The following is a 55775-nucleotide window of genomic DNA, read 5'->3' as shown; positions in this document are numbered from 1 at the left end:
TCCCACGCGCCGACGGGTTTGCCATCAAGGATAGCGGGCCCAACCTTACGCGCATGTGCCATGAAGGTATCGAACAGCCATTTCTTTAACCGGCCCGCGTCCTCCATCCGGATCATGACGTTGGTCAACTGCGTCTCGAACACCCGCGGAGGCGCGAAGTAGTAAGTCGGCCCGATCTCGCGCAGGTCAATCATCATCGTGTCCGCGTTCTCGGGGCAGTTGACGCAGAATCCGCACCAATAGGACTGACCGATGGAAAAGATGAAATCGCCCACCCATGCCATCGGCAGATAGGCAAGCACCTCTTCATTGGGGCCAAGGTTATCGAAGGCGGCACTGTTCTTGGCGCTCTCGATGACGTTGCGGTTCGACAGGACAACGCCCTTTGGCTTGCCCGTCGTGCCCGAGGTGTAAAGCATCACGCAAACACTGGAGTAGTCCAGCTTGGCGCGGCGCTTTTCCAGCTCAGGCGTGAATTCGTCGCGTGCGGCGTGGCCTTGCTCTTGAATATGAGCGAACTCATGCAGGCGCGCATGATCGTATTTCCGCAGCCCCTTTGGATCGAGGTAGATCATATGCTCGAACTGGTGCAACTGGTCCTGCACCTCGATCACCTTGTCGACCTGCTCCTGGTCCTCGACGATGACAAAGCGCGCGCCGCAGTGATCAAGCACGTAAGCCATCTCTTCGGCCGCGGCATCCTGATAGAGCGGCACGGGGATCGCCCCGACCGACTGCGCGGCGACCATTGACCAATAGAGGTACGGCCGGTTGCGGCCGATGATCGCGACAAAGTCACCCTCTTCGACCCCGAGGTTGATCAGGCCAAGCGCCAGGTTGTCTATCTCTTCGGCGGCTTGCTTCCACGTCCAGCTTTGCCAGATGCCGAATTCTTTCTCCCGGTATGCAGCCTTGTGGCCGAATTCCGCAGCGTTACGCTTCAAAAGCGCCGGTATGGACGACAGCCCATCCGTCGCCTGTGACGACTGTGCCAAATCTGTTCCTCCCAAATGCCCGTTCTTTTCAGGCAGGTGCCCCCGGTTGACCGGCGATTCTTCCCCGATCAATGGGTGCAGGTCAGACCCTCTGCGTCAACTTTTTCCTGATCATTTCGCAATTCTTACAAATTGTAACAGGCGTGACAGGCCTATTTGCCTGTCTCGCGGAGAGTGATAGCCATGGCATGTTGCAAGAGGCATGCATGACACCACGGCGCACCGATACGGCCGCCATGACGATGGCGGGTTTGAACCTGATCCAACAGGCGCTGTCGATCTATGACAGTGACCTGCGGCTGGTGGTTTGCAACCGTCCCTTCCAGGAAATGTTCGACCTGCCGCAATCGCTTACCAAACCGGGGGCGGAATTCGGGGAGACGATCCGCTACCTGGTCACGCGCGGCGAATATGGCGACGTCGAAGACATCGACGCGGCGGTCAAATCGCGGGTCGAGCAGGCCCGCGCGTTTGAGCCGCACTACATGGAGCGAACACGCCCCGACGGCCGCACCATCAGCGTCGAGGGATCGCCACTGCCGCAAGGGGGCTGGGTCACCGTCTACACCGACATCACCCACACCAAGCAGCAGGAGGCATTGCTGCGCGCCCGCTCCGAGGAACTAAGCGATCGCGTCCTGTCCTATGCCGAGAAACTGGCCAGCACCAACCGCAAGCTGGAATCCACCATCACCGCACTGGAGGAGGCAAAGCGCCAAATCACCGAGACAGAGGCGCGCACGCGGCTGACCACGGAAATGATGCCGGCGCATATCGCGCACGTGGACCCCGAGCGCATCTATACCTTTTCCAACCGCCGCCTGAACACGGTAATGCCCGGCCGCCCCTCAAGTATCGTGGGCCGCCATATCGGCGAGGCACTTGGGCAATCGGCCTATGACGCGATCCGCCCGCACCTGGACGCGGCCTTTGGCGGTAGCCCCTCGGTATTCGAGTTCACCGACGAGGACAGCTCGCGCAGGATACGCGCGGCGTTCACCCCCGACCGCGACCCCGAGGACGGCGGCATTAACGGGGTCTACATACTGTCGATGGACGTGACCGAGGAAACGCAGGCACGCACCGCCCTGCAACAGACCCGCAGGCGCGAAATGGCCGCGCAACTGACCAGTGGCATGGCGCATGATTTCTCGAACCTTCTGACGATCATCCTGGGCAGCCAATCGCGACTGCAGCGCATGGAGCTGCCGCAACAGGCGCGTGACCTGATCGCCGCAACGCTGTCGGCGGCCAATCGCGGGGGCGGCTTGCTTAACCGGATTGCCGACATTACCGGCGCACGGGAATGGCACCCGGCGCCCACCGACCTGCCCGCGCTTCTGGCGGATCTGGAAACGCTGGCCGCACCGGCCCTGCCGCCCGGTATCTCGCTGAATATCTCCAACGAGATCGCCAACGAAGCTCTGCTTCTGGACAGTGGCATGCTGCAGGATTCGCTGCTGAACCTGATCCTGAACGCACGGGATGCCTGCGGCGACACCGGGACCATCACGCTTGACGTCCACCCGGTGCAGGACACCTGGGCCGAATTCTCCGTCACCGACAGCGGGCCCGGGTTCTCACCCGCCGCTCTGGACCATGCGCTTGAGCCGTTTTTCTCCACGAAGGGCGGGGAGGGTTCGGGGCTGGGCCTGGCGATGGTGTATGACATGACCAAGCTTGCCGGCGGCCATGTCCGGCTTGCCAATCCGCCCAAACAGGGCGGTCAGGTCACGATGCGATTGCCCCTGCGCCCCGCGCCGGCACCCGCGCATGCCGCGCCCGGGCTGGTTCTGTTGATCGAAGACAGCCCCGACCTGCGCGAGGGTGTGCGCGCCATGCTGACAGACGCCGGCAACGCCGTGATCGAAGCGGCCAGCGTGGACGAGGCGATGGTCCTGCTGAACGAGGTGCCGGGCATTTCTCTCGTGCTGTCAGACATCCACCTTGAAGGCGACGCGACCGGGCTGGACCTGCTGGACAGGCTGGCCGAAACCGATACACCGCCGCCTTGCCGGCTGATGACCTCCCTACCGCCGGATGATCCCATGCACCTTGCCGCAGCAGCCCGTGCGCCGGTGCTGCGCAAACCATTTTCCGCCGCGGCCCTGACAGATTTCCTGCAACCGAAGGATCATCATCCATGACAGCCCCGCTTGTGACGATCCTGGATGATGAACCGGCCATTCGGGCGATGCTATCCGATGCGCTGGAAGAGGCGGGGTTTCGCACCATGGGGTTTGCCCGCGCGACCGAGTTCGAGGCCGCCTTGCAAACTGCCACGCCCGACGTGTGCCTTGTCGATCTGTCACTGCCAGACCGCGACGGGCTGACGCTGGTGCACCGGCTGGCGCTTGAACAGGGGGCGACCGTGATCATCATCTCGGGGCGGGCGCAAGTGCAGGACCGGGTGACTGGTCTGGAACTGGGTGCGGACGACTACATCATCAAACCGTTCGACCCATCCGAAGTGGTGGCGCGCATCCGTGCCCGCCTGCGCCGCGGCCAGCCCGCCCAGCAATCAAGCGAAACCGCGCGATTTGCGGGCTGGACCGCGCATTTCGACAGGTACATCCTTGAGGACGACGCCGGGCAGGAAACGCCGTTTTCCCATGCAGAGGGCGAGGTGCTGCGGCTTTTCCTTGACCGGCCCAAGCGCCTGATCAGCCGCGCAGTGATGCAAGAAACCCTTGGCGGGGCCGCCGGCGAGAGCTTTGACCGCGCGATGGACGTGCGCATTTCGCGGCTGCGCACCAAGCTGCGCGAAGACCCCAAGAACCCCCGCCTGATCAAGACAATCTACGGCGCCGGCTACATTTTCCTGGGCGAGGTTCAGTGGAACTGAACCCTGCGTGCGGCAGGTTTGTCTTGCCCTTGTCACGGTTTAGCTGTCTTATCGCGCGAAAACACCGGGGCACGGAGCAGTCATGACAACGAAGCGCAAGCGCATTTGGGGATGGTTCTTTTTCGATTGGGCCAGCCAACCCTACAACACCCTTTTGCTGACCTTCATCTTCGCCCCCTACATCAAGGAACTGATGGCAGACGGCACCGCCGCGCAATCGGCGTGGGGCTTTGGCATCGGGGCCGCCGGCGTCATCATCGCGCTGTTGGCGCCCATACTGGGCGCGCTTGCGGATATTTCGGGCAACAGGCTGCGCTGGATCTGGCTGTTTTCCGGGGCGTATGTCGTTGGCTCATTCGCGCTGTGGTGGGCGGCGCCGGGGAATTTCAACCTTTACATAACGCTGGTGTTCTTCGCCATCGGCATGATCGGGATGGAGTTCGCAACGATCTTTACCAACTCCATGCTTCCCGATCTGGGCACGAAACAAGAGATCGGCCGCATCTCCGGCAATGGCTGGGCCTTTGGGTATCTTGGCGGGTTGGTGTCGCTGGTGATCATGCTGGTGTTCCTGGCCGAAAGCGCGGACACCGGCAAAACGCTTGTCGGGCTGGACCCGGCATTCGGGTTGGACCCGGAGGCGCGCGAAGGTACGCGCGCGGTGGGGCCGCTGACGGCGATCTGGTACGCGGCGTTCATGATCCCGTTCTTCCTGTGGGTGCGCGACCCGAAACCGACCAAAGCCCCCAAGGGTGCCGTCAAGAAGGCCCTGGGGGAGGTACTTGAGACGTTGCGCGCGCTGCCAAAGACACCGTCGCTGTTCGCCTACCTGGGCAGTTCGATGTTCTACCGCGATGCGCTCAACGGGATGTACGTGTTCGGCGGCATCTACGCCGCCGGGGTTCTGGACTGGACCGTTGTGGATACCGGCATTTTCGGCATCCTGGCCATCATATCCGGGGCACTCTTTGCCTGGGTCGGCGGGCATGCCGATGAACGGTTCGGCCCCAAGCCCGTGATTACATTCTGCATATTGGTGCTGACTTTCGTCGCCATTTCCATCGTGTTCGTATCGCGCGAGGGCGTCTATGGAATCCCTGTCGCGTCCAGCTCGATCGTGCCCGACGTGACCTTCTACCTGTTGGGGGCGACAATCGGCGCGGCCGGCGGCATCATTCAGGCCGCCAGCCGGTCCATGATGGTGCGCCAAGCCAACCCGGACCGCATGGCAGAGGCGTTTGGCCTCTATGCGCTTGCGGGAAAGGCAACCTCGTTCATCGCACCGCTGTCGATTGGCGTGATGACCAGTTGGACACAAAGCCAGCAATTGGGCGTCACACCGCTTGTCGTTCTTTTCCTTCTCGGGCTTTTCCTGCTATGGTGGGTCAAGGCTGATGGAGATGGTGTATCATGGCAAGGATCACCCGACTGATCGCTGCTGCCGCCATTCTGGCAGGGTGCGCGGCACCAAGCGTCTCGCGCGATGGCGCCCAGATATCGACTCGCCAGGAAATACCGCAACACATGCGCGGCGTTCCCGCGAAAAACCTGTTCGGCAAACACACCCAAGGATCCGAGCATAGCCCCGCTGCCTATGGCGGCTACGCCGGTGGATGCCTGGCCGGGGCCAGGCAGTTGCCCGAGACCGGCCCGACATGGCAGGCGATGCGCCTGTCGCGCAACCGCAATTGGGGCCACCCCGAAACGATCGACCTGATCCAGAAATTAAGTGCCAAGGCGGCGCAACAACCCGGGTGGTCGGGGCTTTATGTCGGCGACATCAGTCAGCCGCGCGGCGGGCCGATGCTATCGGGGCATCGCAGCCACCAGATCGGTCTGGACGCCGATATCTGGATGCGTCCGCCCAAATCCCTGACGCTATCGCGCAGCGAGCGTGAGAACATCTCGTCCATCTCGATGCGCCGGGCGCGCGGCGCTTATGTGAACGACAACTGGACCCGGGCGCATCACGAGGTGATCAAGGCCGCCGCACAAGACCCTCGCACCGCGCGGATCTTCGTGTTTCCCGGCGCCAAGGTGCGGATGTGCAAGGACGAGACAGGCGATCGCGCATGGCTGCGCAAGATCCGGCCGTGGTGGGGCCATCACTACCATTTCCACGTGCGCCTGAAATGCCCCGAGGGCGTGGAGGGATGCGTCAACCAAACACCACCGCCGCCGGGCGACGGCTGCGAAGGGGCGCAGGAATGGGTGAATAACATCCTTAACCCGCCGCCGCCCGACCCCGATGCCCCCAAACCCAAGCCGCGCAAGGAAAAAACCCTTGCCGACCTTCCCGGCCAATGCGTCGGCGTCGTGACCAAGCCCTGATAAGGCGGCAAGGCATGATACGCGGGCTTGCCAAGAAGCTCAGCCGGGCGTAAATGCCCCGCACCCGGCATGCGCCGGGGCCAAGTCGCCGCAACCTTGTCAAAACGGGCATCTAACATCATGCAAAGACATCATATTCCCGGCATTATTGCCATGGCCGCCATCGTCGTGGCCTCGAACATCCTCGTGCAGTTCCTGTTCGGCCAATGGCTGACATGGGGCGCGTTCACCTATCCGCTGGCGTTCCTGGTAACCGACGTGATGAACCGCGTCTACGGCGTGGCCGCCGCGCGGCGCGTGGTGGTGGCCGGGTTTATCACCGGGGTGATCTGCTCGGCTATCGGCACGCAGATCCAGGGCGAGTTCGGGCCGCTGGTCACCTGGCGCATCGCGGCGGGGTCTGGCCTTGCGTTCCTGACCGCGCAACTTGTTGATATCGTTATATTTGACCGCCTCCGCGATCAACGCTGGTGGCGCGCGCCGCTGGCCTCGACGCTGGTCGGCTCATCACTGGACACGGCGATCTTCTTCACTGTGGCCTTTTCGGCCAGCCTGACATTCATGGAGCCGGGCAACGACACCAGTTGGGCAGCCGAGGCATTGCCGCTTCTGGGAACGGGGCCGGTGGCGCCGCTGTGGGTCTCGCTGGCCGTCGCCGACTGGATGGTGAAACTGAGCCTTGCGCTGATCGCTCTTGTGCCATTCCGCATCATCGTGGGGGCAATGACTGCACGCACCACATGATTTTGTTTTGACATGTGCGAAATCTGTGGCAAGATTCGATCAGGTTCAACAACGAAAGGAGGTGGTCCAGTGTCTAAAGGGATATTGGAGAGAGGTGTCGGAACAGTTCGGGAGGTCGCCGTCTGAGGCAGCCCTTTGAGGGTGGCAATCCGAATTGGTGAGCGCCTAACCGGCCCCACCTCCGAATGATCTCATGAGGGCCGTCCGATTTCCGGGCGGCCCTTTTTGATTGGTGCGTGAACTGTACATTCTGTACGTTTCGTACGCCGTCCGCGTACATTCCACACCGAAGCAGCACGACAGAGGAACCATGCTCAGGATCACCGACGATATCGGCATCGAGGATTGGGAACTGACCGAGCAGTTCATTCGCGCGTCCGGGCCGGGTGGGCAGAATGTGAACAAGGTTGCCTCGGCTGTCGAACTGCGCTTCGAGGCGGAGCGCTCGCCCAACCTGCCCGGGCCGGTCAAGAACCGGCTGAAGCGGCTGGCCGGGCGGCGGTGGACCCGCGACGGCGCCGTGGTCATCCAGTGTGACGAGACCCGCAGCCAGGCGCGCAACCGCGACATCGCGCGCGATCGTCTGTCCGAGTTGATCCGCAAGGCGACAGAGCGCCCAAAACGGCGCATCCCCACCCGCCCGACACTGGGCGCCAAGAAACGCCGCCTGAAGGCCAAGAAAGAGCGCGGCGAGGTCAAGGCGCTACGCGGCAAGGTCGAGAAAGACGATTGACCTTGGCGGGTGCGGGGATCGCGGCAGGGCAATCCCCCAAAAGGCGGCCAAAAACCTTTCGCATTCTCCGCCCGTCTTCGGCCCTGTTTCGCGATATTTGCGCGGATTTTATTACAATTGGCACAAAATGGGAACATTAAGGGATTGTTATTGGCTTGGCGGCACTCTCGCCACAGGCCGGATCAGGAGGGCAGCATGGCGCACGGGCGCGAAGGGAATTGGGCGGACGTACCGCCCGGGCAGGATAGCCCGCTAAACCATGCGGTTACGGCCCAGGATCAGGCCACGATCGAAATGGTGGCAGAGGCGATTCGCCATCGCGAGGTGTTGCTGGCCTATCAGCCGGTGGTACAGGCGGACCGACCGAACGCGCCCGCCTTCTACGAGGCCCTGATCCGTATACTGGACGCCACAGGTCGCATCATCCCCGCGAAGGACTTCATCGGTGCGGTCGAGGCGACCGAGTTGGGCCGCGAGATCGATTGCCTAGCGCTGGAAATGGGCTTGCGGACGCTGTCGGATGAACCGGGGCTGCGCCTTTCGATCAACATGTCGGCCCGCTCCATCGGCTATCCACGCTGGATTCAATCGCTTGATCATGGGTTGCGGCGCGATCCGACAGTCGGCGAACGCTTGATCCTCGAAATCACCGAACGCTCGGCAATGCAGGTGCCGGAACTGGTGGTGCGCTTCATGTCGGACCTGCAAAGCCGGGGGATCACGTTTGCGCTCGATGATTTCGGCGCGGGCTACACCGCGTTCCGGTATCTGCGGGATTTTTATTTCGACATGATCAAGATCGACGGGCAGTTCATCCGCGGCGTGCACGACAACCCGGACAACCAGGTGCTGACGCGGGCACTGGTGGCGATCGCGCAGCAGTTCGACATGGTCACCGTGGCGGAGTTCGTCGAAAACGTGCAGGATGCCACATGGCTTGCGGAAAACGGGGTAGATCTTCTACAAGGTTACTTTTTCGCCGCCCCCACCACGCGCGCCCCGTGGCACGCGGATGCGCCGCGCCCGGCGGAACGGCGGCAGCGCACCGGGTGACATCAGCGCACAGTTGCCGCAATGCGGCATATCCAGTATGACTCGGGGCAATGCTCGGGGGCCATAGCCCTTGGACCAACCTGGTGGAGGAAAACCATGACCAATGTAGTTATCGCCTCGGCGGCGCGCACCGCTGTCGGCTCTTTCGGCGGGGCATTCGCCAACACGCCGGCCCATGATTTGGGCGCCGCCGTGCTTGAGGCCCTGGTGGCCCGCGCGGGGATCGAGAAATCCGACGTGTCGGAAACGATCCTGGGGCAGGTCCTGACCGCCGGCCAGGGCCAGAACCCGGCGCGCCAGGCGCATGTCAATGCCGGCCTGCCGATCGAATCGGCGGCGTGGGGCATCAACCAGGTCTGTGGCTCGGGCCTGCGGGCGGTGGCGCTGGCGGCGCAGCACATCCAGCTGGGCGATGCAGACATCGTCGCCGCGGGGGGCCAGGAAAACATGACGCTAAGCCCCCATGTCGCGCACCTGCGCGCGGGCGTGAAGATGGGCGATGTGAAATATATAGACTCGATGATCCGCGACGGTCTGTGGGATGCGTTCAACGGCTACCACATGGGCAACACCGCCGAAAACGTCGCGCAGAAGTGGCAGATCAACCGCGAGGCGCAGGACGAATTCGCCGTCGCCAGCCAGAACAAGGCAGAGGCCGCGCAGAAGGCAGGCAAGTTCGACGACGAGGTGATCCCCTTTACCATAAAGGGCCGCAAGGGCGACACGGTCGTGGACAAGGATGAGTACATCCGCCACGGCGCAACGATCGAGGGCATGCAAAAACTGCGCCCCGCCTTTGCCAAGGATGGCAGCGTCACCGCCGCCAACGCCAGCGGCATCAACGACGGTGCAGCCGGCGCCCTGCTGATGAGCACTGAGGAGGCCGAGCGCCGCGGGATCGAGCCGCTGGCGCGCATTGTCTCCTATGCAACGGCGGGCGTCGATCCGTCGATCATGGGCATCGGTCCGGTCAATGCCTCGCGCAAGGCCCTTGAAAAGGCCGGCTGGACACCGGCGGACCTTGACCTTGTGGAGGCGAACGAGGCCTTTGCCGCGCAGGCCTGCGCGGTGAACAAGGACATGGGTTGGGATCCGTCGATCGTCAACGTGAACGGCGGCGCCATTGCCATCGGACACCCCATCGGCGCCAGCGGCGCGCGCATCCTGAACACGCTGCTCTTCGAGATGAAGCGCCGCGATGCCAAGAAAGGCCTTGCAACGCTGTGTATTGGCGGCGGCATGGGCGTGGCGATGTGCATTGAGCGCCCCTGAACGACATGCAAACGACACAGAAATGGGGCATCCTGATGGGTGCCCTTTTTCATTGGAACGCGAGAATTCGCCGCATTGCGGAAATTTCTTTGAGTAACAATGTTGCGCATCTTACTTATTCAAAGTAACAGAGTTACCACAGCACGCGACCAGATTGGAGGATATCATGGCACGAACAGCACTCGTCACAGGTGGAACACGCGGGATCGGCGCAGCGATTTCCAAGGCCCTGCGCGACGCGGGGTATACCGTCGCCGCCACCTATGCCGGAAATGACGAGGCCGCCGCCAAGTTCACCGACGAAACCGGCATCAAGACCTACAAGTGGAACGTCGGCGACTACGACGAATCCAAGGCCGGAATCGGCGGCGTCGAATCCGAGCTGGGCCCCATCGACGTGGTCGTCGCCAATGCCGGCATCACCCGCGACGCGCCGTTCCACAAGATGACGCCCGAGCAGTGGCAACAGGTGATCGACACCAACCTGACCGGCGTATTCAACACGGTGCATCCGATCTGGCCCGGCATGCGCGAGCGCGGCTTTGGCCGGGTCATCGTGATCAGCTCGATCAACGGCCAAAAAGGGCAATTCGCGCAAGCAAACTATGCCGCCACCAAGGCCGGCGACCTGGGCATCGTGAAAAGCCTCGCGCAGGAAGGCGCGGCCAAGGGCATCACCGCCAACGCCATTTGCCCCGGCTATATCGCCACGGAAATGGTGATGGCGGTCCCCGAGAAGGTGCGCGACAGCATCGTCGCGCAGATCCCTACCGGGCGCTTGGGCGAGCCGGAGGAAATCGCGCGCTGCGTAACGTTCCTGGCCTCGGACGACGCCAGCTTTATCAACGGGTCGACCATTTCGGCCAATGGCGGGCAATTCTTCGTCTGACCGCTCGCTATACGGACCCGAGATCGGCCCCTGCCCCTTTTGGCGGGGGCTTTTCATGTGCGCGACTGCACAAATTGCGCGCCGTGGCGCGTGTTTATCAGGCACCCTGAATGTCCATATGATCAGGGCAAAGGAGACACGCCATGATCGAGCACATCAACGGACTGCACCATGTGACATCGCTGGCCAGCGATGCGCAGGAAAACAACGATTTCTTCACCAAGACGCTGGGCCTGCGGCGGATCAAGAAGACGGTAAACTTCGACGCGCCAGAGGTTTACCACCTGTATTACGGCGACGAGACGGGCACGCCCGGATCGGTCATGACCTATTTCCCCTTCCCCGGCGCACGCCGCGGACGCGCGGGCACGGGCGAGGTTGGCGAGACAGCTTTTGCCGTTCCGCGCGGCGCGCTGGAGTTCTGGCAACAGCGATTGTCGGACCTGGGTGTCGCGGGGCTGGGTCGCGAGAACCGGTTTGGCGAGCATCGCCTGACCCTCAAAGGGCCGGATGGCGAGGCATTCGCGCTTGTTGAAACTGACGATACGCGCGCGCCATGGCGCCACGGGGGCGTCCCCGAGGATCACGCGATCCGCGGCTTTCATTCGGTCAGCATGCGGTTGGCCGACAATGGCGCCAACGCCGAGTTGCTGCGCCTCATGGGCTACGAGGACGCCGGAAACGACGGGGCGATCCAACGCCTCACAATGCCGGGGGGCAACGGTGCCGATGTCATCGACATCGAAACGCCAAGCAACACACCCCAAGCCCACCAAGGCGCCGGATCGGTCCATCACATCGCGTTTTCCGTAGCGGATCGTGAAAAACAGGGCGAGGTGCGCCGCGCCCTTCTGGATACGGGGTACCAGGTAACGCCGGTGATAGACCGCGATTATTTCTGGGCGATCTACTTTCGCAGCCCCGGAGGGGTGCTATTCGAAGTGGCGACGAACGAGCCGGGGTTCGATCGCGACGAAGACATCGCGCATTTGGGCGAGTCCCTGAAGCTGCCCAAGCAGCACGCGCATCTGCGCGAGCGACTGGAGCAGGAGCATCTAAAGCCGATTCGCGATTAAAATGCCGGATTTTTTTCGCTGAGGGCACGCCTGCGGGCGTGCCCTGTTGACTGTGTCTGAGTTACTCGGCGTGGGCCGACAAGCGCTCGATTTCTTCCTTCAAGCGGAGCTTTTGTTTTTTGAGCTCAGCGATTTCCGCATCGCTTGCTCCGGGGGCGCGCTGCGCTGTTTCAACCTGTTCCGAGAGGGCATGGTGTTTCCTCTTCAGTTCCTCAACATGCGAACTCAAGCTCATTGGCATCCTCCTCTCAATGTAATGCACCTTTGAGTGCATCATAAAACTGTCACGCTGTCACGACGCGTTTGAGTGATCGGCAAGGATTTTCCTGCGGCATTTGTTACAAGTGGCGCCGGGATGGCCATGGAAGGGCGGCCCCGTCACGCAAAGCCGCGCGCAACGCCGCGCTATAGCTTTCGCGGTCGCCGTCATGGGCCGCCCCTTCGTGCATGACCAACCCATGATGCAGGCATAGGGCCGCGCGCGCGCCCTTGCGCGCCCTGAGCAGGATCAATCCGGCCGCCCGCCCCGTGCGCGGCACCAGCGGCAGCACCTCGATACCGCCGAAATGTGCCTCGACCAGCGGCAACAGCGCAGCCAAGCGCTCAGCGCGGTGGATCAGGGTAAGATATCCGCGCGGGGCGGTGCGGCGCCTGGCGGCATCGATCCATTCGGCCAGCGGCGTCGCCTCGGCATGGGCGGCCTCGCGTCCTGCGTCGCGCCCCGCGGTGCGCGTGTCGGCAATGTAATACGGTGGGTTGGCTATGACGTGATCGAACTGCTGCTGGCGCAAGGCGTCCGGCATTTGCGCCAGATCGCCGGTGATCACCTCAAGATCGGCGCCGGCCTGCGCCGCGTTGTCGCGCGCCAGATCGGCATAGCGCGCCTGCGCCTCGATCCCCGTCAGGCGCAGCCTCGGCACCCGCGCGGCCAACGCAAGGCTGGCCACCCCAACGCCGCAACCCAGCTCCAGCACGGATTGCCCCGGCTGCGCGGGCACCGCCGCCGCCAGGAGAACGGGATCAATCCCGGCACGATACCCGCGCGCGGGCTGCCAGACCCGGAACCGCCCGTTCAGATAGGCGTCATGGGTCAGGTCGGCATCACTCATCGGGCTCCAACCCGTTTTCGCGCAGCACGTCGGCGGCCTCGGCATGATCGGCGTTGCCCACCATCAGGCGACGGGGCAAAATACCGATCGAGCCTTCGAGAACGCTCATGTTTACGTCCATTTCAAAGCAGTCTATACCCTCGCCCTGAAGCAGGGCCTTGGCAAATGCGATCGCTGTTGGATCGTTTGATCTGAGAAGCTGTTTCATGGTGGGGACATAAGAGCATGGCGCACGTTTTGTCGAGCCATGTCGCAGAGGTGTGATGAGCCTGGACAAGACGGCGAGCAAACCGCATGAGCAACTGGCCGACCACCTGGCGGACAGCATGGAAAGCGTCAACGCGTTGATCCGGACGCGCATGGCCTCGCGCCACGCGCCGCGTATCCCCGAAGTGACGGCGCACCTGGTCGAGGCGGGCGGCAAGCGCCTGCGCCCGATGCTGACGCTGGCCACGGCGGAGCTGTGCGGCTACGAGGGCGACCACCACCTGCGCCTGGCCGCGACGGTGGAGTTTATCCACACGGCAACCCTGTTGCATGACGACGTCGTGGATGAGAGCGGACAGCGCCGGGGCCGCCCCACGGCGAACCTTCTGTGGGACAACAAATCCAGCGTCCTGGTCGGGGATTACCTGTTTTCCCGGTCGTTCCAGTTGATGGTAGAAACTGAAAACCTGCGGGTTCTGGACATCCTGGCAAACGCGTCGGCAACGATTGCCGAAGGCGAAGTTCTGCAACTGACGGCGGCGCAGGATCTGGCCACGGACGAGGCGATTTACCTGCAAGTGGTGCGCGGCAAGACGGCAGCCCTGTTTTCCGCGGCCTGCCAGGTGGGCGGCGTCATCGCGGGGGCGCAGGAAGAGCGGGTTCAGGCCCTTTATGATTACGGCGATGCGCTTGGCGTGGCGTTCCAGATCGTCGATGACCTGCTGGATTACCAGGGGGACGCGCAGAGCACCGGCAAGAACGTGGGCGACGATTTCCGCGAGCGCAAGCTGACTCTGCCGGTGATCAAGGCGGTCGCCCGCGCCGACGGGGAAGAGCGCGCGTTCTGGTCGCGCACCATCGAGAAGGGCCGCCAGGAAGAGGGCGACCTGCAGCATGCCATCGCCCTGCTGCACAAGCATGGCGCGCTTGACGCGACACGCGAAGACGCCCTTGCATGGGCCGAGCGGGCGAAGACCGCGATACGCACCCTGCCCGCGCATCCGTTGCGGCAGATGCTGACGGACCTGGCCGATTACGTGGTCGCCCGCATCAACTAGGCGCCGCACCTAGGACAGCGTCACCGCCTGCACCCACCATCCGGGACGCGCCAGTGCGCGCGCGGCCTTTTGCGCCGCCGCCTGCGTTTTGAACAGGCCAAAGCACGTTGCGCCCGAACCGGACATGCGCGCCAGGCCGCAACCGGGCTGTGCGCCGATGGCCTTGAGCACGTCACCGATCACGGGCTGAAGGGCGATGGCCGGATCCTGCAGGTCATTGCGCTGCGCCGCCAGCCAGTCGATCAGCGCCGCCGCATCGGGCCAATCCGGGAGCAGCGCGGGCATCGGCGCGTTCGACGCTTGCGTCATGCGGGCAAACACGCCGCCCGTCGGCACGGCGACGCCGGGGTTGACCAGAACCGCATTCAAGGGCGGGAAAGAGGCAAGCGGCATGACCTCTTCGCCAATCCCGCGCATCCGCGCGGCGCGCGCCAGAAGACACACAGGCACATCGGCCCCAAGGGCCGCAGCCGCCTGCGCATCCGGCAACGGCTGCCCGGTCAGCGAAGCCACCGCGCGCATGCAGGCCGCCGCGTCGGACGAGCCACCGCCAAGACCCGCAGCCGCCGGCAGGTGCTTGTCCAGCGTGACACGCACATCCGCCCCCATCAGGCGCGCGGCGCGCAGGGCAAGGTTGTCGCCGCTTAAAGGCACCCCGGCGGCCATCGGCCCCGTCACCGCGAGGTGCGGCGCAACAGACAACGCAACGCCAAGGCGATCGCCGACATCGGCAAACGCCACCACCGAGTCGAGCAGGTGGTAGCCATCGTCGCGGCGCCCGGTGATGTGCAACGTCAGGTTGACCTTTGCCGGGGCAAAGACCTCAGTCGCCATTGGCCACCTTGAGGGGATCGGAACCTTCCTCGGCCAGAACCTTATCAAGGCCAACCTCTAGCTTGCGGCGCACGCGCTCGGGGTCGATATCCTCGGACGCTTCGCCCTGGTCGATGAAGGAGAGCGCGCGGCTCCACTGAAACTCGGCCTCGCGCTTGCGTCCCACGGCCCAGAGCACATCACCGAGATGATCGTTGACGACCGGATCGACCGGCATCAACTCGACCGCGCGCTCCATGTGGGGGACCGCCTCTTTGTAGCGGCCAAGCCGGTAGAGGGCCCAGCCGAGGCTATCGACGATGTAGCCGCTGTCGGGCTGCGCCTCGACCGCGCGTTCTATCATATCAAGCGCCTCGTCCAGTTTCTGGCGCTTTTCCACGAGGGAATAGCCGAGGTAATTGAGGATCTGCGGCTGTTCGGGGTTCAGCTCAAGCGCCTTGCGAAAATCGGCCTCGGCCTGCGGCCATTGGTCCAGCCGCTCATGACTGATGGCGCGGGCGTAGTGGATGAACCACTGATCGGTTTTTTCCTCTTCATAGAGGTCCAGCGCCACGTCATAGGCGGCAACGGCCTCTTCATACCGCTCGAGCTGCCGCATCAGATCGCCCAGCGACACGTGCACCGCCGGAAGATCACCGTTGGTTTGCGCCAGTTGCTTGAGCACCTCGATGGCCGCATCGGTCCTGTTTGCCCGGCGCAGCGCCTCGGCACGGCCCAACTCGGCGCTGGCAAAGGCGGGATCATCGCGCGGAACCTTGCGGTAAGCTTCGACCGCCATCTCGTGACGGTCCAGCTCCTCCAGCAGGGCCGCGCTCATCAACAGGGCATCGGTGTGCTGCGGGCGCAGGAATTGCGCCATCCGGGCATAGATCAGGGTATATTCCGGCTCGGCCTGACCGTTGATCGCCATGGCGACGGAATGGAACACTTCGGCCATGCCTTGGCGTGCCGTCTGAAGGTGCGTGAACGGCATCGCTTCGCCGGTGGTCAGGGCCGCGCGCAGGGCTTTCATCTCGGGGTCTGAATCGCTCCCGCCGACTTGGTCGATCAGCTCGATCGCCTTGTCCGATTGGCCCAATTGGCTCAGCAGTTGAACGCGGGCCACGATACCCCGGCGCGTGTTTTGCAAGGCGCTGCCTTCGCTTTCGGCAAATATCGCCTCGGCGCCTTCGAAATCACCGACCGAGGCCAGCGCAAGCGCCTTGTGATAGCTTGCGAACCCGGCAAGCCCCTCTTGCCCGGTGACATCGTCAAACGCCGCAAGCGCGGCCGAAACATCGCCGCTCGCCATCAGGGCCCAGCCCCGCGCAAGCCCGTCCACCAGTGGCCCGACGCCATGCCCCTCGTCGATACGGGACAGGATCACCTCGCTGTTGCCGACGCTTGCCTCGTGTGCAAGCAGGGTCAGGCGCGCCAGTTGGCTTTCGATCTGGTCCGCCTCGATCTTGCGCGCGATCGGCACGGCGCGGTCCATGTTGCCAACGGCAAGATGCGACAGCAGCGCCTTTTCAAGGATGTCGGGGTTGGATGGATCGCTGACCAGCGCGCGGGTGAAATACTCGGCCGCGCTTCGGAAATCCCGTGCGGAGGCGGCCTGGCGGCCCGCCAGGTATGCGCCTACATCGTCGTCGGCCCGCACCGGCCCCACATTTGCGACGGTCGCGAAGACCGCGGCAGCGACCCCCGCGAAAATCAGTTTTCCAGCCACGCCAAGCTCCCTGACACTGATGAGATTTCAGGAGAACGTAACGCAGTTGGCGTCAAACGCAATGCGACATGCCCCGCAACCGGCCATATGGGCGCGGATTCTTGCCGCGCCCAAAGCCCGCTCAACGGCCCATTGTCACATGTTGGGGTAATTCGGCCCGTCTCCACCCTGCGGCGTGACCCAGTTGATGTTCTGCGTGGGGTCCTTGATATCACAAGTCTTGCAATGCACGCAGTTCTGGAAGTTGATGACGAACTTGGGCTCCTTGCCCTCTTCGCGCACCACCTCGTAGACGCCCGCCGGGCAATACCGCTGCGCCGGTTCATCGTATTTCGGCAAGTTCACCGCGATCGGCACCGAGGCATCCTTGAGCGTCAGGTGACAGGGCTGATTTTCCTCGTGGTTGGTCATCGAGTATGACACGTTGGTCAGCCTGTCGAAGCTCAGCTTGCCATCGGGTTTGAGATAGTCGATCTTCTTGAACTTGTCGGCCTCGCCGGTGGCGGCGGCATCGGTCTTGCCGTGCTTGAGCGTACCGAACAGCGAAAAGCCCATCGTATTGGTCCACATGTCCAGCCCGCCCAAGGCAAGGCTGGGGAGCAGGCCCCATTTCGACCACATCGGCTTGACGTTGCGGACCTTGCGCAGGTCCTTGCCAATGGCGCCCTCGCGCACGTCGGCCTCGTAGGCATCAAGCGCATCGCCGGCGCGGCCTGCCTTGATGGCCTCATGCGCAGCCTCGGCCGCGGCCTTGCCCGACAGCATGGCGTTGTGGTTGCCCTTGATGCGTGGGACGTTTACCATGCCCACCGAACACCCCAGTAGCGCCACACCCGGCGCCACCATTTTCGGCATCGACTGGTACCCGCCTTCAGTGATCGCGCGCGCGCCGTAGGCCACGCGTTTGCCGCCCTTGAGCAGCTCGGCCACCATCGGGTGATGCTTGAACCGCTGGAACTCCATGTAGGGGTACAAATGCGGGTTCTGGTAGTTCAGATGCACGACAAATCCCACGTAAATCTGATTGTTTTCAAGGTGGTAGATGAACGAGCCGCCCCCCGCATTCGAGCCAAGCGGCCAGCCCATCGTGTGGGTCACTTCGCCTTCGTTGTGCTTGTCCGGATCGACTTCCCAGATTTCCTTCATGCCGAGGCCGAATTTCTGCGGCTCCTTTCCGGCGCTCAAATCGAACTTCTCGATCACTTCCTTGGAGAGAGAGCCGCGCACGCCCTCGGACAGGAACACGTACTTGCCGTGCAGCTCCATCCCCGGCTCATATGAATCGCCGGGCGTGCCATCGGGGTTGCGGCCAAACTCGCCCGCGACGACGCCTTTGACCGCGCCGTTCTCGTCATAGACCATCTCGGAGCAAGCCATGCCCGGGAACACCTCGACGCCCAATTCCTCGGCCTGCTCGGCCATCCAGCGGCAGACATTGCCCATGCTGACGATGTAGTTGCCATGATTGCTCATCAGCGGCGGCATCGGCCACCCCGGCACGCGCAGCTTGCCACCTTGGCCCAGCATGTAGAAATTATCCTCGCGCACGGGGGTGTTGAGCGGCGCGCCCTTCTCTTTCCAGTCCGGGATCAGCGCGTTCAGGCCGCACGGGTCAAGCACCGCGCCCGAGAGGATATGCGCCCCCACCTCCGAGCCCTTTTCAAGCACCACCACGTCAAGATCAGCGTCAAGCTGCTTGAGCCGGATCGCCGCAGACAGGCCCGCAGGCCCCGCACCAACGATCACGACGTCGTATTCCATTGCTTCGCGTTCTGTCTCGGCCACGTCCGTTCCTCCGCACCTGCGCGTTGCGCCCAAAAAGTTCAGGGGAAACTAGACCACCTTGCAGGGCGGATCAATCGCGACGCTGCGGAGCAGCACTCATTTCAGGCGCCCCGCCCGACAGGCGAAAGGCGGGGCGTGCGGCATGCCGAATTTCACCGTGTTGCGACGGCCATGGCCGCCAAAAGGGCAGAATCGTGCCACACCTTCGCGATGGCGTGCCCCCTCCTCCCGCTACGGGGCCTTGACTTTGCAAGGTGTAAGCGGATTTACACAGGTGGGCGAAAAGCACCACTCCAGACACGACGCAGGGCAGTTATGGAAAAGATACCGATGACACGCGCGGGGCATGCCGCGCTGGAAGCCGAGTTGAAGCAGCTCAAGTCGGTCGAGCGGCCGGCGATCATCCGGGCCATCTCGGAGGCGCGCGAGCACGGCGATCTGTCGGAAAACGCCGAATACCACTCCGCGCGCGAAAAGCAGTCCTTCATCGAGGGCCGCATCAAGGAGTTGGAAAGCGTGATTTCGCTGGCCGAGGTGATTGACCCCTCGACCTTGTCGGGCACGGTCAAGTTCGGAGCGACGGTCACGGTCGTGGACGAGGACACCGACGAAGAAAAGACCTGGCAGATCGTGGGCGAACATGAAGCCAGCATCGAAAAGGGGCTGCTAAACATCAAATCCCCTATCGCGCGCGCCCTGATCGGCAAGGACGAGGGCGATAGCGTCGAGGTGCGCACGCCCGGCGGCGAAAAATCATACGAGATCCTGAAAATCGTGTATTCCTGATACGCATCAGTTCGGGAAAACGGGCCCATGTCCGACAATAACGATAGCCGTCCAACGCCCTTGGGCATCTATGACCGGCCAACGCAAGGCCGCATCACCGGGATCGAGATCACCTCGGTGGTGCTGTCGGTGGTCTGGCTGGGTGGTGCGGGCCTCTATTTCCTTGGCGGGGGCGAGGCCGAGGGCGACGCCGGCGCGCCGGGTGTTGACGGCGGTTTCCTGTTGAAGATGCTGGTGCTGTTCCTGCCGGTCGCGATGATCTGGGTCGCAGCCACCGCAGCGCGCGCCAGCCGCGTGATGCGCGAAGAAAGCCGCCGCCTGCAAGCCGCGATCGATGCCATCCGCCATGCCTATGTCGCGCAGAATCAAAGCAAGGGCGCGCAGAGCGACAAGACGGTGGCGGCCAAGTTGGAAGAAATCGCCGAAGCGCAGAAGAAGACCGAAACCGCGCTGGCCGTTTTCACCACGACGCGCGACCGCAACGCGCCATTGCGCGACGCGGGCCAACCCACGGGCGATTCCCAGGCGCAGGATGAACAGGCCGCGCTGCCCCTTGGCACCCCGGCGGACGAGATCGGCCCGCCCCTGTCGCGCGAAGATTTCGTGCGCGCGCTCAACTTTCCGGAAACGACCGAGGACGAGGCCGGGTTCGCCGCCCTGCGCAAGGCGCTGCAGGACCGCGAGGCGGCGCACCTGATCAGGGCCAGCCAGGACATCCTGACGCTGCTGAGCCAGGATGGCATCTACATGGACGATTTGCGCCCGGACATGGCGCGCGCCGAGATCTGGCGCCGCTTTGCCGCGGGCGAGCGCGGCCGCGCGGTGGCCGGGCTTGGCGGCATTCGCGATCGCTCGTCTCTGGCGCTGACGGCGGGACGCATGAAGCAGGACCCGATCTTTCGCGATGCGGCGCATCATTTCCTGCGCCGGTTCGACAAGATGCTGGCGGAGTTCGAGAAAACCGCCAGCGACAGCGATATATCGGACCTGGCCGGCACCCGAACGGCGCGCGCCTTCATGCTGCTGGGCCGCGTCGCGGGCATTTTCGACTAGGCGCACGCGCGCCCCGCACCACCGCCCGTTGCATCCCGCCAGTAACCCGGCTACGCCTATCGACGCTCAGCTTTGCAATCCCGCGAAAGGCCTTGGCGATGCGCTCTGATACACCCCGATCCGCCTATTGGCGCGGCGTCCGTGACGGTGCGCCGTTTCTTTTGGTAGTGACGCCATTTGCCATGCTGTTCGGGGTCGTCGCGACCGAGGCGGGGCTGAACGTGGTCGAGGCGATGGGATTTTCCATCGTGGTCATCGCCGGGGCGGCGCAGTTTGCCGCACTGCAATTGCTGGTGGATAATGCGCCGACGGTTGTGGTGCTGGCCTCGTCCCTGGCGATCAACCTGCGGATGGCGATGTATTCGGCGTCCCTGACGCCTCATATCGGCGCGGCCCCCCTGTGGCAGCGGATTCTGGCGGCATATTTCATGGTCGATCAGACCTATGCCTGCTCGATCGCGACGTATGAAACGCACCCTGATTGGACCATCCCGCAAAAGATCGCCTATTTCTTTGGCACCGTCACGCCGATCTGCCCGATGTGGTACGCGATGACGCTGGTGGGGGCGCTGATCGGGTCGGCGATGCCTGCGGGGCTGGCGCTGGATTTCGCGGTGCCGATCACCTTTATCGCGCTGATTGCGCCAATGCTGCGCACGGCCGCGCACAAGGTTGCCGCACTGGTTTCCGTCGCGCTGGCGCTGGTACTGGCGGGGCTGCCTTATAACCTTGGCCTGATGCTGGCGGCCCTCGGCGGGATGATGTCCGGCGCGCAGGTCGAGCTGTGGATGGAAAGGCGCGGGACATGGACATAGATACAACGCAACTATGGGTCGTGATCGTCCTGCTGGGCCTGGGCAGTTTCGGCCTGCGATTTGTTTTCCTGGGGCTGATCGGGGATCGCCCGATGCCGCCATGGGTGCTGCGGCACCTGCGCTACACGGCGGTGGCGGTGCTGCCGGCGCTGGTCGCGCCGATGGTGGTCTGGCCGGCGGCCACGGGTGGCGCACTGGACGCGCCGCGGATGATCGCGGCGCTTGTGACGCTGGGTGTGGGATACTTCACCAAGAACGTGCTGATGGCCATCGGCCTGGGCGCCGGGAGCCTCTATCTGTTCCTGTACCTGCTATAGGCAGCGGGCTCGGGCGATCAGCCTTCGTCCTGCGTCGCGACCTGCGCCGCGACCTCGTCGGGGTCATAGGCACGCAGCGCCTTGAACCTGTCGGCATCGTCATATTCGTACAGCGTGCGAGAACTTACACCCGGTACCTCGGCAAATTGTTCGGCCAGTTTCTTGGGAAACCAGGTTTGCTGAAACTCCGTGCCGAGCCCATTCAATTTTGCCAGAATGCGCGACGTGCTGACCGAGCATTGCGCATCGGGCACCTCGCCGTAGGACATCGCCAATTGCAGCGCCTGCTCGGCCGTCTCGGCGGGCACGTCCACCTCTTGCACCTGCACATGGTACGTCTTGCGCGCATGAAAGCGGGTGTAGACATCGGCAAGCTGCGGCGTCATCCCATAGACGACATCATCGCGCACCACGATCTTGCCGGGATCACGGAAGGATCCGGCGGGGTCGAACACCACACGCTGTGATCCATTGATCATGAGCGACGTATGCGCCCCTGCCCCGGTATCGTTGGAAATCATCGTGAACAGCGTCAGCTTGGACGGCCCATCATGGCTGTAGGCCGCGCGCGATACGGTCTCGTCGGAAACCGGCGGATCCTCCTTGACGGCGCAGCCCGACGCAAGGGTCATTGCGCAAAGCGCGGCAAACCATAGACGCATGATGTGAATCCCCAAGCAGTGGGCGCCAGGCGCGATGCCGATCAGCTATTGAACAGCGCCAGGAAGATCAGCACGCCAATCGCGATACCGCCAACCCATGTCGCCGCCTTGATGAACCCTTCAAAGGTTTTTTCCTGAACCTCGGTGTCCATTTCGCCGTGCTTGTGCTCTGCCATGTCCGTCATCCTCTTGGTTTGCAAGTTGCGCAGTTGGGTCACTTATTTATCAAAGCCCGTCATGCGTCAATGTCCCGCTCCGCGCAATGCCACAGCCAAGCGCCATCATCGCGGCGCGTACGTGTGACGCGCCCCGCCTGATGCAGGTGGTTGAGATGCGCCATCGCCTCGACCATCGCGAGGCCATAGGTGCCGCCGTCGATGGTGCGCTTGAACAGCGGCGGAAAACATTCAACCGCCGTGCGCGGGATTGAAAGATGGCGCAACAACCGGCGCAAGGCGCCATCGTGATTGTCGCGCAACTGCCGCATCCGGGTCGGCAACCCGGTGAAGGGCAGCTTGTGCCCCCCCAGAACAAGGTGATCCGGCCGCGACAGCCCTTCGAGCCGCGCGCAGGATTCAAGCCAATCGCCAAGCGGATCCGCCTCGGGCTCGGTCGGGTGGACACCGATATTGGGGCTGATCGACGGCAGGATCTGGTCGCCCGAGATCACGAGGTTATCATCGCTCGACCACAGGGTAAGGTGCTCGGGCGCGTGCCCCCCGCCGATATGCACATCCCAATCGCGCCCGGCGGCCCGGATGACATCGCCCTGCTGCACCCGGCGATACCCGACCGGCAGCGGATGCGCGATATCGGCAAAGTTGAACGGCCGCTCGGACAGCCGCTTTTCCATTATGTCGGGCGCCATGCCCGCGCTGCGCCAATAGGCCACCGCTTGCGGGCTGGGGGCCTCTTCGGCGTCAAGGATCAGCATCCGCGCCATCAACCACGCGGTGCGCGTTGTCCATAACTCGGCGCCGTGATGCTCCATGAACCAACCGGCCATGCCGACATGATCGGGGTGATGATGGGTCAGGATCACGCGCCCCACGGGCTTGCCGGACAAGGGACCATCCAGCACCTGTTGCCACAGGGCAAGGGTGCGGCGCGTCTTGACGCCGGTATCGATCAGGGTCCAATGGTCCCCCTCGTCCAGCGCGTAGATATTCACGTGATCCAGCGCAAAGGGCAGCGGAAACCGCAGCCACAGAACGCCCGTAGCGACGGCAATCACCTCTGCCTCGGCCGGCGGAGAGGGCCAAGGATACCTTATGCCGGTCGCCGCGCCGTCCATCACGCGGTCAGTTCTTCGGCGGTGAAGGCATAGAGATCATCCGCGCCCGCCATCGCATGCGCCAGAAGGCCCGCATGTTCAGGCAAAAGGCGGTTGATATAAAAACGCGCCAGCTTGGTCCGGGGGCCATCGGCGGCATCCTCGGCCATGGCCGCGCGCAGGTGGTAATGCCCGCCCAGAACCCGGGCGAACCCGTGCAGGAACGGCACCGATCCGGCAAAGCGATTGGGCATGCTCCCCTCATCGGCCAGCCATTCAACCGTCTCGCGCAGCGTTTCGCTGGCTTGCCAAACGGGTTCGGCCAACTCCGGCAGCGATGCGCGAGCGGTTTCGGCGTGGGCCTCGATCTCGTCCAGAAGGCGGGCGGCGGCCTCGCCCCCGTCGGCCATCTTGCGCCCGACCAGGTCCATCGCCTGAATGCCGTTGGTGCCCTCGTAGATCGCCGTGACACGCGCATCGCGGCTAAACTGCGCGGCGCCGGTTTCCTCGACAAAGCCCATGCCGCCATGCACCTGCACGCCCATTTCGGCAACCGCGATCCCGGTTTCCGATCCGAACGCCTTGGCGATCGGCGTCAGCAGCGCGGCGCGGGCCTTCCAATCGTCTTGCCCGGTCGCGCGCGCCAGATCCAGCGCAATCGCACAGTTCAGCACAATCGCGCGGGCCGCATAGGTATCGGCCTTCATCGTCAGGAGCATCCGGCGCACATCCGCGTGCTCGATGATCGGGCCCATCTGGTTGCGCTCGGCGGCATAGTCGAGCGCCTGCTGCGTCGCCCCTTCGGCAATGCCGACGCCTTGGGCCCCCACGGCAAGGCGGGCGTTGTTCATCATGGTGAACATGGCCGCCATGCCCTTGTGCTCGGCGCCGACAAGCCACCCGGTGGCGCCGTCATACTGCATCACCGCCGTGGGGCTGGCATGGATACCCAGCTTGTGCTCCAGGCTGACCACCGACAGGTCATTGGCGGGCCCGAGGCTTCCGTCGTCATTGGGGATGTACTTGGGCACCATGAACAGGCTGATCCCCTTGGTGCCCGGCGCGGCATCCGGCAGGCGCGCCAGAACCAGGTGGCAGACATTGCCGCCGAAATCGTGATCGCCCCATGTGATATAGATCTTCTGCCCGGTGATCGCATAGCTGCCGTCGCCATTGGGCATGGCACGGGTTTTCAATGCGCCCACGTCGCTACCGGCCTGCGGCTCGGTCAGGTTCATCGTGCCGGTCCATTCGCCACTGATCAGGCGCGGCAGGTACATTTGCTTGATCTCGTCGCTGGCGTGATGCTCAAGCGCCTCGATCTGCCCCTGGGTCAGCAACGGACACAGGCCAAGCGACAGATCGGTGGCCGACATCATCTCGTTGAACGCGGTGGTCAGCGCGATCGGCAGGCCCATGCCGCCGTAATCCGGGCCGGCCGAAATGGCGACCCACCCGCCCTCGGTCAAGGCGGTGAAGGCCTCCTTGTACCCCGGCGGCGTGCGCACGACACCGTTTTCCAGCACCGAATGCGTCTCGTCCCCAACCCGGCGCAGCGGCGCGATCACCTCTTCGGTCAGGCGGCCCGCCTCGGTCAGGATCGCATCGGTTACGTCCTGCGTCGCCTCGGAAAATCGCTCGGTCGCGGCCACGGCCTCCATGTCCGAGACATGGGCAAAGATGAACTTGTAGTCCTCAACGGGTGCGCGGTATGGCATCTCGTCCCTCCTTGACGTGGAACGGCTTGGAATTCTCACCGGCCGCTTGTATGCACTGGGGTCTCGCGTGCAAGGGTAAACGCACGCGCAGCCCCATCAACCCGGAACGCGGCGTCACAAACAAAAATGCCCCCCCTTTCCACAGAAACGCTTGCGCCCGATGAGGGCGGTATCGCGCGCGCCGCCGCCTTGTTGGAGGGTGGCGGTCTTGTCGCGCTGCCGACGGAAACAGTTTACGGGCTGGGGGCGGATGCACGCAATGGGCTGGCCGTCGCCCGCATATTCGAGGCAAAGGGCCGGCCGCGGTTCAATCCGCTGATCGTGCATGTCGCCTCGATCCAGGCGGCGCAGCGCTACGTGGAGTGGCCCGAACAGGCCGATGTATTGGCCGGGGCGTTCTGGCCCGGGCCGCTGACGCTGGTGCTACCGCTGCGCGCCGACGCGGGCCTGTCGCCACTGGTGACGGCGGGGCTAGACACACTGGCGATCCGCGTGCCGGCGCATCCGTTGGCGCGGCGGTTGCTTGAGGTGTTCGGCGGCCCGGTCGCGGCGCCGTCGGCAAACCCATCGGGCCGGATCAGCCCGACAACGGCGGCGCATGTGCTGGCGGGGCTGTCGGGCCGGATCGACGCGGTTCTGGATGGCGGCCCCTGCCCCGTCGGCGTGGAAAGCACCATCGTGGGGCTGTCGCCAAGGCCTGCGCTGTTGCGGCCGGGCGGCTTGCCGTCCGAGGCGATCGAGGCGGCGCTTGGCGAAGCGCTGGCCGCGCATGAGGATGGCGCCGCCCCCACGGCACCCGGGCAGCTTGCATCGCATTATGCACCGAACGCGGGGATGCGCCTCAACGCCGAAACCCCGCGCGAAGGCGAAGCGTTCCTTGGCTTCGGCCCCGGAGCATGTGATCTGAACCTGTCGGAAAGCGGCGACTTGACCGAGGCGGCCGCGAACCTCTTCGGGCACCTTCACCAACTGGACGCAAGCGGGGCCAAGGCCATCGCCGTGGCGCCGATCCCCGATCGCGGGCTGGGCCGGGCGATCAATGACAGGCTACGCCGCGCCGCCGCGCCGCGCACCTAAGCGATCAGGCGCGCCCCGCCGACGACGACAGGGTCATCGGATCGACCCCCAAACTGGCCAGCGCGGCATCCCACTTGCCCTCGTCGGGGGTGTCGAACACCAGCCGCCGCGTCGCATCGCAGGTCAGCCATCCGTTCTGCGACAGCTCCGCCTCAAGCTGCCCGGCCCCCCATCCGGCATATCCCAGCATGACCATCGCCTGCTCCGGCCCTTGGCCCTGCGCCAGCGCCTCAAGCACGTCCTGCGTCGCGGTCATCCCAAACCCGCCGGGCACCTCAAGCGTGCTTATCGGCGATGTGTAGTCGCCCCCGTGCAGCACGAATCCCCTCGCATGCTCCACCGGGCCGCCTATATGAACGGGAAGATTGCGCGCAGTTTGCGTGTGCTCGATCGATAGCTGCTCGAACAGATCGAAGAGACGCACATCCATGGTCGGCTTGTTGATGATCAACCCCATCGCGCCCTCATCCGAGTGGGCACAGATCATGACAAGGGACATGTTGAATCGAAAATCACCCATGCCCGGCATCGCGACCAGGAGTTTCCCCGTCAAATCGAATGGCTCACCAGTACCGGATGACATTCTCATACACTTTCAAAGCGGCCCACCAACAGCATGCAGCCGCGTTTGCGGCAGTTCAAGCACCACCTGTCGCCACAAGGCAATGTGGCGCGAAAATAAGCAACCTCGCCTGAATGTGAATTGGCATTTGCCGCATGATGCCCCAAGACCGTGACATGACTTGCTCAGCACCTCGGGCGCTTTGCCGCCTTTTGATCCTTTTCTGCGCCCTGTTCATCCTGCCGGTCCCCTCCACGGCACAGGAAGGCATGGCGCGGCTGACCGTGCTGCCCGGCTGGCGCAGCGACGAGGGCGTGCACATCGCGGCGTTGCACGTGACGTTGGCACCGGGGTGGAAAACCTACTGGCGCGCGCCCGGCGACGCGGGCATCCCCCCCGAGATAGACCTGCGCGGCGCGCAGAACCTTGCAGGCGTGGCGCCGGTGTGGCCCACGCCGGTGGTGTTTTGGCAAAACGGGATGCGGTCCATCGGCTACAAGAACGACCTGGTTCTGCCGTTGCGGGTGGCGGCCCAATCGCCGGGTCAGGACATCACCCTTGCAGGCCGCGTCACGATGGGTGTGTGCGAGGATATCTGCATCCCGTTCACCGTATCATTCGACACGACCCTGCCCGCCGGGCAATCCCGCCCCGATCCACGCATCATCGAGGCCCTGAAAAACAGGCCCCTTTCGGCGGAAAAGGCCGGGGTTCGCGATGTGCGCTGTACGATCGCCCCTACGGCGGACGGGATCGAGATCGCCGCGGCGATCACCATGCCGGCGGCAGGAGGGACTGAAACCGTGGTCCTGGAAACCGATGACCCGCAGATATGGGTGGCGGAAGCGGACAGCGTGCGCAAAGGCGGCGTGCTGCACGCCAAGACCGAGCTGGCCCATGTTTACGGCGATGCGTTCGCGGTCAACCGGGCGGGCCTGCGCCTGACGGTTCTGGGCAAGGATCGCGCGGTGGACATCAAGGGGTGCCCGGCGCGCTAGCCTCCCGCCGGTCCGTCACGCCAAACGACGCCCGCGAACCGCAAGCACCCCGGCCGCCCCCGCGAACAGCATCAGGATCAGCGCCGCCGCCCCCGCCAGGAACAGGCCGAACGCCACCGGCATCGCCTGCACATCGGCCAGCGCAGGCCACAGCCGCAGCAGCGCAGGATGCAGCGCCCCGGTCCACGCCGCCCAGCCCATCGTCGCCCCCAGCCACGCGGCCAGCACCCCCGCCCCGGCCCATAGCGGCCACCGCAGCCCGCGTGCCCGCAACCCGTGGCGCAACGCCACGACCTGCCGCGCGACATCGGCCTGCGCGGCCACCATCGCGGGCACCACCAGAAGCACCAGCACCATGCCAAAGCCCAACCCGTAAACCAGCGTGATTACCGTCGGCTTGAGGAACTGCGCCTGCTGCGATTGCTCATAAAGCAGCGGCGCCAGCCCCAGCACCGTCGTCAGCGTCGTCAGCAGCACCGCGCGCAGCCGGTCCACCGCGCCATCAATGATCGCCGGCGTCAGGCCGCGTTCCCGCGCGTGTTCGTCAATCGAGGTGACCAACACGATGGAATCGTTTATGATTATGCCTGTCATACCCAGCAACCCAACGACCGAAAACATCGATAGCGGCACGTCCCAATAGGCATGCCCCCAGATCGCGCCGGTCAACCCGAAGGGGATGATCGCCATCACCACCAGCGGCCGCGTCCAATTGGCAAACACCCACGCCAGCACCAAGTATATACCGACCAGACACAGGATCAGCCCGGTGGCGGCATCCGACAGAAACTCGTTTTCCTGCTCGGACAGCCCCGACATGCGCCATTCGACCTGGTGGCGGCTGGCGATGGCGGGCAGAATATCGGCTTCCAACGCGCGCATGATCTCGCTCGCGCGGGCGGCGTCGTCCTGCTTGAGATCGCCAGTGACCGAGATCACCCGCACCCCGTTTTCGCGCCGCACCGTGGAAAAGCCATAGCGACTACTGGTGCTTACCACTTCGGACAGGGGGACATAGGTGCCCGTGGGCGCGCGCAATTGCATCCGGTCGATGAAATCCGCGCTGAGTTCATCGTCGGGCAATTGCACGCGGATCGCCGCGCTGCGCGAACCATCGGGATAGGTGGCGGCCTCCAGCCCATTGAGCCGATGGCGTAGAACCCGGCCAAGCCCATCGATATCGAACCCAAGCGCGCGGCCCTGCGGGGTCAGCTCCAGGATCAGCTCGCGCTTGTCATAGGCAAGGTTGTCTTCTACCGCCGACGCCTCGGGAATGCGCGACAACTCGGATTTGAGCGCCTCGCTCGCGGTCTTGAGTGTCTCGGCGCTGGCGCCGAAAAACTCGACATGCAGGGCATCCCCGCCCGGCCCCGACCGCCAGCCGCGAAAGCTGATGGTTTCGGCCATGGGGTGCCGCTCCACCGCCTCTTGCAGATCGCCGACAAAGGCAAAACTGGAATAGGGGCGCAGATCGGCGTCGATCAATTCGATCGATATCCCGCCAAGCAGATCGGCGTCCTTGGTATCGCTGCCCGGCAGGGGAAAGCCCGCGTTGCCGCCCACCTCGGCCATGACATAGGCCAGCGGGTTGCGGCCATGCTCGGCCTCGTATTTCTTGCCCAGCTCCTCGGTCGCGCGCTGCATCTCGCGCATCATCGCAAGGGAGTCGGCGCGGCTCGCCCCCTCCAGCATGGCAAAATTGCCGGTTACGCTGCCGCGCTCGGGCGCATTGAAAAACCGCCACGGCACATCGCCGCGCACCAGTTGCGCCACCTGCACCGCCAACAGCAAAACCGCCAGCGCCATAACCGGGTAGCGCAGCGCGATCACCAGCCCCATTAACGGGCGGAACAGGTGCTCGCGGATCAGGCGAAAGCCGCGGTTCACCACCCTGCTGGGGAAATCATACCAATGCTCCCGTGCCGAATGCACAAGCGCATGCGACATGTGGTTCGGCAGGATCAGGAAACACTCCACCAGCGACGCGGTCAGCACCGCGATCACCGTGAACGGTATGTCGGAAATCAGATCACCGAACCGCCCGCCCACGGCCACCAACGCGAAGAACGCGATCACCGTGGTCAGCGTCGCGGAAAACACCGGCATCGCCATGCGCCGCGCGGCGTTCTCGGCGGCCTGCACGGGGGCCTCGCCCATGCGGCGCACGCGCGCGTCGGCGTGTTCCCCCACCACGATGGCATCGTCCACGACCATACCCAGCGTGATGATCAACGCGAACAGCGATACCATGTTCAGGGTCAAGCCGCCCACATACATCAGCGCGATCGCCGCCAGCAGGGATACCGGAATGCCCGCCGCCACCCAGAACGCCGTGCGCGCGTTGAGAAAGAGAAACAACAGCCCCACCACCAACGCCAAACCAAGCGCCGCGTTGTCCAGCAATATCGACAGACGGTCCGAGATCATCTCGGCCCGGGTGCGTATCAAATCAATGCCGACATCGGCGGGCAACGTCGCCTCAAGCTCGGCCGCGACCCGCTCTACCGTGTCCTGTATCGCGATGGCATCGCCCGCCTGCGAGCGATCCACCCGGACCGAGATCGCCGGGTCGGGCCCGACGAAATAGGCGCGCGCCCGGTTTGCGCCCTCGACCCGGATATCGGCCACGTCACCCACGCTCAGGCTGGTGCCGTCCGGTGCCGAACGAAGAACGATCGCCGCGATCTGATCGGGGCCGCGCTTTTCCACGCCGGTGCGCACCCGCGCGCCGGCCCCGGTGACATCGCCCGCCGGGGCGGTATCGACCTCCGCCGCGATGGCCGAGGCGATCTCGGCCATTGTCACGTCATGCGCGATCAGCCGGGCCAAGGGCACCTCGACCACGGTCTCGGGCGCGGCGACACCGCGTATCGTGGTGCGCGTGACCCCTTCGGCGAACAGGCGCGTGACGAACTCGTCCGCGAAGCCGCCCAACTGGTCCACGGCCACCGGCCCGGTGATCACCACATCCGTGACGCGGTCATGCCACGCGCCCCGGCGCACTGTCGGCTCTTCGGCCTCGTCCGGCAGGGTGGTGATCGCATCGACGGCCGTTTGCACATCGGCGGCGGCGCGGGCCATGTCCCACCCCGGCTCGAACTCCAGCGATATGTTCGCGCGCCCCTCTGTCGAGGTGCTAGAGCTGCTCTCAACGCCCTCCACGGCCAACAGGGCGGGCTCCAGTAGTTGCACGATCGCGCCGTCCACGTCTTCGGCACCTGCTCCTTCCCACTGGATGCTGACATTGACGTTATCCACGATCACGTCTGGAAAGAACTGCGCGCGCATGCGCGGCGCGGCGGCGATACCGGCGACGATCAGCACCACCAACAGCAGGTTCGCCAGCGTCTTGTGCCGGGTGAAATAGGACAGGATCCCGCCCACGGCCATTGTAGCGTGCCGCGCCATTGGATCAGCCCCCGGTGCGGGCTTCGAGCTGCCGCACCGTCGCTTCGGGCACGTCAGAGGCCTGAAGCTGTTTCAAAAATCGCTCTTTCTCATCGCGGGCCAGACTGCCATCCCCGCGCACCTGCGCAATCAACCGCGCGCGCCGCTCATCGCTTAACTTGAGCGTGCGAGCCTTCCCGCCCGAGCGCAGGCTTGCGCCATCGCCGCGCAGCGGCCGCACCTTGATCCCCGCCCCCAACAGGGGGGAGCGGCGCGCGACCACCTCGCGCCCCACCAGCGCCGGATCGGCACGTAGCAGCACATCATCGCCCTGCCGCCGCAAAACGGTCACGGGGATGACCTCAAGGCGGCTGTCGTCGCCAAGGGCAAGCACCTCTTCGCTTGTGTTTATGGCCGTCGCGGGAAGGCGGACAACGTTGGGCAGCAGCGGCTCTTTCACCTCGACGGCGACGAAATCACCGGGCTTCAGGCCGCGCGCGGCGTCCAGCCGCGCAAACAGCAGTCTGCCGGTCTGCCCGTCGCCAACGGCCGCGCTATCGCGGTCAAGCACGCCCGAGGCCTCCAGCGCGTCGTCGTTGGTGACAAGGCGCACGGTCACCTCCAGCGGCCTGAGCCGCCCCTGGTCATCCAGCAGGCGCGCATATTGCGTTGTGGACATGCGAAACGACACCTCCAACGCATCGCCATCGATCAAATCCGCCAGACGCTCGCCCGCAGCTATGCGGCCGCCACGTTCCAGCGTGACGTCGTCCAGCATACCGTCGAACTCGGCCCGGATGACGGTATCTGCAAGGCGCCGCTCGGCCTCGGCCAGGGCCAGCCGCGCGCGCGATAGCTGCGCGGCGGCGCGGGCAACGCGCGCTTCGGCCTGCACCACGGCCTGCCGCCGGTTCAAAATCGCCTGCTTCGCAGTGCCAAGCGTCAGCTCCGCCGCCTCGACCGCCGACGATGTTCCCGCCCCGCGCGACAGCAAATCCTTTTGGCGGGCAAGCGCACGTTCCTGTAAATCGGCCTGTTCGCGCGCCGCCTGCAAATCCTCGCGCGCCAATTCCAGCGCGGCGGCGGCTTCCTTATCCTCGGTACGCGCATCGGCCAGATCGTTTTGCGCGCGGTCACGCGCATCACGCAGGTCGGCGGGATCAACCCGCGCCAGAACCTGCCCGCTGCGCACGGTGCCGCCTTCCTTGAAATTGTCGGCCATTTCCACGATGCGCCCGCCGACAGCCGCGCGCAGCTCCAGCGTGCGGCGGCTTTGCACCTCGCCGTAAACACGGATCACGGGGCGGGCGTCCTGCGCGGTTGCGCGGCGCAATGTCACGGCGAAAACGCGTTCTTCCCCGCGAATGGCGCGGGGCTGTTCATCCATGCGCGCCTGCACCGCCTCGCGCACGGTCTGCCCCGCCCACACCAGCAGCGCCAGCGTCAGCGCCAACAAAAACAGACCCGTCAGACTCCGGCGTAGAAAGCGCATATGCCCGTGTTCCTTTCCCAAGCCGCCCCGCCAACCCTTTGATCTAGGTGCGCACGTCCGGCTTGCCAAGCTGAGGTTATACGCGAGGGGGCGCTATTTCCGTCGCTCGTGCTCGGACAAACGCGGAAAAATCTCGACAAAGTTGCAGGGGCGGTGCCGGTAATCCAGTTGCGGTGCCAATATCTCGTCCCAGGCATCCTTGCAGGCGCCGGGGCTTCCGGGCAGGGCAAACAGGTAGGTGCCCTGCGCCACGCCGGCGGTGGCGCGGCTTTGCACGGCGCTGGTGCCGATCTTGTTCATGCTGACGATGGTGAACACGGTGCCGAAGGCGGTGATCTCCTTCTCGTAGACGTCCCGATGCGCCTCGACCGTGACATCGCGCCCGGTCAGGCCGGTGCCGCCCGTGCTTATGATCACGTCGATCCCGGGATCGGCGCACCAGTCGCGCAGTCGCGCGGCGATCTCTGCACGCTCATCGCGAATGATCTTGCGGTCAACCATCTGATGACCCGCTGCCTCGATCCGCGCGGCCAGGGTATCGCCCGATCGGTCCTGCGACAGATCGCGAGTATCCGACACGGTCAGAACCGCGATCCGCACCGGCACGAACTCCTTGCTCTGGTCCAGCTCAGGCATTGCTTATCCTTTCTCCAACAGCGCCAGCCGCGCCGCCAATAGCACGAAAACACCGGCGCTGACACGACTGGCCCACCAGGCAAGCGCCCCATCTGCCGCCAACTTTCGGCCCAAGCCACCCGCGAACACGCCGATCGTCCCATTGATGAGGAAACCGCCAATCGCCAGCACTGTGCCATAAACCAGGAACTGCACCAGCACCCCGCCCGCCGGATCCACGAATTGCGGCACGAAGGCAAGGACGAACAGGATCACCTTCGGATTGGTCAGGTTGACGGTAAGCCCTTGGCGAAACGCCCGCGCGGCAGTCACCGCAGCGACCGGCGCGCGCACGGTCCCGGCCCGCAACGATTGCCACGCCAGCCACAGCAGATACGCCACACCAACCCAGCGGATCACGTCAAACGCACCGGGCAACGCGGCAATCACCGCGCTTAGGCCCAGCCCCGCCGCGAGCGCATGCGCGAACACGCCTGCGGATATACCGGCACTGGCTGCAGTGGCAGGCCCCGGCCCCGCGCGCATCCCCTGCCCAAGGCAAAACAGCATGTCCGCCCCCGGCGTAAGGTTCATCGCCAGCGCCGCCGGCACAAACGCCACAAGCGTAACCGGATCAACCATCCTGCCCCCCGTCGCGCAGCCGCGCCTGAAGGCTTAGCAGATCGGCCCACGCCTCGCGCTTGGCGTGGGGTTTGCGCAGCAGGTAGGCGGGGTGAAACATCGGCAAGGCAGGCGCGCCATAGGCCTGCGTCCAATGCCCCCGCAACCGCGTGATACCGCGCTGCCCAAGTCCCGCCTGACAGCTGATGTTGCCCATCAACACCACGATTTCGGGCGCGGCCAATTCCACGTGGCGGCGCATGAACGGCACCATCATGGCGATTTCCTGCGGCGTGGGGTCACGGTTTTGCGGCGGCCGCCACGGCAGCACGTTGGTGATGTAGACGCCATCGCTTGGCTGCTCCGGCGCCCGCGACAGGCCAATGGCGGCCAGCATCCGGTCCAGCAACTGCCCCGCGCGCCCGACGAACGGCCGGCCTTCGCGGTCCTCGTCGCGGCCCGGTGCCTCGCCTATAATCATGACGCGCGCGCCAGCCACCCCGTCGGCAAAGACGAGGTTCCGCGCGCCACGCCGCAAATCGCAATGCGTGAACCCTGACAATGCGACGCGCAACGCCTCAAGGTCGGGCGCGGCCGCGGCCAGCTTTCGGGCCTCCTCGACCGGGTCGACCTCCGCGACGGGCGCGGGCGGCGCTGCGGCAGACGCAGCCGCCGCCGGTGCGGGTTTTGCCGGCGCAGGGTCCAGCGCAAAGCGATCCACCGGCGCATCCAGGATCGCCTCGGTCGCGCCCAGTTCCACCTGCCATTCCAGCAGCGCCTTCGCCGTGTGATAATCGAGACCCGAATCCATGCGCCTACGTTACTGCGTATGCGACACGCATGAAACACGCTTTGCCACCCTGCACGGATACCGGCGCATTCATCACCGCGCCGCTTGCCCCGCCCGGCGATGGTTCCTATAAGCAGCCCATATCGAACGGAGCGGGCCATGACATTTCCACACCGTCATCTGCTGGGGATCGAGCCTTTGGGCCCGGCCGCCATTTCCGAAATCCTGGACCTGGCCGATAGCTACGTCGATCTGAACCGCCGCGACATCAAGCACGCCGATGCGCTGGCCGGGCTGACGCAAATCAACATGTTCTTTGAAAACTCGACCCGCACGCAGGCCAGTTTCGAATTGGCCGGAAAGCGCCTTGGCGCGGACGTGATGAACATGGCGATGCAGGCCAGCTCGATCAAGAAGGGCGAAACCCTGATCGACACGGCGATGACCCTGAACGCGATGCACCCCGATCTGCTGGTGGTGCGGCATCCGCATTCGGGCGCGGTGGACCTGCTGGCGCAGAAGGTGAACTGCGCCGTCCTGAACGCGGGCGACGGGCGTCATGAGCACCCCACGCAGGCGCTTCTGGACGCGCTGACGATCCGGCGCGCCAAGGGCCGCCTGCACCGCCTGAACATCGCGATTTGCGGCGATATCGCCCATTCCCGGGTGGCGCGGTCCAACATCCTGCTGTTGGGAAAGATGGAAAACCGCATTCGCCTGATCGGGCCGCCGACGCTGATGCCGTCGGGGATCGCGGATTTCGGGGTCGAGGTGTACGACGATATGCGCGCCGGTCTTGACGGGGTGGACGTGGTCATGATGCTACGCCTTCAGCGCGAGCGTATGGACGGCGGCTTCATCCCGTCCGAGCGCGAGTATTACCACCGCTTCGGCCTGGATTCCGAGAAGCTGGGATATGCCAAGGACGACGCCATCGTGATGCACCCCGGCCCGATGAACCGCGGTGTCGAGATCGACGGCACGCTGGCCGATGACATCAACCGCAGCGTGATACAGGAACAGGTCGAGATGGGCGTCGCCGTGCGCATGGCGGCGATGGACCTGCTGGCGCGCAACCTGCACAGCGAACCGGCCGGGGTGATGGTGTGAGCGATCCTGCCCATGACCCTGCCCATGTCACAGCCACCGAACACGGGATCGTGCGGGTGTTCCACCTGTCCTATGCCGTGTCGATGGAGATCGGACACATGGGCACGCTGGACGGGCTTGCGACCGCGCTCGGGGTGCCAGACCTGGACGGCCGCGATGTTCAGATCGTCGCGCTTGCCGAGGTCCAGGAAATGGGCCTGACCGAGTTCCTCAAGCTGGGCTACGAGATCAGCGAAGATGAGATAGAACCGCTGCGCGCCGAACTGGACGGGTTGCAGGGCAAGGTGGCGATCCTGCGCACGGGCGCTTTCGGCGGACGCGACGTGCACCTGGCCACAGACAAAGGCGCACAGCTTATCGCGGCGGTGCAAGAAGGCAGAGCGCGGCCTCCAACCCTGGCACACGCGGACCGCCCCGCCGAAGGCGCCAAGGGCACGCTCGGCGCGCCCGAATCCAAACGCCGCCCGTCGGACGCGGCCATGTCCGGCCGCGTGGCGACTGTGGCCCTTCTGGTTCTGTTCGCGCTGGTGGCCCTCATGGTCTGGATAGGTGGGTAATGTACGATCTGACACCAACAACTGACCTGACCCCCGGCGAAGAAGTGATCGCCAGCTTTCACGCCGACAGGCCGACCTACTGGCGCGACATGGCCACCATGGCGGCGGTTGCGATGGCTATTGGCATGGCCATCCTGTGGGCCATGGGCAACCCGCACATCTGGACCGGCGCGGTTGGCGGCTTGGCGGCGGTCGCGCTCAGGGCGTTCTACATCGCCTCGGACGAGGTGAACGTTCGTTGGGACTTGACCAATCGCCGCGTGCTGGGCCCGCAAGGCCGCGCCGTCAGGTTGGGCGAGATCAAGATGATCCGCACATTGGGCAGCGCCGTGCAACTGGTCACGCATACAGGCGACAAGCATCTGTTGAAATACCAGGCCGACCGCAACGCCACCAAGGCCCGCATTGAGCGCGCCATTGCCGGAGGACGGGGATGACCACGACCCTATTCACCAATGCCCGCCTGATCGACCCGGCGGAGGGAACGGATGCCTCCGGCTGGCTGATGATTGAAAACGGTGTGATCCGTGACATGGGGTATGACGCCGCCCCGCCCAACGCGGACGCGGTGCGCGATTGCGCCGGCAAGTGCCTTGCGCCGGGCATCGTGGATATCGGCGTCAAGGTCTGCGAGCCGGGTGAGCGGCACAAGGAATCCTACCGCTCGGCGGGGCTGGCGGCGGCGGCGGGCGGTGTCACGACCATCGTCACCCGGCCCGACACCGACCCGCCGATTGATAGCCCCGAGGTTCTGGAATTCGTGGCCCGCCGCGCCAGTGAGGCGGCGCCGGTTAACGTGCTGCCAATGGCGACGCTGACGAAATCGCGTGCGGGCCAAGAGATGACCGAGATCGGCTTTCTCATGGATGCGGGCGCCGTCGCCTTCACCGATTGCGACCATGTCGTCACCGACACCCGGGTCCTGAGCCGCGCACTCGGCTATGCGCGCAGCTTGGGCGCGCTGGTGATCACCCACCCGCAGGAACCGGGCCTGAGCAAAGGCGCAACCGCGACCAGCGGCAAGTTCGCCTCGCTGCGCGGGCTGCCGTCTGTTTCCGCGATGGCCGAGCGAATGGGGCTGGACCGCGACATCGCGCTGCTGGAAATGACCGGCGCGCGGATGCACCTTGACCAGATCACCACCGCCCGCGCCCTGCCCGCGCTGGAGCGCGCCAAGCGCAACGGGCTGGACATCACCGCCGGCACCTCGATCCATCACCTGACGTTGAACGAGCTGGACGTGGCCGACTACCGAACCTTTTTCAAGGTCAAGCCGCCACTGCGGGCCGAGGATGACCGCAAGGCCGTGGTCGAGGCCGTCGCAAGCGGCCTCATCGACATCATCAGCTCCATGCACACGCCGCAGGACGAGGAATCCAAACGCCTGCCGTATGAAGAGGCCGCCAGCGGCGCGGTGGCGCTGCAAACACTGCTGCCCGCGGCGCTCAGGCTCTATCATTCCGGCGATCTGAGCCTGCCGCAACTGTTCCGCGCGATGTCGCTCAACCCTGCGCGGCGGCTTGACCTGCCCACAGGGCGGCTTGAGGCGGGCGCGCCCGCTGACCTGGTGCTGTTCGATGCGGATGCGCCGTTCATCCTCGATCGGTTCACGCTGCAATCCAAGTCCCGCAACACGCCCTTTGACGGTCAACGGATGCAGGGTAAGGTCCTGGCAAGCTACGTGAACGGCACCCGCATTTTCGGAGACCTGTGAATGCCCCCCATCGACAGCAGCGGCGCGATGCTCGCCCTTTGGGCGGTTCTCGGCTATGGGCTGGGCTCCATTCCCTTTGGCATCGTACTGGCGTGGATGATGGGGCTGGGCGATCTGCGCAAGATCGGCTCGGGCAACATCGGGGCGACCAACGTGCTGCGCACCGGCAACCGCGGCGCCGCGGCGCTGACGCTGCTGCTGGACGCAAGCAAGGGCGCGGTGGCGGTGTTGCTGGCACGCGCCCTGACCGGCGAGGCGGCGGCGCAACTGGCCGGATTGGCGGCCATCCTGGGCCATTGCCACCCGGTTTGGCTACGGTTTCGCGGCGGCAAGGGCGTTGCGACGTTCCTTGGCCTGATGCTGGCGCTGTCATGGCCGGTGGGGGTGGCCGCCTGCGCCACCTGGGCCGTAACGGCCGCCGCCGCGCGCATCTCGTCGCTGGCCGCCCTGATGGCCGCCGCGCTGTCAAGCATATGGGCGGTTGTTCTCGGGCAGGGCGAGGTGTTCTTCCTGACCGTCGCGCTGACGCTGTTGATCTTCTGGAAGCACCGCGAAAACATCAGCCGGCTGCGCAAGGGCACCGAGCCAAGGATCGGCGCCAAGTAGATCCCGCCCCGGCCGCGGGAGGCCGAAACCGGGGCGACATGCTCAGGCCTGACCGGCCATCCGGTCGGTCGCATCGGCGGTGCGGCGCGTGTTGTGATAAATCCCGAGGATCAAATACAAAACCCCACCGATGAACAGCACGTAAACCGTCCCGAAAATCAGGATCATCAGCCCGGCAAGGATGCCGCCGCCCATCGGCCCCTGGCCCGCACCCGCCATCGCGCCGACGGCACCGATCACGACCCCGATCTCCATCAGCACGACGACCACGCCGACCAGCTTTTCGAACATGTTAATAAAGAAATCGCGCATTTCCGTTCCCTTTCCAGTTGTAGCGTAATCCGCCGATCCTGCGGCAGATCACGTTTTCGGGCAAGGGGGGATCGGCGCGCGCAATCAGTAGCTGTACTCAGTGTATACGCGGCTCAAATCGCCGGCCCATTCGCCGTGGTATTTCTCAAGCAGTTCGTCGGCGGGCGTGCGGCCTGTCTCGACGCTTTCGCGCAATGCATTGAGGAAATGCGTCTCGTCGCGCAAAAGCCCCCCTGCCCCTTCGCGCGCCCGCGCCTTGAGGCCCGCCTCCGCGATATCCAGCGCCGCGCGCGCCAGATCGTGCATGCGCACGCCGCCCGCCTCGGCCTGCAGGCCATCGCGCGCGGCCGCGATGCGCAGCCCCTCGCGCGTCTCGGCGGTCCAGTCCTTGGCCAATTCCCACGCCGCATCCAACGCGCCCTGATCATACATCAGCCCGACCCAGAACGCGGGCAATGCACAAAGCCGCCGCCACGGGCCACCATCGGCCCCGCGCATTTCCATGTATTTCTTGATTCGCGCCTCGGGGAAGATGGTGGTCAGGTGATCGGCCCAATCCGACAACGTCGGCACCTCGCCCGGCAGCGCCGGCAACTCGCCGCGCAGGAAATCGCGGAACGATTGGCCCAGGGCATCGACGTAAACGCCATCGCGATAGACAAAATACATCGGCACATCGAGCGCGTAATCCACGTAGCGCTCGAACCCGAATCCATCTTCGAACACGAACGGCAGCATGCCCGTCCGATCAGCATCCAGATCGCGCCAGATGCGCGCGCGCCACGATTTGTAGCCGTTCGGCTTGCCCTCAAAGAACGGGGAATTGGCGAACAGCGCCGTCGCAACCGGCTGCAGGGCCAGTGCCACCCGAAACTTCTTGACCATGTCCGCCTCGGAGGCGAAATCGAGGTTCACCTGAACCGTGCAGGTGCGATACATCATGGATTTGCCCATGGTGCCAACCCGGTCCATGTAGTCGGTCATCAGCTTGTAGCGCCCCTTGGGCATGATCGGCATCTGCTCATGCGTCCAGATCGGCGCGGCCCCCAGACCGATGAAGCCGACACCGACCTTGTCGGCGATGTCCTTCACGTCGGCCAGGTGCGCGTTCACCTCGTCGCAGGTCTCATGGATGTTGTGCAACGGCGCACCCGACAGCTCCAGTTGCCCGCCCGGCTCAAGCGAGACGTTGGCGCCGTCCTTTTCCAACCCGATCAGCTTGCCGCCCTCCTCAAGGGGCGCCCATCCGTGGCCGTCGCGCAGCCCCTCAAGAACCGCCAGAACGGACCTTTCCCCGGCATACGGGATGGGTTTGAGCGTATCCTTGCAGTAGCCGAATTTCTCGTGCTCGGTGCCAATACGCCAGTCGTCGCGCGGCTTGCAGCCACTTTCCAGGTACTCGGCCAGTTGCGATTGGTGTTCGATCGGCCCGCCGCCGGATTGAGGAATAGACATTGGGGGGAAGTCTCCGATCTTGTGCCTGTTGGTTTGCCGGGGGCCAGAAGTGCGGTGAAACTGCGCGGCTGTCAATGTAGGCGGCGCATCTCTTTTGCCCAGATCACGATGCGGTGTTCTCCGCCGCCGCGCAGTGCCGACAACATGCGTTCGGTGCGCATCCCCGGCAGGGCGGCGAAACTGTCGAACAGGGTATCGGCGTTTTCGGCTGTCACGGGAATCGCCAAGACCGGCTGCCCGGGTTGATAGAGATACCACAAGGGCGGGTCCGGCGCCGGGTCCAGTTCAAGCCGCGACAACTCCGACAGAGCGACCGCGCCGCCGTCATAGGGGCCGAAATAGGCAACCTGCCCCTCGTCCACGCGCACCACGCCCGGGCCACCCTTTCCACGCCAGAAACGGGCCCTTTGCAGCCCCGATACCGACAGAATACAGCCAATAAACAGCACCCCCCAACCGACCCACGACAGTGGCGCAAGCGCGGTCAATCCCCAATAGAGGCCAAGCCCCCCGATCACGGCGCCGGCCAACACTTCGCGCAGTTTCCACAGCGTCGAACGCGCCTCGGGACGGATCAGGCTCATTGCCAATCTCCCAGCGTGCTTTGCCACACGGTCATCGCGGCCACCGCCGCCGTGTCGGCCCTTAACACGCGGGGGCCAAGGCTCACCGCGTGGGCCTGCGGCATGGCATTGAGCCGCGCGCGCTCGGCGTCCGAAAACCCGCCCTCGGGGCCGATCAGGATCGCCCACGGGCGGTTGCCAGCGTTGTCCTGCAACGCGGTTGCCGGGCCGGCTAAGGCCTCGTCACAAAACAACAATTGCCGGTCCGGGGGCCAATCGGCCAACAGCGCTTCAAGCTTTTGCAAATCGTGCACGGCAGGCACGAAGGTGCCACCGCACTGCTCCGCCGCCTCGATCGCGTGGGCCTGCAATCGGTCCTGGCGGACGCGTTCGGAATTGGTGAAATCGGTCTGAACCGGCAGGATCTCCCGCGCGCCCATTTCAGCGGCCTTTTCCACGATGAAATCGGTGCGCGCCTTCTTGATCGGGGCAAACAGAAGCCACAGATCAGGCGGCGTCGACTGCGGCGCACCCGGCGCTTCGCAGCGCAGCAGACCGGCACGCTTGCCCGCTTCCGCGATCCGCGCGATCCACTCCCCGTCACGCCCATTGAACACCCGCACCATAGCACCAACCGCCTGACGCATAACGCCAAACAGGTAATGCGCCTGTGCCCGGTCCAAAGGAACCGTTTGCCCCTGCCCAAGGGGATGCTCTACATAAAGACGGATTTTCGCATCATCACTCATGAGGCCGATACTATGACCGCACCCCGGCAGACACCAGAGGAGCAGGGACAGGTTTCCGACGCTGTCGTGGGAAATTGGGTGGATCGCCACGCCCCGGCCGCGCTGCGCCCCTACCTGAGGCTGAGCCGGGCGGACAGGCCGATTGGCACGTGGTTGCTGCTATTGCCATGCTGGTGGGGCCTGACGCTGGGCATTCTGCACGACGGCGCGTTCGCGGCGTTCGATCTGTGGATTTTCGCGGGCTGCGGTATTGGCGCTTGGCTGATGCGCGGGGCGGGCTGCACGTGGAACGACATCACGGACCGCGACATAGACGGATCAGTGGCACGCACGGCGTCACGGCCCATCCCATCGGGGCAAGTCAGCGTAACGCAGGCGCTGCTGTGGATGGCAGCGCAATGCCTGGTCGCGCTGTTGATCCTTCTGAGCTTCAACACCGCGGCCATCATCCTTGGGGTTGTCGCCCTTGGCCCGGTGGCGATCTATCCCTTTGCCAAGCGGTTCACATGGTGGCCACAGATTTTCCTCGGGCTGGCGTTCAACTGGGGCGCGTTGCTGGCATGGACCGCTCATACCGGGAGCCTCGGTTGGCCGGCGGTCGTTCTCTATCTGTCCGGGATGGCATGGACCCTGTTCTACGACACGATCTATGCCCATCAGGATACCGAGGACGACGCGCTCATCGGGGTGAAGTCGACCGCGCGACTATTCGGTGTCCGCACCGCCATGTGGTTGCGGCGCTTCCTCGTGGTCTGCGTCAGCCTTATGGCGCTGGCCGTTCTGATGGCGATGCTGGGGCAAGATCATCGCGGGGTGCCCGCGCTGCTGATCGCGCTGGCCGGGCCGTGGGCCATGGGCTGGCACATGCTATGGCAATTGCGCCGGTTCGATATGGACAACAACGACGTTTTGCTGAAGCTCTTCAGGTCAAACCGTGATGCCGGCCTGATCCCCGTGCTGTTTTTCGCCGGTGCGGCCCTGCTTTGATTGCACGTCGGCGCGACAGTGCCTAAAGATCGCCGTAGCCAATGGGAACAACAAAGACAATGCGCATTTCCTCCGCCTATGTGATCGCGGCCGCCTTTGCCATCGGCGCCCTGCTCAGCGTGATAGCGGCAAGTGTATCGGTCAACGTGATCGAGGACAGCACCGAGATCGGCGTGCGCCGCTCCCTCGACAATAACGATCTGCCTTGGGCGGAGGTGCGCGCCAACGGCCTGCGCGTCATCCTGTCAGGCACCGCCCCATCCGAGGCGCGGCGCTTCAAGGCACAATCGGTCGCGGGCCAAATCGTCGATGCCGCACGCGTCATCGACAGGATGAAGGTCCAGCCCAGCCTGGACATCGCGCCGCCGCGCTTCTCGGTCGAGATACTGCGCAACGATACCGGCGTGTCGCTTATCGGGCTGATCCCGCGCGCGACAGACCGCGACGCGCTGCTGTCGCGACTGCGCGACATCGATGGCGAGGGGCAGGAAATCGAGGTATCCGATTTCATGGAAACCGCCGATCATCCCGTTCCCGATGAATGGCCCGAAACCATCGACTACACGATCACCGCAACGGCGATGCTCCCGCGTGCCAAGATCTCGGCGACCGCCGGAGAGGTACACATAACGACGATGGCAGACAGCCGCGAGGCGCGGCGAGAGCTGCAAGCCGAGCTGTCGCGCCGCGCACCGCCCGAGATCGAATTGGCGCTGGACATCTCGGCACCCAGGCCTGTCATAACGCCCTTTACCCTGCGCCTTGTGCTGCAAGACGGGATCGCCCGGTTCGACGCGTGTTCAGCCGACTCTGAGGAGGCGCGCGAGCGCATCCTGGCCGCCGCGCGCAAGGCAGGGATGGAAGGGGCTGGCGCCTGCACGATCGGCCTGGGCGTGCCGACCCCCCGATGGGCCGAAGCGGTTGAGATGGCCATCGCGGCACTGGACGATCTTGGCGGCGGGGTGATCACCTTCGCCAATGCCGACATCTCGTTGCTGGCGCAGCGCGGCACCGATCCCGAGCGGTTTGACCGCGTGACCGGGACGTTGGAAAACACGTTGCCCGAAATCTTCACCCTTCACGCCGAATTGCCCGAACCCGAAGAAGAAAAGGACCTGTCGGCGCCCGAATTCGTCGCCACCCTGTCGCCCGAGGGGCTGTTGCAGTTGCGCGGGCACCTGCGCACGGAGCGCACGCGCAAGACAGTGGACAGCTTTGCCAAGGCGCGCTTTGGCGCGGGGGCGGTGCACATGGCGGCCCGCGTCAACGATGCCTTGCCGGCGGAGTGGTCGGTGCGGGTGCTGACCGCGCTTGACGCACTGGCGCGGTTGTCGAACGGCGCCATTACCGTCACCGAAAACGAGGTGAGCGTCCTTGGCGACACCGGATCGCCCGATGCCAAGGCCGATATTGCCCGCCTGCTGGCTGACAAGCTGGGCGAAAAGGCGCGTTTCGAGATCGACGTGACCTATATCGAGAAGTTGGATCCCGTCGCGCAGATGCCCACCCCCGAGGAATGCATCGCCGACATCAACGCGGTTCTCGCGGAGAACAAGATCAACTTCGAGCCCGGCTCGGCCACGCCCGATGCAGAAGCTGCTTCTGTTATCAGTGACATAGCCGACATCCTGAAAGATTGCGGCGAGGTTCGCCTGGAAATCAGCGGCCATACGGATAGCCAGGGCCGCGCGGTCATGAACGAGCAGTTGAGCCAGGCCCGCGCGCAGGCGGTGCTCAACGCGTTGCGGGCGCGGCGCATCCTGACCGGATCATTCGTTGCCAAAGGGTATGGCGAGGATAAACCGATCGCCGACAACGATACCGAGGAAGGGCGAGAGGCCAACCGCCGCATCGAATTCCGCCTTATGCGCCCCGAAGACGACACCTCTGACAGCGCGGGGTCGGACGAAACTGACGGCCCGACCGAACAAGAGGCCCAAGACACGGCGCCCGACAGCGACACGGCAGACGACGGCGCGCAAAGCGCGGACACCGAAGAAACCAACGACACCCAACAAGAAGCGGACCAACAGGATGAACAGGACTGAATTCATCATCGTCACGGCCATCATCCTCTTCGTGGCGTTTTGCCTGGGATGGTTTGCCAACTGGCTTGTCCACAGGTTTACCCGCGTGGCGCAATCGGACATGAGCGAGCTTGAGCGCATGGCGCAAGAGCTGCACGAGGCCGAGGAGACCCGCGAACAGGCGATCACCTACATGCAGCAGCGCGAGGCGGAATTGACCAACCAGATATCGCAAACCGAAGCAGAGCTTTCCGCCGCGATGGAGGGCCTGCGCGAGGCACGTCACGAAGCCGAGGAACTGCGCAGCTATTTCGAGCGCACCAACCAGAACTAGGCGCGGGGCCTGTGGCGAGATCTGCTTTGCAGGCGGTCCCTACCAACGCTTTAGCGCGTCTTCGTCCTCGTCCCGCGCGGCGACCCAATCGCCGCCGTCGGTGGTATGTTCCTTCTTCCAGAACGGCGCGCGGGATTTCAGGTAATCCATAAGGAACTCGGCCGCATCAAAAGCGTTCTTGCGGTGCCTGGCGGCGGCGGCGACCATCATGATCCGCTCACCGGCGCGCATCTCGCCATAGCGGTGAATGATTAGCACATCCGCCAACTCCCACCGCGTACGGGCATCGGCGGCGATCTGCCCCAACGCTTTTTCGGTCATGCCCGGGTAATGCTCGATCACCATCCGGTCCAGACCCGCGCCGCCCGGCAGGTCACGCACGATACCGGTGAAGGTGACCACCGCGCCGGCATCGTCCTGCGCGTCCGCGAAGGCGTTTGCCTCTTCGCCCAGATCAAAGGGTTGCTCCTGCACCCTGATCGTCATCTCAGCCCCCGGTCATGGGCGGAAAGAACGCCACCTCGCGCGCACCGTCCAGCGGCGCGTCGAAATCGGCCAGTTCCTGATCGACCGCAACGCGCAACGCCGACAGGTCGGCGAATGCGGCGGCGTATCTTTCCTCTCGGGCGCGCAATTCGGCGACCAGATCGTTCACCGTGCGCGCCTGCGTTTCCACCTGCTCACGGGGCAGGCCGATCCGCTCGCGTACCCATGCGAAATACAAAACGTCCATCACGCATCATCCCTTAGATACGGCGTCGCCTTGCGGAAATACTCCCACCCGGTGACCAGCGTCAGCGCGGCGGCGATCCACAGCAGGGTCAACCCCGCGCGCCCCGCCCATATCATGGCATGGTATTTCCACACAATTCCAACCTCGTCCGGCATCTGTCCGGACAACACGGCGTCAAAGGTTTCCCGGTCCATCCCCCATGATGCCGCGATCAGGTAATGCTCGAACACGCCTTGGGAAAACAGGACCGCCAGCGCGATCATCTGCGCGGTGGTTTTCCACTTGGCCAGGTTCGTGACCTTGAGCGTCCCGGCGGTGTCGCCAAGGAATTCCCGCATGCCCGAGACGAACACCTCGCGAAACAGAATCATCGTCGCCGGCAGCACCAACCATGGCGACATCGACGAATACCCCACGATCACCATCAGCGCGATCAGGACCATCGCCTTGTCGGCAATCGGGTCCAGCATCGTGCCCAGCTTGGTTTCCTGTTTCCACAGCCGCGCAAGGTAGCCGTCGAACCAATCCGTCACCGCCGCCCCCACGAACAGCAGCAGCGCAAACCAGTCGGCATAGGGCCGCGTGAAATACAGAAACATCACGGCCACACCGGGCGCCGCCAAGAGGCGTAGCGCGGTCAGGATATTGGGTACGGTCCAAGTCATGCGCCATTCCTAGCCTGTCTCGGATGGACTGGAAAGACGTTCCTGCCACGTAGCGCCGCCGTCATGGGGCGTGGGATTAACCTTTCTCATGGAAGAACCCATAAATTGTTTCGGCCAACCCGTCCGAGACCCCCTCGACCGCCTTGAGATCCGCCAGGTTTGCACGACTTACCGCCTTGGCGGACCCGAAATGCGCCAACAGCGCCCGCTTGCGCGCGGCACCGACGCCCGGCACCTCGTCCAGCGGTGTCGCGCCGACCGATTTGGCGCGCTTGGCCCGGTGCGTGCCGATGGCAAAGCGGTGCGCCTCGTCGCGCATCCGCTGAACGAAATAGAGCACCGGATCATTGCGCTGCAATGCAAAGGGGCGCTGACCGGGGCGGTGGAACTCCTCTTTGCCATGGTCGCGGTCTATGCCCTTGGCCACGCCCACCATCGGGATATCCTCTACCCCGTGTTCGGCCATGATCTGCGCGACCGCGCTGACCTGCCCGGCGCCGCCGTCGATCAGCAGCAGGTCGGGCCACAGCCCCTTGTCGCGATCCGGGTCTTCCTTCAGCAGGCGTTTGAACCGGCGGTGCAGCACCTCTTTCATCATGCCGAAGTCGTCGCCCGGCGTCAGGTCATCGCCGCGGATGTTGAACTTGCGATACTGATTCTTCATGAACCCGTCCGGCCCGGCCACGATCATCGCACCCACGGCATTGCTGCCCTGGATGTGCGAGTTGTCGTAGACCTCGATCCGCTCGGGCGGGGCATCCAGGTCAAACGCTTCGGCGATACCCTTGAGCAGGCGCGCCTGCGTGGCGCTTTCGGCCATGCGGCGGGCCAGGGATTCGCGCGCGTTGCGGGTCGCGCCCTCGATCAGCTCGGCCTTTTCACCGCGCTTGGGCACGAGGATTTCCACCTTGCGACCCAGCTTTTCGGTCAACGCCTGCGCCATAAGGTCGGCATTCTCGATCGGGTGCGACAACAGCAATTGGCGCGGCGGCTCCTTGCCGTCGTAGAACTGCCCGATGAACGCCTCCAGCACCTCGGCCGCCTCGATATCGGCGCCGACGCGCGGATAGAAATCGCGGTTGCCCCAATTCTGCCCCGCGCGAATGAAGAACACCTGCACGCAGGCCTGCCCGCCTTGCATGTGCAGGGCGATGATATCCGCCTCGCTCACCGTGCGGGGGTTGATCCCCTGCGCCGTCTGCACCTGCGTCAGCGCGCGGATACGGTCGCGCAGGGCGGCGGCGCGCTCGAATTCCATCGCGTCCGAGGCCGCCTGCATTTCCTTCGCCAGCTTTCCCTGTATCCCGGTCGAGCGCCCGGACAAGAACCGCTCGGCATCGCGCACGGAAGCGGCGTAATCTTCCTGCGAGATCTTGCCCACGCAGGGCCCCGAACAGCGCTTGATCTGGTAGAGCAGACAGGGCCGCGTGCGACTGGCGAACATCGAATCCGTGCAATTTCGAAGCTGGAACACCTTCTGCAACTGGTTGAGCGTGCGGTTCACCGCGCCGGCGCTGGCGAAGGGGCCAAAGTAGCTGCCCTTTTCCTTCTTGGCGCCGCGATGCTTGCGGATCTGCGGGAACGGGTGATCCTTGGTCAGCAGGATGTTGGGAAAGGATTTGTCGTCGCGCAGCAGCACGTTGTAATGCGGCTTGAGTTGCTTGATCAGGTTCTGCTCAAGCAGCAGCGCCTCGGTCTCGGTGCGCGTGGTCAGAAACATCATCGACGCGGTTTCCGAGATCATCCGCGCGATCCGCGCCGAATGACCCGAGGGACGGGCATAATTGCTCACTCGCGCGCGCAGGTTGCGCGCCTTGCCGACGTAGAGAACCCGCGCCTGGGCATCCAGCATCCGATACACACCCGGAGACGCGTCCAATGTGCGCAGGTAGCCTTGTATCACCTCGTGCCCGGTCGGGGGGGCAGGCGTTTTGGGATCATTGGGTGCGGTCATGGGAAGGAAATACGATTCTCTGCCGTGTCCTGCAATCTTTCGGCGGTACAAACAAGGGTAAAGCTGTCCACGGTTTCTGTGGATAACTCTGGTGACAAGATTTGACGAAGCCAAAATTTCCGTTGCATTCAGTGCAGTTCCTCAGCTTGCACAAAAAATAGGCAGTATTGCAAGCAGTTGATATTAGGAGGTAATTTTTTTAACTCTCGGCAAAATACTGAAAACATTGACGTTTTTGTAACGGATTTTTTACGTGCCGCGATGCAGTGCAAAACTCTGAACGCCCCGGCGGCTATCACTCGGTGCCAAGGACATCGGGCGTCTGCCAACCAAGGTGCTGCCCCCCGTCCACACAAAGCAACTGACCCGTCACAGAAGGCGCGTCCAGGAAATAGCCAAGGGCCGCCGTGATATCCGCAGGGTTCGCCCCGCGCCCCAAAACAGTGGCGTCGCGCTGCCGCTGAAAATGGCTATCGCTCTGGCGTGTGCCCTGCAATGTCGGGCCCGGTCCGATGGCGTTGACGCGCAACTTTGGCGCGAGTGCCTGCGCGGCGGTCCGGGTAAAGGCCCACAGCCCCATCTTGGCCAGCGTGTAGCTCATGAATTCCGGTGTCAGCTTACGCACCCGCTGATCCACCATGTTCACCACCAGCCCGCGCGCCAGCGGCTCGCCCAGGGTATCCGTGTCCGGCGCGGGAATGTCCCGCGCCACCGCCTGCGTCAGAACGAAGGGCGCGCGCAGGTTCGATTCGAAATGCCGGTCCCAGCTTTCGCGCGACGCGGTTTCGATCGTGTCATGCTCAAAAATCGACGCGTTGTTCACCAAGCAGGTGATCGGACCGCCAAGCGCCTCGGACGCGGCAGGCACGAGGCGCGTCACCTCTTCCTCACGCAGAAGATCAGCCTGCAACACGCACGCCTTGCGTCCAACCGCACGAATTTCCCCGGCAACTGCGGCCGCCTCGTGTTCCGACGAGCCATAGTGAACGGCGACGTCATAGCCGCGGTGCGCCAGGTACAGCGCCATCTGACGGCCCAGCCGTTTGCCTGCCCCGGTGACCAGTGCGCGCGTCATGGTATCCCCTTCCGATCAGCCAGTTCAGTGTAGCACGATCCAGACATAGACCAGATACAGCCCGGTCAAGATCACGCCCCATACAAACGAGAGATTCCACCGAAAGAAAACGAACGGCGCCAGCAACAGCGATGCGCCCAGCATGACCCACAGATCGAACCTCAGCAGCTCCGCATCCACCGGGATCGGACTAACCAGCGATGCGACACCGATGATTGCCAACAGGTTAAACATGTTGGAGCCGATCACATTGCCCAAGGCCACGTCCGCCTCGCGCCGCAGGGCTGCCATCACCGTTGTCGCCAGCTCGGGCAGCGACGTACCAACCGCGACCATGGTCAAGCCGATCACGCTTTCGCTCAGACCGAAGGTCCGGGCGATCACGACTGCGCTATCCACCAGAATATCGGCGCCAAGCGGCAGCCCGATCAGCCCAAGCACCAGGTAGAGCACGATCCGCCACCACGGCATGTCGGGGTCGGCGCCTTCCAGCTCTTCCAGGAACTCTTCGGCCATGGCCTGCTCGCGTGCACTGGCCTCGGCGCGGCGATGGCTGCGGGCATCGAAAAAGGCAAAGACAAGGATCATGGTCAGGGCCAGCAACAGCACCATGCCGCTTATCGCCGTGAACGGACCAACAAACGCGAGCCCGATGAACAGTGCCGATGCCAGGATCATGAAGATGTAATTCTTGCGCGTCTCGCATTCCCCTGTGTGCATCGTCGCAAGCATGGCGGGAATACCCAGCACCAACAGGATATTGGCGGTGTTCGAGCCCACGACATTACCCATGGCGATGCCCGGCACCCCCCTGAGCGCGGCCTGCACGGAAATCAGCATCTCGGGCGCGGATGTGCCGAATGCCACGATTGTCAGGCTGACGATCAGCGCCGGCACGCCCAATCGCAAGCTGACGTTGACAGCCCCGCGCACCAGCGCATCGCCGGCCAGCAGCAAGATCAACAGGCCCAGCCCTGCCAACACCCAAACCATGCCTTAGCCGTCCTTCTTCTTGCAGGGGCACGGCCCCTTTCCGATCCGTAGCCGTCCGCAATCAGGGCACCGCGCATCGCGCAACCGCCGGGCACCGGGCATCCGTAGCTTGCCGAACATGGCAAGCACGCCGATGGCGATCAAAAAGAGGGTGACAATCTTGAGGATCAAGTTACAGCCCGTACCGCGCGAATGACGCACGGTCCTCCACATCAGCCATGACATCGGTGACCACGGAGGCACTCAGCCGTTGCATCAAGCCGCGCCGCGGCCCGTAGCGCAGGAAAACCGACTTGTCGCCATAAAGCTCTCTCAGCTTATCCTCGGGATGGGCGATGCCATCAATTAGGCCCAGCTCACGCGCCGTGCCACCCAGCCAGAAGCGCCCGCTGAACAGGTCTTCGTCATCGCTCAGCTTGTCACCGCGGCGTTGCTGCACGTAGGAGACGAAGCCGCTATGCATCTCCTCCAGAAGCCCCTTGAGGATCTCGACATCCTCTTCCTTCTGGGGAAGGAACGGATCGAGGATGCTTTTGGATTTCGCGGAGGTGAACACGCGCCGCTCGATGCCATAACGCTCGATCAGGTCATGCGCGCCGAACCCCGCCGAGATCACCCCGATCGAACCAACGATCGAGCCTGCATCGGCCCATATGTCATCCGCCGCGGCAGCCAGCCAATAACCGCCAGAAGCGGCCACATCTTCGACAAAAGCATGCACGGGCAACTTGTGCTTTTCGGCCAGCCCCCTGATGCGTGCCGCGATCAGCGCCGATTGCACGGGCGAGCCGCCGGGTGAATTGATAACCAGCGCCACCGCCTTGGGCTTGCCGCGCCGAAAAGCCCGCTCGATCACCGGGCGCAAGGCATTGTCACTAAGCGCTGCGCGTCCGCCAAGGCCGATGCTGCCGGTTAACCGGATCACCGCGACCACGGGCGGGCCCTGGACGAATGGGATAAATCGTTTCATGCCACCGGATGTAGATGGCCGATGGGAGACAAACAAGGCTCAGCCCCGCAATGAACCTCCACGGCGGCACAAAAACAACAACAGCCCTACGGACGAAGGCGCCAGCCGCTGCGAAAGATCCACCAGACCGCGCCAAGACACAGGCCCAGAAACAGCCCGATCGCCAGAAGGCTTGATACGATCGGCACGTCCGCCACGCCGTAGAACGACCACCGGAACCCCGAGATCAGGTAAACCACCGGATTGAACATGGTGATCCACTGCCAGACCGGCGGCAGCATCGAAATGGAGTAGAAAGACCCCCCCAAAAACACCAGCGGCGTCACGATCAACAGCGGCACCAGTTGCAGTTGCTCGAAATTCTCGGCCCATATCCCGATGATGAACCCGAACAGGGCAAACGACACGCAGGTCAGCAGCAGAAACGCGAGCATCGAGAGCGGATGCAACACCTGCATGTCCACGAACAGCGAGGCCGTCACCATGATGACCGTCCCGATGAACAGCGACTTGGTCGCGGCAGCGCCAACATAGCCCAGCACGATTTCAAGGAAATTCACCGGCGCCGAGAGCAGCTCGTAAATCGTGCCGATGAACTTGGGAAAGTAGATGCCGAAAGAGGCATTCGATATCGCCTGCGTCATCACCGTCAACATCACCAGGCCCGGCACGATGAAGGCGCCATAGCTGACGCCTTCCACCTCGTCGATGCGGCTACCGATGGCCGCACCGAACACGACGAAGTAAAGCGATGTCGAGATCACCGGCGACACGAAGCTTTGCAGCAACGTGCGAAAGAAGCGTGACATTTCAAATCGGTAGATCGCGGCGACCCCGCGCCAGTTGAGGCCCATCATGCCGCGTTCTCCTCTTGCACAAGCCCGACGAATATCTCTTCCAGGCTGCTTTGACTTGTTTGAATGTCGCGAAGGACGATGCCAGCCTCGGACAGATCCGACAGCAGCCGCGTGATGCCGGTGCGCGCGCCGGTGGTGTCATAGGTGTAGATCAGCGCATCCCCGCCATCCACCAGTTCCAGATCGTGCTCGGACAGCCCATCGGGCAATTCCGAAACCGGCTCGTGTAATTCGATCCGCAATTGCTTGCGGCCCATCCGGTTCATCAACGTGTCCTTGTCCTCGACCAACAGGATGCGGCCCTTGCTGATCACGCCGACACGATCGGCGATGGCCTCGGCCTCTTCGATGTAATGGGTGGTTAGAATGATGGTCACGCCGTCATTCTTCAGCCCGGCAACGGTTTCCCACATGCCGCGGCGCAACTCGACATCGACGCCGGCCGTGGGCTCGTCCAGGAACAGGATGCGCGGCTCGTGCGCCAACGCCTTGGCGATCAGAACGCGGCGCTTCATGCCGCCCGACAATTCCATGATTCGCGAGTTGCGCTTGTCCCACAGCGAAAGCTGGCGCAGCGTTTTCTCGATATGCGCCTCGTCGCGCGGTTTTCCGAACAATCCGCGCGAGAACCGGACCGAGTTTATCACCTTGTCGAACGGCTCCAGCGTGATCTCCTGCGGGACCAGACCGATCAGCGCCCGCGCCTTGCGGTAATCGGTCACGATGTCGTGGCCATCGACCCGCACGCTGCCGCCGGTGGCCTGCACCAGACCGCAAATCGTGGATATCAACGTGGTCTTGCCTGCCCCGTTCGGCCCCAGCAGGGCCAGAACCTCGCCCTGCTCAATATCCAATGAAACGCCGGACAGGGCCTTGAACCCGTCGGCATATGTCTTTTCCAGACTGTCCACGGTAACGATCGCTGGCATGGTCCCTCCTGTTCGCCGGGCCGACCATATGGCAGGCTCAGGCGCGGCGAAAGACCCCGCCGCGCAGGGCGCACCCTGCGCACATGCACACGTGGCGGGCGATCACCCCCTCAGGCGGTGCAACCATCCCTTTTTCTTGGCTTCCGGCGGCTCATCGGTCGGCGCACCCTCTTCGTCTTCGGGGGCTTCCAGCACCTCCTGGAACCGGGTGAAGAACTGATCGGCCATCTTCTTGGCGAACCCATCGATCAGGCGGCTGCCAAGCTGCGCCAGCTTGCCGCCGACCTTGGCATCCACGTCATAATGCAGGCGCGTGCCGCCCTCGATTTCCTCCAGCCGGACATCGGCGGCCCCCTTGGCAAAGCCCGCCGCGCCGCCCTTGCCCTCGCCCGACAAGGTCAGGCTTTCAGGTTCGACCATCTCGGTCAGGGTCACGGTGCCCTTGAACGTGGCCTTCACCGGGCCGACCTTCTGCGTCACGACAGCCTGAAACCCGTCCTCGGGCGAACCTGTCAGCTCTTGCGTCCCCGAAACGCATTCCTTCAGTACCTCGGGACTAAGCAGCGCGGCCCACACCGTGGCACGATCCGCCTTGATATCGCGGGCATCTGTCATCTTCATCGGGTCATCCTTTCGCGTCGCCTTGGCATTAGCCTAGCCCAACGGCGCTGCCGCGCCAAGCAGGCAGGTGTCGCAAACAGACTGGTTCAACTGCAAAGGGGATGCTAGCCACGGATGAAAGGAACGCCCATGACCGCCCCGACATCCCCCGGCCCCATGACGGGCAACCCCGCACTTGGCATTGGTTTCGTGCTGCTCGGGGTGACCGCGATTTCGATCAACGACATGCTCATCAAGCAGCTTTCGGGCGGCTACCCCTTGCACCAGATGGTGTTCATCCGCTCAGGTATCGGCATCTTCTTTTCGCTCATGCTGGTTCAGATGGAAGGCGGCCTTGCGATCCTGCGCACCAAGCGCCCGCTTCTGCACCTGACGCGCGGCCTGTTGGTCGTGCTGTCGAACATGACCTTTTTCGGCGCGCTTGCCGTGCTGCCGCTGGCGGATGCGACGGCCCTGTTTTTCGTTGCGCCGCTGATGATTACGCTGCTGTCGATCCCGATGCTGGGGGAAAAGGTGGGGCCGATGCGCCTTGGCGCCGTGGTGGTGGGCCTTATGGGCGTGGTGATCATGATGAAGCCCTGGCAAAGCGCCGGCGCGCTCGAGGTATCGCGCGCGGTGTTGCTGTTGCCGGTGGCGGCGGCGCTGACCTATGCACTGTTCCAGATCCTTACGCGCAAGCTGGGCGCCTCGACCCGCGCGTCGGCCATGGCTGTCTATATCCAGGGCATATTCATGATCGTGTCGCTGGGCGTTTACGCTGTCGCGGGCGACGGGCACCTTGCAAACGGGGTCGAGAACGCATCGCTTGTCTTTCTGCTGCGCGAATGGGTCTGGCCGCAGGGCACCGATATCTGGCTGTTCCTTGGGCTTGGCCTGAACTCGGCGGTGATCGGTTACTCTCTCAGCCAGGCCTACCGTCTTACCGATGCGGCCACCGTCGCCCCGTTCGAATACGTCGGACTGCCGCTCGCGGTGTTCTGGGGCTGGATCATCTGGGGGGACTTGCCCGATCTGGCCGTCACGGCCGGTATCGTTCTGATCGTCGGGTCGGGCCTGTTCGTGTTCCTGCGCGAGAGGCAACGCAAGCGCCGGCTGGTCAGTGCGCAGCGCGTCCACCGCCGCTACTGAATCGCGGCGGGCGGTGCGTAAATAGCTGACCATTCCCCCTTGCAAATGCCGATCAGCCGGTTTAATCGCCTCCCACGGTCGGAGTGTAGCTCAGCCTGGTAGAGCACTGTCTTCGGGAGGCAGGGGCCGGAGGTTCGAATCCTCTCACTCCGACCATATAAAAAAGGGCCCCGAGGGGCCCTTTGGTTTTGCAAGATGTGTTTTTTTCTGGGACGCGTCCCAGAAACGAGATGCCGTCATCGCTTCACGGTGGCGCCTGTCCCTTTCCCATAGGCGACAGGTCTGCATGACGCTAATCGTTGATGTGCACGTCGGACCCTTAGGATTTGCCCATTTTGTTGGCTCTGTTGCACAAAGCGCGTGAGGGATTCATGTCGCGAATCCAGTGTGGTAGCTGGGCGACATGAGCAGACCCACACCCCCAACCTACAAGACCAGGAACTGGCCGGCCTATAACGAAGCGCTCAAGCGCCGTGGCTCGCTGACAGTCTGGTTTGACCCGGAGATGATCTGGGAGGCTGCGCCGACCGGTAAGCGCGGTCGGCAGCAGACCTACAGCGACACCGCTATCCAGACATGCTTGACGATGAAAGTGTTGTTCGGCATGGCGCTACGCCAGACCACAGGCTTC

General features: G+C 64.0%; 58 protein-coding genes and 1 tRNA gene (1 of these 59 running past the window's edge). 28 read left to right on the top strand and 31 right to left on the bottom strand.

What is annotated here, in order from left to right:
- Positions 1-965, bottom strand: partial view of an AMP-binding protein gene (locus tag G568_RS0111935; RefSeq protein ID WP_026758257.1) — the start only. The gene continues 979 nt to the left of window position 1, outside the view; the window shows 965 of its 1944 coding nt (coding positions 1-965); the start codon lies at positions 963-965; the stop codon falls past the left edge of the window.
- 236 nt (positions 966-1201) lie between these two features.
- Between G568_RS0111935 and G568_RS0111930 the strand changes: the two genes are divergently transcribed.
- The 10 genes from G568_RS0111930 (at position 1202) to G568_RS0111885 (ending at position 11938) form a co-directional block, all read left to right on the top strand.
- The gene (locus G568_RS0111930) at positions 1202-3142 is read left to right on the top strand and encodes a hybrid sensor histidine kinase/response regulator (RefSeq protein WP_026758256.1); all 1941 of its coding nucleotides are present in this window, start codon (positions 1202-1204) and stop codon (positions 3140-3142) included.
- A complete protein-coding gene (locus tag G568_RS0111925) occupies positions 3139-3840 on the top strand; it encodes a response regulator transcription factor (RefSeq protein ID WP_026758255.1) in 702 nt (233 codons plus the stop codon). The genes G568_RS0111930 and G568_RS0111925 overlap by 4 nt, the downstream gene beginning before the upstream one ends.
- Before the next feature lie 82 nt (positions 3841-3922).
- The gene (locus G568_RS0111920) at positions 3923-5272 is read left to right on the top strand and encodes an MFS transporter (RefSeq protein WP_026758254.1); all 1350 of its coding nucleotides are present in this window, start codon (positions 3923-3925) and stop codon (positions 5270-5272) included.
- A complete protein-coding gene (gene mepA / locus G568_RS0111915; RefSeq protein ID WP_037374072.1) occupies positions 5251-6171 on the top strand; it encodes a penicillin-insensitive murein endopeptidase in 921 nt (306 codons plus the stop codon). The genes G568_RS0111920 and mepA overlap by 22 nt, the downstream gene beginning before the upstream one ends.
- A 120-nt stretch (positions 6172-6291) precedes the next feature.
- Positions 6292-6915, top strand: coding sequence for a queuosine precursor transporter (locus G568_RS0111910; protein WP_026758252.1), 624 nt, complete (start codon positions 6292-6294; stop codon positions 6913-6915).
- Between the two features lie 310 nt (positions 6916-7225).
- Positions 7226-7648 carry an alternative ribosome rescue aminoacyl-tRNA hydrolase ArfB gene (arfB, locus tag G568_RS0111905; protein ID WP_026758251.1) on the top strand — a complete coding sequence of 141 codons (423 nt, stop codon included), beginning with the start codon at positions 7226-7228 and terminating at the stop codon, positions 7646-7648.
- 195 nt (positions 7649-7843) lie between these two features.
- A complete protein-coding gene (locus G568_RS18745) occupies positions 7844-8701 on the top strand; it encodes an EAL domain-containing protein (protein WP_051202959.1) in 858 nt (285 codons plus the stop codon).
- Positions 8702-8797: 96 nt separating this feature from the next.
- The gene (locus tag G568_RS0111895) at positions 8798-9973 is read left to right on the top strand and encodes an acetyl-CoA C-acetyltransferase (RefSeq protein ID WP_026758250.1); all 1176 of its coding nucleotides are present in this window, start codon (positions 8798-8800) and stop codon (positions 9971-9973) included.
- Between the two features lie 166 nt (positions 9974-10139).
- Positions 10140-10862, top strand: a complete 723-nt coding sequence (gene phbB, locus G568_RS0111890; protein ID WP_026758249.1) for an acetoacetyl-CoA reductase — start codon at positions 10140-10142, stop codon at positions 10860-10862.
- A gap of 143 nt (positions 10863-11005) precedes the next feature.
- On the top strand, positions 11006-11938 hold the full coding sequence (locus G568_RS0111885; protein WP_026758248.1) for a VOC family protein: 933 nt from the start codon (positions 11006-11008) through the stop codon (positions 11936-11938).
- Between the two features lie 61 nt (positions 11939-11999).
- On the opposite strand, the gene G568_RS18740 is transcribed toward G568_RS0111885, so the two are convergent.
- The 3 genes from G568_RS18740 to G568_RS0111870 form a co-directional block, all read right to left on the bottom strand.
- Complete coding sequence (locus G568_RS18740) at positions 12000-12173, bottom strand: YdcH family protein (RefSeq protein WP_084627395.1); 174 nt, start codon at positions 12171-12173, stop codon at positions 12000-12002.
- Positions 12174-12276: 103 nt separating this feature from the next.
- Complete coding sequence (locus G568_RS0111875; protein ID WP_026758247.1) at positions 12277-13047, bottom strand: tRNA1(Val) (adenine(37)-N6)-methyltransferase; 771 nt, start codon at positions 13045-13047, stop codon at positions 12277-12279.
- Positions 13040-13255 carry a putative signal transducing protein gene (locus G568_RS0111870; RefSeq protein WP_026758246.1) on the bottom strand — a complete coding sequence of 72 codons (216 nt, stop codon included), beginning with the start codon at positions 13253-13255 and terminating at the stop codon, positions 13040-13042. The genes G568_RS0111875 and G568_RS0111870 overlap by 8 nt, the downstream gene beginning before the upstream one ends.
- 55 nt (positions 13256-13310) lie before the next feature.
- Between G568_RS0111870 and G568_RS0111865 the strand changes: the two genes are divergently transcribed.
- Positions 13311-14312, top strand: coding sequence for a polyprenyl synthetase family protein (locus G568_RS0111865; protein ID WP_026758245.1), 1002 nt, complete (start codon positions 13311-13313; stop codon positions 14310-14312).
- Between the two features lie 9 nt (positions 14313-14321).
- Here G568_RS0111865 and G568_RS0111860 read toward each other — a convergent pair whose 3' ends face one another.
- The 3 genes from G568_RS0111860 to G568_RS0111850 form a co-directional block, all read right to left on the bottom strand.
- Positions 14322-15146, bottom strand: a complete 825-nt coding sequence (locus tag G568_RS0111860) for a 4-(cytidine 5'-diphospho)-2-C-methyl-D-erythritol kinase (RefSeq protein WP_026758244.1) — start codon at positions 15144-15146, stop codon at positions 14322-14324.
- The gene (locus G568_RS0111855; RefSeq protein ID WP_245582937.1) at positions 15136-16854 is read right to left on the bottom strand and encodes a tetratricopeptide repeat protein; all 1719 of its coding nucleotides are present in this window, start codon (positions 16852-16854) and stop codon (positions 15136-15138) included. Before G568_RS0111855 ends, G568_RS0111860 begins: the two co-directional genes overlap by 11 nt.
- 135 nt (positions 16855-16989) lie before the next feature.
- Positions 16990-18639: an electron transfer flavoprotein-ubiquinone oxidoreductase gene (locus G568_RS0111850; RefSeq protein WP_026758242.1), complete on the bottom strand. Its 1650-nt coding sequence runs from the start codon at positions 18637-18639 to the stop codon at positions 16990-16992.
- 315 nt (positions 18640-18954) lie between these two features.
- Here G568_RS0111850 and greA point away from each other — a divergent pair, with 315 nt between their 5' ends.
- From greA to G568_RS0111830, 4 genes are all read left to right on the top strand, one after another.
- Positions 18955-19425, top strand: a complete 471-nt coding sequence (gene greA, locus G568_RS0111845) for a transcription elongation factor GreA (protein WP_026758241.1) — start codon at positions 18955-18957, stop codon at positions 19423-19425.
- Between the two features lie 27 nt (positions 19426-19452).
- Positions 19453-20478 (top strand): hypothetical protein, encoded by a 1026-nt coding sequence (locus tag G568_RS0111840; protein ID WP_026758240.1) that lies wholly within the window; start codon positions 19453-19455, stop codon positions 20476-20478.
- Between the two features lie 98 nt (positions 20479-20576).
- The gene (locus tag G568_RS0111835; protein WP_026758239.1) at positions 20577-21293 is read left to right on the top strand and encodes an AzlC family ABC transporter permease; all 717 of its coding nucleotides are present in this window, start codon (positions 20577-20579) and stop codon (positions 21291-21293) included.
- Positions 21284-21610 carry an AzlD domain-containing protein gene (locus G568_RS0111830; RefSeq protein WP_026758238.1) on the top strand — a complete coding sequence of 109 codons (327 nt, stop codon included), beginning with the start codon at positions 21284-21286 and terminating at the stop codon, positions 21608-21610. The genes G568_RS0111835 and G568_RS0111830 overlap by 10 nt, the downstream gene beginning before the upstream one ends.
- 17 nt (positions 21611-21627) lie before the next feature.
- Here G568_RS0111830 and G568_RS0111825 read toward each other — a convergent pair whose 3' ends face one another.
- Genes G568_RS0111825 through G568_RS0111810 form a run of 4 tightly spaced genes read right to left on the bottom strand, consistent with a single transcriptional unit; the run spans position 21628 to position 25263 of the window.
- Positions 21628-22272: a hypothetical protein gene (locus G568_RS0111825; protein ID WP_026758237.1), complete on the bottom strand. Its 645-nt coding sequence runs from the start codon at positions 22270-22272 to the stop codon at positions 21628-21630.
- A 41-nt stretch (positions 22273-22313) separates the two neighbouring features.
- Entirely contained in the window at positions 22314-22448 is a 135-nt protein-coding gene (locus G568_RS0111820) for an aa3-type cytochrome c oxidase subunit IV (protein WP_026758236.1), read from the bottom strand.
- A gap of 59 nt (positions 22449-22507) precedes the next feature.
- Positions 22508-23566: an MBL fold metallo-hydrolase gene (locus tag G568_RS0111815; RefSeq protein WP_026758235.1), complete on the bottom strand. Its 1059-nt coding sequence runs from the start codon at positions 23564-23566 to the stop codon at positions 22508-22510.
- Positions 23566-25263 (bottom strand): acyl-CoA dehydrogenase family protein, encoded by a 1698-nt coding sequence (locus G568_RS0111810; protein ID WP_026758234.1) that lies wholly within the window; start codon positions 25261-25263, stop codon positions 23566-23568. The genes G568_RS0111815 and G568_RS0111810 overlap by 1 nt, the downstream gene beginning before the upstream one ends.
- A 126-nt stretch (positions 25264-25389) precedes the next feature.
- Here G568_RS0111810 and G568_RS0111805 point away from each other — a divergent pair, with 126 nt between their 5' ends.
- Positions 25390-26340 (top strand): L-threonylcarbamoyladenylate synthase, encoded by a 951-nt coding sequence (locus G568_RS0111805; protein ID WP_026758233.1) that lies wholly within the window; start codon positions 25390-25392, stop codon positions 26338-26340.
- A gap of 4 nt (positions 26341-26344) precedes the next feature.
- On the opposite strand, the gene G568_RS0111800 is transcribed toward G568_RS0111805, so the two are convergent.
- Positions 26345-26923 (bottom strand): YqgE/AlgH family protein, encoded by a 579-nt coding sequence (locus G568_RS0111800; protein ID WP_026758232.1) that lies wholly within the window; start codon positions 26921-26923, stop codon positions 26345-26347.
- A gap of 155 nt (positions 26924-27078) precedes the next feature.
- On the opposite strand from G568_RS0111800, the gene G568_RS0111795 reads away from it, so the two are divergent.
- Positions 27079-27900 carry a protein-disulfide reductase DsbD domain-containing protein gene (locus G568_RS0111795; protein WP_084627394.1) on the top strand — a complete coding sequence of 274 codons (822 nt, stop codon included), beginning with the start codon at positions 27079-27081 and terminating at the stop codon, positions 27898-27900.
- Between the two features lie 15 nt (positions 27901-27915).
- On the opposite strand, the gene G568_RS0111790 is transcribed toward G568_RS0111795, so the two are convergent.
- The 5 genes from G568_RS0111790 to G568_RS0111770 form a co-directional block, all read right to left on the bottom strand.
- Positions 27916-31308: an efflux RND transporter permease subunit gene (locus tag G568_RS0111790; protein WP_026758230.1), complete on the bottom strand. Its 3393-nt coding sequence runs from the start codon at positions 31306-31308 to the stop codon at positions 27916-27918.
- Between the two features lie 4 nt (positions 31309-31312).
- Positions 31313-32779: an efflux RND transporter periplasmic adaptor subunit gene (locus G568_RS0111785; protein WP_026758229.1), complete on the bottom strand. Its 1467-nt coding sequence runs from the start codon at positions 32777-32779 to the stop codon at positions 31313-31315.
- Positions 32780-32872: 93 nt separating this feature from the next.
- Positions 32873-33415, bottom strand: a complete 543-nt coding sequence (gene moaB / locus G568_RS0111780; RefSeq protein ID WP_026758228.1) for a molybdenum cofactor biosynthesis protein B — start codon at positions 33413-33415, stop codon at positions 32873-32875.
- Between the two features lie 3 nt (positions 33416-33418).
- The gene (locus G568_RS0111775) at positions 33419-34036 is read right to left on the bottom strand and encodes a LysE family translocator (protein WP_026758227.1); all 618 of its coding nucleotides are present in this window, start codon (positions 34034-34036) and stop codon (positions 33419-33421) included.
- Positions 34029-34826, bottom strand: a complete 798-nt coding sequence (locus G568_RS0111770) for a uracil-DNA glycosylase (RefSeq protein ID WP_026758226.1) — start codon at positions 34824-34826, stop codon at positions 34029-34031. Before G568_RS0111770 ends, G568_RS0111775 begins: the two co-directional genes overlap by 8 nt.
- A gap of 138 nt (positions 34827-34964) precedes the next feature.
- Here G568_RS0111770 and G568_RS0111765 point away from each other — a divergent pair, with 138 nt between their 5' ends.
- From G568_RS0111765 to plsY, 5 genes are read left to right on the top strand one after another with little or no spacing between them, the layout of a single operon-like run.
- Positions 34965-35915: an aspartate carbamoyltransferase catalytic subunit gene (locus G568_RS0111765; RefSeq protein WP_026758225.1), complete on the top strand. Its 951-nt coding sequence runs from the start codon at positions 34965-34967 to the stop codon at positions 35913-35915.
- Positions 35912-36472: a hypothetical protein gene (locus G568_RS0111760; protein ID WP_026758224.1), complete on the top strand. Its 561-nt coding sequence runs from the start codon at positions 35912-35914 to the stop codon at positions 36470-36472. Before G568_RS0111765 ends, G568_RS0111760 begins: the two co-directional genes overlap by 4 nt.
- On the top strand, positions 36472-36909 hold the full coding sequence (locus G568_RS0111755) for a hypothetical protein (RefSeq protein WP_051202957.1): 438 nt from the start codon (positions 36472-36474) through the stop codon (positions 36907-36909). Before G568_RS0111760 ends, G568_RS0111755 begins: the two co-directional genes overlap by 1 nt.
- Positions 36906-38186: a dihydroorotase gene (pyrC, locus tag G568_RS0111750; RefSeq protein WP_026758222.1), complete on the top strand. Its 1281-nt coding sequence runs from the start codon at positions 36906-36908 to the stop codon at positions 38184-38186. Before G568_RS0111755 ends, pyrC begins: the two co-directional genes overlap by 4 nt.
- Positions 38187-38792, top strand: coding sequence for a glycerol-3-phosphate 1-O-acyltransferase PlsY (gene plsY, locus G568_RS0111745; protein WP_026758221.1), 606 nt, complete (start codon positions 38187-38189; stop codon positions 38790-38792). It begins immediately after the preceding gene.
- A 42-nt stretch (positions 38793-38834) separates the two neighbouring features.
- On the opposite strand, the gene G568_RS0111740 is transcribed toward plsY, so the two are convergent.
- The 4 genes from G568_RS0111740 to G568_RS0111725 all read right to left on the bottom strand — a co-directional run bounded on the left by G568_RS0111740 (position 38835) and on the right by G568_RS0111725 (position 41871).
- Complete coding sequence (locus G568_RS0111740) at positions 38835-39104, bottom strand: hypothetical protein (protein WP_026758220.1); 270 nt, start codon at positions 39102-39104, stop codon at positions 38835-38837.
- Between the two features lie 84 nt (positions 39105-39188).
- Positions 39189-40559 (bottom strand): glutamate--cysteine ligase, encoded by a 1371-nt coding sequence (locus G568_RS0111735; protein ID WP_026758219.1) that lies wholly within the window; start codon positions 40557-40559, stop codon positions 39189-39191.
- Positions 40560-40630: 71 nt separating this feature from the next.
- Positions 40631-41143, bottom strand: coding sequence for a hypothetical protein (locus G568_RS0111730; RefSeq protein WP_026758218.1), 513 nt, complete (start codon positions 41141-41143; stop codon positions 40631-40633).
- Positions 41140-41871, bottom strand: coding sequence for a 16S rRNA (uracil(1498)-N(3))-methyltransferase (locus tag G568_RS0111725; protein ID WP_037374066.1), 732 nt, complete (start codon positions 41869-41871; stop codon positions 41140-41142). Before G568_RS0111725 ends, G568_RS0111730 begins: the two co-directional genes overlap by 4 nt.
- Before the next feature lie 12 nt (positions 41872-41883).
- On the opposite strand from G568_RS0111725, the gene ubiA reads away from it, so the two are divergent.
- From ubiA to G568_RS0111710, 3 genes are read left to right on the top strand one after another with little or no spacing between them, the layout of a single operon-like run.
- Entirely contained in the window at positions 41884-42858 is a 975-nt protein-coding gene (gene ubiA, locus G568_RS0111720) for a 4-hydroxybenzoate octaprenyltransferase (RefSeq protein ID WP_026758216.1), read from the top strand.
- Between the two features lie 59 nt (positions 42859-42917).
- The gene (locus G568_RS0111715) at positions 42918-44906 is read left to right on the top strand and encodes an OmpA family protein (protein ID WP_026758215.1); all 1989 of its coding nucleotides are present in this window, start codon (positions 42918-42920) and stop codon (positions 44904-44906) included.
- On the top strand, positions 44893-45219 hold the full coding sequence (locus G568_RS0111710) for a hypothetical protein (RefSeq protein ID WP_026758214.1): 327 nt from the start codon (positions 44893-44895) through the stop codon (positions 45217-45219). Before G568_RS0111715 ends, G568_RS0111710 begins: the two co-directional genes overlap by 14 nt.
- A gap of 39 nt (positions 45220-45258) precedes the next feature.
- Here G568_RS0111710 and moaE read toward each other — a convergent pair whose 3' ends face one another.
- The 10 genes from moaE to G568_RS0111655 all read right to left on the bottom strand — a co-directional run bounded on the left by moaE (position 45259) and on the right by G568_RS0111655 (position 54016).
- Positions 45259-45705, bottom strand: coding sequence for a molybdopterin synthase catalytic subunit MoaE (gene moaE, locus G568_RS0111705; protein ID WP_026758213.1), 447 nt, complete (start codon positions 45703-45705; stop codon positions 45259-45261).
- Between the two features lies 1 nt (position 45706).
- Entirely contained in the window at positions 45707-45952 is a 246-nt protein-coding gene (gene moaD / locus G568_RS0111700; protein WP_026758212.1) for a molybdopterin converting factor subunit 1, read from the bottom strand.
- On the bottom strand, positions 45952-46617 hold the full coding sequence (gene pgsA, locus G568_RS0111695) for a CDP-diacylglycerol--glycerol-3-phosphate 3-phosphatidyltransferase (protein WP_026758211.1): 666 nt from the start codon (positions 46615-46617) through the stop codon (positions 45952-45954). Before pgsA ends, moaD begins: the two co-directional genes overlap by 1 nt.
- A gap of 76 nt (positions 46618-46693) precedes the next feature.
- The gene (gene uvrC / locus G568_RS0111690) at positions 46694-48571 is read right to left on the bottom strand and encodes an excinuclease ABC subunit UvrC (protein WP_026758210.1); all 1878 of its coding nucleotides are present in this window, start codon (positions 48569-48571) and stop codon (positions 46694-46696) included.
- 295 nt (positions 48572-48866) lie between these two features.
- Positions 48867-49646, bottom strand: a complete 780-nt coding sequence (locus G568_RS0111685; RefSeq protein ID WP_026758209.1) for an SDR family oxidoreductase — start codon at positions 49644-49646, stop codon at positions 48867-48869.
- A gap of 24 nt (positions 49647-49670) precedes the next feature.
- Entirely contained in the window at positions 49671-50639 is a 969-nt protein-coding gene (locus G568_RS0111680; RefSeq protein ID WP_026758208.1) for a calcium/sodium antiporter, read from the bottom strand.
- A gap of 172 nt (positions 50640-50811) precedes the next feature.
- The gene (locus G568_RS0111670; RefSeq protein ID WP_026758206.1) at positions 50812-51609 is read right to left on the bottom strand and encodes a S49 family peptidase; all 798 of its coding nucleotides are present in this window, start codon (positions 51607-51609) and stop codon (positions 50812-50814) included.
- An 86-nt stretch (positions 51610-51695) separates the two neighbouring features.
- Complete coding sequence (locus tag G568_RS0111665; protein ID WP_026758205.1) at positions 51696-52466, bottom strand: ABC transporter permease; 771 nt, start codon at positions 52464-52466, stop codon at positions 51696-51698.
- Complete coding sequence (locus G568_RS0111660) at positions 52463-53395, bottom strand: ABC transporter ATP-binding protein (protein WP_026758204.1); 933 nt, start codon at positions 53393-53395, stop codon at positions 52463-52465. Before G568_RS0111660 ends, G568_RS0111665 begins: the two co-directional genes overlap by 4 nt.
- Positions 53396-53497: 102 nt before the next feature.
- On the bottom strand, positions 53498-54016 hold the full coding sequence (locus G568_RS0111655) for an SRPBCC family protein (protein WP_026758203.1): 519 nt from the start codon (positions 54014-54016) through the stop codon (positions 53498-53500).
- Between the two features lie 129 nt (positions 54017-54145).
- Here G568_RS0111655 and G568_RS0111650 point away from each other — a divergent pair, with 129 nt between their 5' ends.
- The 3 genes from G568_RS0111650 to G568_RS0111640 all read left to right on the top strand — a co-directional run.
- The gene (locus tag G568_RS0111650; protein WP_245582936.1) at positions 54146-55144 is read left to right on the top strand and encodes a DMT family transporter; all 999 of its coding nucleotides are present in this window, start codon (positions 54146-54148) and stop codon (positions 55142-55144) included.
- Positions 55145-55223: 79 nt separating this feature from the next.
- Positions 55224-55300 (top strand) — tRNA-Pro (locus tag G568_RS0111645).
- Between the two features lie 247 nt (positions 55301-55547).
- On the top strand, positions 55548-55775 hold a 228-nt coding region (locus G568_RS0111640), incomplete at its 3' end, for an IS5/IS1182 family transposase (RefSeq protein ID WP_026758201.1).

Origin of the sequence: Sediminimonas qiaohouensis DSM 21189 (assembly GCF_000423645.1) — a bacterium.
Taxonomy (GTDB): domain Bacteria; phylum Pseudomonadota; class Alphaproteobacteria; order Rhodobacterales; family Rhodobacteraceae; genus Sediminimonas; species Sediminimonas qiaohouensis.
Note: the sequence above shows the minus strand (reverse complement) of the source record. Positions and strands in the feature narration are given on the sequence as shown.

Excerpts from the sequence above, each read along its gene's own strand:
- greA (WP_026758241.1), top strand. The coding sequence starts at position 18,955 with ATGGAAAAGATACCGATGACACGCGCGGGGCATGCCGCGCTGGAAGCC.
- ubiA (WP_026758216.1), top strand. The coding sequence starts at position 41,884 with ATGACCGCACCCCGGCAGACACCAGAGGAGCAGGGACAGGTTTCCGAC.
- G568_RS0111740 (WP_026758220.1), bottom strand. The coding sequence starts at position 39,104 with ATGCGCGATTTCTTTATTAACATGTTCGAAAAGCTGGTCGGCGTGGTC.
- G568_RS0111725 (WP_037374066.1), bottom strand. The coding sequence starts at position 41,871 with ATGAGTGATGATGCGAAAATCCGTCTTTATGTAGAGCATCCCCTTGGG.
- G568_RS0111775 (WP_026758227.1), bottom strand. The coding sequence starts at position 34,036 with ATGGTTGATCCGGTTACGCTTGTGGCGTTTGTGCCGGCGGCGCTGGCG.
- G568_RS0111820 (WP_026758236.1), bottom strand. The coding sequence starts at position 22,448 with ATGGCAGAGCACAAGCACGGCGAAATGGACACCGAGGTTCAGGAAAAA.
- G568_RS0111910 (WP_026758252.1), top strand. The coding sequence starts at position 6,292 with ATGCAAAGACATCATATTCCCGGCATTATTGCCATGGCCGCCATCGTC.
- G568_RS0111670 (WP_026758206.1), bottom strand. The coding sequence starts at position 51,609 with ATGAAACGATTTATCCCATTCGTCCAGGGCCCGCCCGTGGTCGCGGTG.
- G568_RS0111755 (WP_051202957.1), top strand. The coding sequence starts at position 36,472 with ATGTACGATCTGACACCAACAACTGACCTGACCCCCGGCGAAGAAGTG.
- plsY (WP_026758221.1), top strand. The coding sequence starts at position 38,187 with ATGCCCCCCATCGACAGCAGCGGCGCGATGCTCGCCCTTTGGGCGGTT.
- uvrC (WP_026758210.1), bottom strand. The coding sequence starts at position 48,571 with ATGACCGCACCCAATGATCCCAAAACGCCTGCCCCCCCGACCGGGCAC.
- phbB (WP_026758249.1), top strand. The coding sequence starts at position 10,140 with ATGGCACGAACAGCACTCGTCACAGGTGGAACACGCGGGATCGGCGCA.
- G568_RS0111655 (WP_026758203.1), bottom strand. The coding sequence starts at position 54,016 with ATGAAGATGACAGATGCCCGCGATATCAAGGCGGATCGTGCCACGGTG.
- G568_RS0111710 (WP_026758214.1), top strand. The coding sequence starts at position 44,893 with ATGAACAGGACTGAATTCATCATCGTCACGGCCATCATCCTCTTCGTG.
- G568_RS18745 (WP_051202959.1), top strand. The coding sequence starts at position 7,844 with ATGGCGCACGGGCGCGAAGGGAATTGGGCGGACGTACCGCCCGGGCAG.
- G568_RS0111920 (WP_026758254.1), top strand. The coding sequence starts at position 3,923 with ATGACAACGAAGCGCAAGCGCATTTGGGGATGGTTCTTTTTCGATTGG.
- G568_RS0111770 (WP_026758226.1), bottom strand. The coding sequence starts at position 34,826 with ATGGATTCGGGTCTCGATTATCACACGGCGAAGGCGCTGCTGGAATGG.
- G568_RS0111865 (WP_026758245.1), top strand. The coding sequence starts at position 13,311 with ATGAGCCTGGACAAGACGGCGAGCAAACCGCATGAGCAACTGGCCGAC.
- G568_RS0111810 (WP_026758234.1), bottom strand. The coding sequence starts at position 25,263 with ATGCCATACCGCGCACCCGTTGAGGACTACAAGTTCATCTTTGCCCAT.
- G568_RS0111860 (WP_026758244.1), bottom strand. The coding sequence starts at position 15,146 with ATGGCGACTGAGGTCTTTGCCCCGGCAAAGGTCAACCTGACGTTGCAC.
- G568_RS0111795 (WP_084627394.1), top strand. The coding sequence starts at position 27,079 with ATGACTTGCTCAGCACCTCGGGCGCTTTGCCGCCTTTTGATCCTTTTC.
- G568_RS0111830 (WP_026758238.1), top strand. The coding sequence starts at position 21,284 with ATGGACATAGATACAACGCAACTATGGGTCGTGATCGTCCTGCTGGGC.
- G568_RS0111730 (WP_026758218.1), bottom strand. The coding sequence starts at position 41,143 with ATGAGCCTGATCCGTCCCGAGGCGCGTTCGACGCTGTGGAAACTGCGC.
- G568_RS0111885 (WP_026758248.1), top strand. The coding sequence starts at position 11,006 with ATGATCGAGCACATCAACGGACTGCACCATGTGACATCGCTGGCCAGC.
- G568_RS0111825 (WP_026758237.1), bottom strand. The coding sequence starts at position 22,272 with ATGCGTCTATGGTTTGCCGCGCTTTGCGCAATGACCCTTGCGTCGGGC.
- G568_RS0111785 (WP_026758229.1), bottom strand. The coding sequence starts at position 32,779 with ATGCGCTTTCTACGCCGGAGTCTGACGGGTCTGTTTTTGTTGGCGCTG.
- moaB (WP_026758228.1), bottom strand. The coding sequence starts at position 33,415 with ATGCCTGAGCTGGACCAGAGCAAGGAGTTCGTGCCGGTGCGGATCGCG.
- mepA (WP_037374072.1), top strand. The coding sequence starts at position 5,251 with ATGGCAAGGATCACCCGACTGATCGCTGCTGCCGCCATTCTGGCAGGG.
- G568_RS0111805 (WP_026758233.1), top strand. The coding sequence starts at position 25,390 with ATGCCCCCCCTTTCCACAGAAACGCTTGCGCCCGATGAGGGCGGTATC.
- G568_RS0111650 (WP_245582936.1), top strand. The coding sequence starts at position 54,146 with ATGACCGCCCCGACATCCCCCGGCCCCATGACGGGCAACCCCGCACTT.
- G568_RS0111895 (WP_026758250.1), top strand. The coding sequence starts at position 8,798 with ATGACCAATGTAGTTATCGCCTCGGCGGCGCGCACCGCTGTCGGCTCT.
- G568_RS0111925 (WP_026758255.1), top strand. The coding sequence starts at position 3,139 with ATGACAGCCCCGCTTGTGACGATCCTGGATGATGAACCGGCCATTCGG.
- G568_RS0111930 (WP_026758256.1), top strand. The coding sequence starts at position 1,202 with ATGACACCACGGCGCACCGATACGGCCGCCATGACGATGGCGGGTTTG.
- G568_RS0111765 (WP_026758225.1), top strand. The coding sequence starts at position 34,965 with ATGACATTTCCACACCGTCATCTGCTGGGGATCGAGCCTTTGGGCCCG.
- G568_RS0111660 (WP_026758204.1), bottom strand. The coding sequence starts at position 53,395 with ATGCCAGCGATCGTTACCGTGGACAGTCTGGAAAAGACATATGCCGAC.
- G568_RS0111840 (WP_026758240.1), top strand. The coding sequence starts at position 19,453 with ATGTCCGACAATAACGATAGCCGTCCAACGCCCTTGGGCATCTATGAC.
- G568_RS0111870 (WP_026758246.1), bottom strand. The coding sequence starts at position 13,255 with ATGAAACAGCTTCTCAGATCAAACGATCCAACAGCGATCGCATTTGCC.
- moaE (WP_026758213.1), bottom strand. The coding sequence starts at position 45,705 with ATGACGATCAGGGTGCAGGAGCAACCCTTTGATCTGGGCGAAGAGGCA.
- G568_RS0111665 (WP_026758205.1), bottom strand. The coding sequence starts at position 52,466 with ATGATGGGCCTCAACTGGCGCGGGGTCGCCGCGATCTACCGATTTGAA.
- G568_RS0111715 (WP_026758215.1), top strand. The coding sequence starts at position 42,918 with ATGCGCATTTCCTCCGCCTATGTGATCGCGGCCGCCTTTGCCATCGGC.
- G568_RS0111875 (WP_026758247.1), bottom strand. The coding sequence starts at position 13,047 with ATGAGTGATGCCGACCTGACCCATGACGCCTATCTGAACGGGCGGTTC.
- G568_RS0111815 (WP_026758235.1), bottom strand. The coding sequence starts at position 23,566 with ATGGACGGCGCGGCGACCGGCATAAGGTATCCTTGGCCCTCTCCGCCG.
- G568_RS0111685 (WP_026758209.1), bottom strand. The coding sequence starts at position 49,646 with ATGACGCGCGCACTGGTCACCGGGGCAGGCAAACGGCTGGGCCGTCAG.
- moaD (WP_026758212.1), bottom strand. The coding sequence starts at position 45,952 with ATGGACGTTTTGTATTTCGCATGGGTACGCGAGCGGATCGGCCTGCCC.
- pgsA (WP_026758211.1), bottom strand. The coding sequence starts at position 46,617 with ATGACTTGGACCGTACCCAATATCCTGACCGCGCTACGCCTCTTGGCG.
- G568_RS18740 (WP_084627395.1), bottom strand. The coding sequence starts at position 12,173 with ATGAGCTTGAGTTCGCATGTTGAGGAACTGAAGAGGAAACACCATGCC.
- G568_RS0111790 (WP_026758230.1), bottom strand. The coding sequence starts at position 31,308 with ATGGCGCGGCACGCTACAATGGCCGTGGGCGGGATCCTGTCCTATTTC.
- G568_RS0111835 (WP_026758239.1), top strand. The coding sequence starts at position 20,577 with ATGCGCTCTGATACACCCCGATCCGCCTATTGGCGCGGCGTCCGTGAC.
- G568_RS0111680 (WP_026758208.1), bottom strand. The coding sequence starts at position 50,639 with ATGGTTTGGGTGTTGGCAGGGCTGGGCCTGTTGATCTTGCTGCTGGCC.
- G568_RS0111735 (WP_026758219.1), bottom strand. The coding sequence starts at position 40,559 with ATGTCTATTCCTCAATCCGGCGGCGGGCCGATCGAACACCAATCGCAA.
- pyrC (WP_026758222.1), top strand. The coding sequence starts at position 36,906 with ATGACCACGACCCTATTCACCAATGCCCGCCTGATCGACCCGGCGGAG.
- G568_RS0111800 (WP_026758232.1), bottom strand. The coding sequence starts at position 26,923 with ATGTCATCCGGTACTGGTGAGCCATTCGATTTGACGGGGAAACTCCTG.
- arfB (WP_026758251.1), top strand. The coding sequence starts at position 7,226 with ATGCTCAGGATCACCGACGATATCGGCATCGAGGATTGGGAACTGACC.